The organism is Neochlamydia sp. S13 (assembly GCF_000648235.2).
Classification (GTDB): domain Bacteria; phylum Chlamydiota; class Chlamydiia; order Chlamydiales; family Parachlamydiaceae; genus Neochlamydia.
This window is the reverse complement of the sequence record NZ_AP017977.1, coordinates 2,364,534-2,422,204: the sequence shown is the minus strand read 5'-3', so window position 1 is coordinate 2,422,204 and position 57,671 is coordinate 2,364,534. Positions and strand designations below refer to the sequence as shown.

The 57,671-nt window shown below is 38.0% G+C and carries 41 protein-coding genes and 2 tRNA genes (1 of these 43 only partly in view); 24 read left to right on the top strand and 19 right to left on the bottom strand.

Going from position 1 to position 57,671, the window contains the following annotated elements:
- The 4 genes from TY21_RS09360 to TY21_RS09345 all read right to left on the bottom strand — a co-directional run.
- Positions 1-1,311 carry the 5' portion of an F-box/WD40 repeat-containing protein gene (locus TY21_RS09360; protein WP_042239273.1) on the bottom strand. 297 nt of this gene lie to the left of the window's left edge, so 1,311 of the gene's 1,608 nt are visible here — the first part of the coding sequence; its start codon is at positions 1,309-1,311; the stop codon falls past the left edge of the window.
- Between the two features lie 579 nt (positions 1,312-1,890).
- Positions 1,891-5,112, bottom strand: coding sequence for an efflux RND transporter permease subunit (locus tag TY21_RS09355; protein ID WP_042239317.1), 3,222 nt, complete (start codon positions 5,110-5,112; stop codon positions 1,891-1,893).
- The gene (locus tag TY21_RS09350; protein WP_042239270.1) at positions 5,105-6,241 is read right to left on the bottom strand and encodes an efflux RND transporter periplasmic adaptor subunit; all 1,137 of its coding nucleotides are present in this window, start codon (positions 6,239-6,241) and stop codon (positions 5,105-5,107) included. The genes TY21_RS09355 and TY21_RS09350 overlap by 8 nt, the downstream gene beginning before the upstream one ends.
- 24 nt (positions 6,242-6,265) lie before the next feature.
- A complete protein-coding gene (locus TY21_RS09345; protein WP_042239268.1) occupies positions 6,266-7,459 on the bottom strand; it encodes a TolC family protein in 1,194 nt (397 codons plus the stop codon).
- Positions 7,460-7,721: 262 nt separating this feature from the next.
- Here TY21_RS09345 and TY21_RS09340 point away from each other — a divergent pair, with 262 nt between their 5' ends.
- Positions 7,722-10,388 (top strand): hypothetical protein, encoded by a 2,667-nt coding sequence (locus TY21_RS09340; RefSeq protein WP_052354340.1) that lies wholly within the window; start codon positions 7,722-7,724, stop codon positions 10,386-10,388.
- Between the two features lie 539 nt (positions 10,389-10,927).
- Here TY21_RS09340 and TY21_RS09335 read toward each other — a convergent pair.
- From TY21_RS09335 to TY21_RS09325, 3 genes are all read right to left on the bottom strand, one after another.
- Positions 10,928-11,161: a DUF6444 domain-containing protein gene (locus TY21_RS09335; RefSeq protein WP_042239262.1), complete on the bottom strand. Its 234-nt coding sequence runs from the start codon at positions 11,159-11,161 to the stop codon at positions 10,928-10,930.
- A 285-nt stretch (positions 11,162-11,446) separates the two neighbouring features.
- Positions 11,447-12,622, bottom strand: coding sequence for a leucine-rich repeat domain-containing protein (locus TY21_RS09330; protein ID WP_052354338.1), 1,176 nt, complete (start codon positions 12,620-12,622; stop codon positions 11,447-11,449).
- A gap of 491 nt (positions 12,623-13,113) precedes the next feature.
- Positions 13,114-15,369 carry a protein-disulfide reductase DsbD gene (locus TY21_RS09325; RefSeq protein WP_079979826.1) on the bottom strand — a complete coding sequence of 752 codons (2,256 nt, stop codon included), beginning with the start codon at positions 15,367-15,369 and terminating at the stop codon, positions 13,114-13,116.
- 50 nt (positions 15,370-15,419) lie between these two features.
- Between TY21_RS09325 and TY21_RS09320 the strand changes: the two genes are divergently transcribed.
- From TY21_RS09320 to TY21_RS09280, 9 genes are all read left to right on the top strand, one after another.
- Positions 15,420-16,169, top strand: a complete 750-nt coding sequence (locus TY21_RS09320; RefSeq protein ID WP_042239259.1) for a MotA/TolQ/ExbB proton channel family protein — start codon at positions 15,420-15,422, stop codon at positions 16,167-16,169.
- Complete coding sequence (locus TY21_RS09315) at positions 16,166-16,597, top strand: biopolymer transporter ExbD (protein WP_042239256.1); 432 nt, start codon at positions 16,166-16,168, stop codon at positions 16,595-16,597. Before TY21_RS09320 ends, TY21_RS09315 begins: the two co-directional genes overlap by 4 nt.
- A gap of 103 nt (positions 16,598-16,700) precedes the next feature.
- Positions 16,701-17,711 carry a hypothetical protein gene (locus TY21_RS09310; RefSeq protein WP_130589675.1) on the top strand — a complete coding sequence of 337 codons (1,011 nt, stop codon included), beginning with the start codon at positions 16,701-16,703 and terminating at the stop codon, positions 17,709-17,711.
- Positions 17,708-19,084, top strand: a complete 1,377-nt coding sequence (tolB, locus tag TY21_RS09305; protein WP_042239249.1) for a Tol-Pal system protein TolB — start codon at positions 17,708-17,710, stop codon at positions 19,082-19,084. Before TY21_RS09310 ends, tolB begins: the two co-directional genes overlap by 4 nt.
- A 400-nt stretch (positions 19,085-19,484) precedes the next feature.
- Complete coding sequence (locus TY21_RS09300; protein ID WP_042239246.1) at positions 19,485-20,213, top strand: OmpA family protein; 729 nt, start codon at positions 19,485-19,487, stop codon at positions 20,211-20,213.
- Between the two features lie 32 nt (positions 20,214-20,245).
- Positions 20,246-20,935, top strand: a complete 690-nt coding sequence (locus TY21_RS09295; protein ID WP_232044360.1) for a LysM peptidoglycan-binding domain-containing protein — start codon at positions 20,246-20,248, stop codon at positions 20,933-20,935.
- Entirely contained in the window at positions 20,932-21,747 is an 816-nt protein-coding gene (gene murI / locus TY21_RS09290; RefSeq protein WP_042239240.1) for a glutamate racemase, read from the top strand. Before TY21_RS09295 ends, murI begins: the two co-directional genes overlap by 4 nt.
- Before the next feature lie 215 nt (positions 21,748-21,962).
- On the top strand, positions 21,963-23,144 hold the full coding sequence (metK, locus tag TY21_RS09285; protein WP_042239239.1) for a methionine adenosyltransferase: 1,182 nt from the start codon (positions 21,963-21,965) through the stop codon (positions 23,142-23,144).
- A gap of 3 nt (positions 23,145-23,147) precedes the next feature.
- On the top strand, positions 23,148-24,545 hold the full coding sequence (locus tag TY21_RS09280; protein WP_042239236.1) for an NFACT RNA binding domain-containing protein: 1,398 nt from the start codon (positions 23,148-23,150) through the stop codon (positions 24,543-24,545).
- 279 nt (positions 24,546-24,824) lie between these two features.
- Here TY21_RS09280 and TY21_RS09275 read toward each other — a convergent pair whose 3' ends face one another.
- The 4 genes from TY21_RS09275 to TY21_RS09260 all read right to left on the bottom strand — a co-directional run bounded on the left by TY21_RS09275 (position 24,825) and on the right by TY21_RS09260 (position 28,674).
- Positions 24,825-26,579 carry a leucine-rich repeat domain-containing protein gene (locus TY21_RS09275; protein WP_052354334.1) on the bottom strand — a complete coding sequence of 585 codons (1,755 nt, stop codon included), beginning with the start codon at positions 26,577-26,579 and terminating at the stop codon, positions 24,825-24,827.
- A 485-nt stretch (positions 26,580-27,064) separates the two neighbouring features.
- Complete coding sequence (locus tag TY21_RS11970) at positions 27,065-27,358, bottom strand: transposase (RefSeq protein ID WP_368668657.1); 294 nt, start codon at positions 27,356-27,358, stop codon at positions 27,065-27,067.
- A gap of 307 nt (positions 27,359-27,665) precedes the next feature.
- Positions 27,666-27,911 carry a hypothetical protein gene (locus TY21_RS09265; RefSeq protein WP_130589674.1) on the bottom strand — a complete coding sequence of 82 codons (246 nt, stop codon included), beginning with the start codon at positions 27,909-27,911 and terminating at the stop codon, positions 27,666-27,668.
- Positions 27,912-27,978: 67 nt separating this feature from the next.
- Positions 27,979-28,674, bottom strand: a complete 696-nt coding sequence (locus TY21_RS09260; RefSeq protein WP_039386475.1) for a response regulator — start codon at positions 28,672-28,674, stop codon at positions 27,979-27,981.
- Between the two features lie 158 nt (positions 28,675-28,832).
- Here TY21_RS09260 and TY21_RS09255 point away from each other — a divergent pair, with 158 nt between their 5' ends.
- The 10 genes from TY21_RS09255 (at position 28,833) to TY21_RS09210 (ending at position 38,929) form a co-directional block, all read left to right on the top strand.
- Positions 28,833-32,072, top strand: a complete 3,240-nt coding sequence (locus TY21_RS09255; RefSeq protein ID WP_042239232.1) for a DUF1347 family protein — start codon at positions 28,833-28,835, stop codon at positions 32,070-32,072.
- A 132-nt stretch (positions 32,073-32,204) separates the two neighbouring features.
- Positions 32,205-33,134: a DMT family transporter gene (locus tag TY21_RS09250; protein WP_042239229.1), complete on the top strand. Its 930-nt coding sequence runs from the start codon at positions 32,205-32,207 to the stop codon at positions 33,132-33,134.
- A 221-nt stretch (positions 33,135-33,355) separates the two neighbouring features.
- Positions 33,356-34,402, top strand: a complete 1,047-nt coding sequence (locus TY21_RS09245; protein ID WP_042239226.1) for a M48 family metallopeptidase — start codon at positions 33,356-33,358, stop codon at positions 34,400-34,402.
- Between the two features lie 9 nt (positions 34,403-34,411).
- Positions 34,412-34,885 (top strand): hypothetical protein, encoded by a 474-nt coding sequence (locus tag TY21_RS09240; RefSeq protein WP_042239223.1) that lies wholly within the window; start codon positions 34,412-34,414, stop codon positions 34,883-34,885.
- A 273-nt stretch (positions 34,886-35,158) separates the two neighbouring features.
- Entirely contained in the window at positions 35,159-35,881 is a 723-nt protein-coding gene (gene pyrH, locus TY21_RS09235; RefSeq protein ID WP_042239303.1) for a UMP kinase, read from the top strand.
- Positions 35,882-35,931: 50 nt separating this feature from the next.
- Positions 35,932-36,483, top strand: coding sequence for a ribosome recycling factor (frr, locus tag TY21_RS09230; RefSeq protein ID WP_039386483.1), 552 nt, complete (start codon positions 35,932-35,934; stop codon positions 36,481-36,483).
- Between the two features lie 101 nt (positions 36,484-36,584).
- Positions 36,585-36,659, top strand: a tRNA-Glu gene (locus TY21_RS09225).
- Positions 36,660-36,666: 7 nt separating this feature from the next.
- A tRNA-Lys gene (locus TY21_RS09220) sits at positions 36,667-36,739 on the top strand.
- A 569-nt stretch (positions 36,740-37,308) separates the two neighbouring features.
- The gene (locus TY21_RS09215; RefSeq protein WP_042239219.1) at positions 37,309-37,869 is read left to right on the top strand and encodes a UvrB/UvrC motif-containing protein; all 561 of its coding nucleotides are present in this window, start codon (positions 37,309-37,311) and stop codon (positions 37,867-37,869) included.
- Positions 37,856-38,929: a protein arginine kinase gene (locus tag TY21_RS09210; RefSeq protein ID WP_042239215.1), complete on the top strand. Its 1,074-nt coding sequence runs from the start codon at positions 37,856-37,858 to the stop codon at positions 38,927-38,929. Before TY21_RS09215 ends, TY21_RS09210 begins: the two co-directional genes overlap by 14 nt.
- A gap of 68 nt (positions 38,930-38,997) precedes the next feature.
- Here TY21_RS09210 and TY21_RS09205 read toward each other — a convergent pair whose 3' ends face one another.
- The gene (locus tag TY21_RS09205) at positions 38,998-40,632 is read right to left on the bottom strand and encodes a CocE/NonD family hydrolase (RefSeq protein WP_042239210.1); all 1,635 of its coding nucleotides are present in this window, start codon (positions 40,630-40,632) and stop codon (positions 38,998-39,000) included.
- A gap of 199 nt (positions 40,633-40,831) precedes the next feature.
- Here TY21_RS09205 and TY21_RS09200 point away from each other — a divergent pair.
- Positions 40,832-41,658, top strand: a protein-coding gene (locus TY21_RS09200; RefSeq protein ID WP_232044359.1) for an IS5 family transposase whose coding sequence is annotated in 2 segments (ribosomal slippage) — positions 40,832-41,219 and positions 41,219-41,658 — 828 coding nt in all. Because the reading frame shifts where the segments join, the coding sequence is not laid out codon by codon here.
- A 112-nt stretch (positions 41,659-41,770) separates the two neighbouring features.
- On the opposite strand, the gene rsmD is transcribed toward TY21_RS09200, so the two are convergent.
- The 4 genes from rsmD to TY21_RS09180 all read right to left on the bottom strand — a co-directional run bounded on the left by rsmD (position 41,771) and on the right by TY21_RS09180 (position 45,370).
- Complete coding sequence (gene rsmD / locus TY21_RS09195) at positions 41,771-42,376, bottom strand: 16S rRNA (guanine(966)-N(2))-methyltransferase RsmD (protein ID WP_255501539.1); 606 nt, start codon at positions 42,374-42,376, stop codon at positions 41,771-41,773.
- 60 nt (positions 42,377-42,436) lie between these two features.
- Complete coding sequence (locus TY21_RS09190; protein WP_130589673.1) at positions 42,437-43,669, bottom strand: hypothetical protein; 1,233 nt, start codon at positions 43,667-43,669, stop codon at positions 42,437-42,439.
- A 419-nt stretch (positions 43,670-44,088) separates the two neighbouring features.
- On the bottom strand, positions 44,089-44,532 hold the full coding sequence (locus TY21_RS09185; RefSeq protein ID WP_130589672.1) for a hypothetical protein: 444 nt from the start codon (positions 44,530-44,532) through the stop codon (positions 44,089-44,091).
- Positions 44,525-45,370, bottom strand: coding sequence for an RluA family pseudouridine synthase (locus tag TY21_RS09180; RefSeq protein ID WP_042238506.1), 846 nt, complete (start codon positions 45,368-45,370; stop codon positions 44,525-44,527). The genes TY21_RS09185 and TY21_RS09180 overlap by 8 nt, the downstream gene beginning before the upstream one ends.
- A 140-nt stretch (positions 45,371-45,510) precedes the next feature.
- On the opposite strand from TY21_RS09180, the gene rpsT reads away from it, so the two are divergent.
- Positions 45,511-45,801: a 30S ribosomal protein S20 gene (rpsT, locus tag TY21_RS09175; RefSeq protein WP_042238504.1), complete on the top strand. Its 291-nt coding sequence runs from the start codon at positions 45,511-45,513 to the stop codon at positions 45,799-45,801.
- A 65-nt stretch (positions 45,802-45,866) separates the two neighbouring features.
- On the opposite strand, the gene TY21_RS09170 is transcribed toward rpsT, so the two are convergent.
- Positions 45,867-46,739 (bottom strand): competence protein CoiA, encoded by an 873-nt coding sequence (locus tag TY21_RS09170; RefSeq protein ID WP_052354273.1) that lies wholly within the window; start codon positions 46,737-46,739, stop codon positions 45,867-45,869.
- Positions 46,740-47,017: 278 nt separating this feature from the next.
- Here TY21_RS09170 and TY21_RS09165 point away from each other — a divergent pair, with 278 nt between their 5' ends.
- Both TY21_RS09165 and TY21_RS09160 read left to right on the top strand, forming a co-directional pair.
- Positions 47,018-48,682 carry an RNA polymerase sigma factor gene (locus tag TY21_RS09165; protein ID WP_042238503.1) on the top strand — a complete coding sequence of 555 codons (1,665 nt, stop codon included), beginning with the start codon at positions 47,018-47,020 and terminating at the stop codon, positions 48,680-48,682.
- 313 nt (positions 48,683-48,995) lie between these two features.
- Positions 48,996-51,257, top strand: coding sequence for an ATP-dependent DNA helicase (locus TY21_RS09160; protein WP_042238501.1), 2,262 nt, complete (start codon positions 48,996-48,998; stop codon positions 51,255-51,257).
- 294 nt (positions 51,258-51,551) lie between these two features.
- Here TY21_RS09160 and TY21_RS09155 read toward each other — a convergent pair whose 3' ends face one another.
- Positions 51,552-52,997 carry an F-box/WD40 repeat-containing protein gene (locus tag TY21_RS09155; protein WP_042238499.1) on the bottom strand — a complete coding sequence of 482 codons (1,446 nt, stop codon included), beginning with the start codon at positions 52,995-52,997 and terminating at the stop codon, positions 51,552-51,554.
- Between the two features lie 1,268 nt (positions 52,998-54,265).
- Positions 54,266-57,295: a Rossmann-like fold-containing protein gene (locus TY21_RS09150; protein WP_042238497.1), complete on the bottom strand. Its 3,030-nt coding sequence runs from the start codon at positions 57,293-57,295 to the stop codon at positions 54,266-54,268.
- Positions 57,296-57,671 lie beyond the last annotated feature (376 nt).

Below are 57,671 nucleotides of genomic sequence, written 5' to 3'. Positions count from 1 at the left end.
AGATATAAAATAAAGAGGGGTCTTTTCTTGCCCCTTCCACCATATCCTCTTCCTGTTAACCTGCCAGAGAGCGCCCCATTCAGAATTGCCAGCGACTATCCACTGTCCATCTGGAGAATAAGCTATTTTATTAAAACTCTCTCCAATCTCTTCTGCCTCATATTTATACACCTTGTCGGTAGGTATGTGATAAACATAAAATCCAGGTTTTTGCGAAGGTTCTTCTGCAAAGCTTATGGCAAGTGATTTTCCATCCGGAGAATATGCTAGGCAGAGGATCGGCTTGGGGGGAATTGTTAAGATCCTCTGGTTTTCCTTAAGTGCGTCAAGTTCGCATATGCCAAGCTTACCAAGCTTCAACAAAAAAGCTCCTGCTTTTTTATCAGGAGATAAAGCAAAGGGGCCAATAAACTTAAATGACGAGTCATGACCGCATGATGCATAATCCCGCTTAACTGTAGCGGATGATGGGGCCCCCAGACTCCAAAAATAAGCCCTATTTACGCCCGGCTCTATGACAACCATCGAATTATCACCGTTAGGCAAAAAACCTATCTTCTTAACAGGAACCCTAACTTTACCTGTAAAAGTGGTAAGATATTTTCCCGTATTCATATCCCATAGGCGGATATCACAATCCAACGATCCTGTAGCCACTAACCAGCCATAATTATCCTGCAACCGATGAAAGAAAGCTGCGCTGCAAACTTCTTTAAGGTGACCCTTCAAGGAAGATTTACATATCCACTTGTTTGCCTCCAGCTTCCATAGGCGAGCTGTACAGTCAGCAGAAGTAGTGGCTAGCCAATTTCCATCCTCAGAAAAAGTTATACTAGTGATAAGACCTGTATGGCCCTCAAGGATTTGATGACGCTTTCCATTAAAAGCATTCCATACATGAGCGGTATTGTCTTTAGCGCTACTCACCATCCATTGGCTATCAGGAGAGAATACCGCTTTTCCACTCCCTTCTACATCATCAAATTCGATAAATTTCACAAAACGTTTATTTTCTACATTTACGTAATAAGCAGCTTGGTTTTCATACATGGAATGAGTATATTTACCATGGGACAAAGGCGGCAAAAAAGGAAATTTTTTAAGAACCAGTGGATGCCATAATAAGGGATTGGAGGCTAATTGGCTCCATTGTCTGGACACTTGCCGGCTAAATGCTAAATCTTTAGCAGGTAAATAAGAAAAGATTTTTATCCATACTTCATCAGGCATCTTAGAAATAGCCCAAGAATCTATATTTTGCGAAATTTCTACAGTACTTGGAGAAAAGGCTGGCGAGATATTATTAATCATTACAAACTCCTTTTGCTAAGGATTAAGCTTTAGAACAATTATTTATTAAGCTAAACAATAACATATTAACTATACGATTAATTAATTTCAATTTTTATTTATAAAAAAAGATAATCAGTAATTAAAAAATATTTTTTTTACTTTTTACGACAAAAAAAATTAAGCAGTTTTTATCTATGAAGTAATTAATTTTATTTTCCTAGATGTCCACTTTTATCCTTAAAGCCCATCCCTACCATCTTAAATCTATACCGAGCGTTTAAAAATAAAGTTGCAGATTTTTCTCAAGGGCCACGTCGCATGCGAATAGCCTTACCCTCGTTTTCTAAGCTTTTTAGGATGTAAGGATTCTAAAGCCTAGCCTTGTATCTCTGTTAATTCCTTAAATCATACTAGCATCATAGCTTCCTTTTTACAAAGGACAGAGGGTCATATAAAGTTAATAATAAAAACACCTGTGTGAGATACATTCAACGTTCTTAGCTATTTATTTTTGGATTAATAAGCTTCCTTAAAATACCAGCTTCTTGCTGAAGAAGCTGGATTTTTTAATCAACTTAGAAAAATTAATTCATTATTTTATTTAAAAGTTTTAAGATTCCTTGAAGAAATAGTAAGAATATATAAAGCTGGTAATACGACTAAGGTGAGTAAAGTGGAGCTAATAAGACCGCCAATGACCACGGTGGCTAAAGGTTTCTGCACTTCAGCTCCTGCCCCTTGTGCTAATGCCATAGGCAAAAACCCCAATGCTGCCACTAGAGCTGTCACGACAACTGGCCGAAAGCGTGCTATGGACCCCTTTAAGATTGCTTCCTTAGCTGAAGCTTCCTCTAAAATCCATTGATTGATGCAATTTATAAGAACTAAACTATTTAATATGGCAATGCCCGAAAGAGCAATAAATCCGATTGCTGCTGAAATGGAAAAAAGTATGCCTCGCCACCATAAAGCTATGATGCCACCAGTAAAAGCTAGGGGAATAGCACTAAAAACTAAAAAAGCTTGCCGAATCGAATGAAAGGCTACATAAAGCAGAATAAAAATTAAAAAAAATGCTGCTGGTACTACTATCAATAAACGCTTTTTTGCAGCTATTAAATTTTCAAATTGGCCTCCCCATTCTATCCAATAGCCGGCAGGGATTTTAACTTCTTCACTAATCTTCTTTCTGGCTACCTCTACAAAAGTAGACATATCAGCACCTCTTATATTAGCCTGAATTATTACTACCCTTTTTCCATTTTCTCTCCTAATTTGATTCAAACCTGTTGTGATATCTAAATTAGCCACTTCACTTAAAGGAATATAAGGAAAAACAATTTTTTTATTCGCTTTACTGGTAGCGAGCGGCAAACGTATCGGCAACCTTGATAAAGCTAGCAAGTCATTTCTTAACTTTTCAGGCAATCTAACAATAATATCATAATGCCGATCTCCTTCAAAAAGGGTTCCTGCTTTTCCACCCCCAATTGCCACTCCAACCATTTCCAGAACTTCTTTCATATTCAGATGGTAACGGCTTAAAATGTTTCTATTTATATTAATTTCTAAAGTAGGTAGCCCATCAGTTTTATCTACCGTAACATCGGCCGCCCCTGGTAATTTTTGCATGACCTGAGCAATAGCCTCGGCAGTTTTTTTTAACACTTTATAGTCATCCCCATAGACTTTCACTGCTAAATCACTTCTTACCCCTGCTATTAGCTCATTAAAGCGCATTTCCACAGGTTGGGTAAACTCATAAATATTGCCAGGGAGCTTTTTTAGCCTAGTCTCTATAGCTTTTACAAGATCTTCTTTATTTCGCTTAGCATCTGGCCATTCCGGACGAGGTTTAAGAATGACAAAAGTATCTGAGGCATAGGGAGGCATTGGATCGGATGCCATTTCAGCGGTACCGGTTTTTGAATAAACATAAGCCACTTCATCAAATTTATTAATTACTTTTTCTATTTGTAGCTGCATGGAAGTAGCTTGAGTTAAAGAAGTGCTAGGAATTCTTGAAACCTGAATGGCTAAATCCTGTTCATCTAATGTGGGAATAAACTCTTGCCCAAGAAAGCTAAATAAAATTAAGGCTGCTGCCACCATGAAGATGGCGATGGTAGCAACTAGATAAGGAAAGCTAAGGATCCTCCAAAGAAGGCACTCATAGACTTTTTTAGCTGTGGAAATAAAGAAATTTTCTCTTTCGTGTAGGGGTTTGGTGATCCAAATAGCTACCATAGCAGGCACAAATGTCAAAGACAAAACAAATGCGCTTAATAGAGCAAAAAGCACTGTTAATGCCATAGGATGAAACATCTTTCCTTCTACCCCTGATAAAGTCAATATAGGAAGATAGACTGCGATAATAATCGCTTGCCCATAAACAGAGGGCTGTATCATTTCTTTGCTAGCTTGCATCACTTCTTCTAAACGCTCTTCTAGCTGCAAGCTTTTTCCCTGTGCCTTTTGCTTTTCCCCTAAACGCCTTAAGCAATTTTCCACAATGATAACAGCTCCATCAATAATCAGCCCAAAATCAAGCGCGCCTAAGCTCATCAAATTGCCGCTAATTTTAGCTTGAACCATTCCTATAGCAGTTATTAACATAGAAATAGGAATCACTAAAGCAGTGATCAAAGCAGCACGAAAATTTCCTAGGAAAATGAATAATATTACGATAACTAAAAGAGCACCTTCTATTAAATTCCTAGCTACAGTCTGAATAGTCGTATCTATTAATTTGCTTCTACTCAAAACAGGTTGGGCAATAACCCCGAGGGGTAAGGTTGTATTGATCCATTGTAATTTTTCCCTTACCGCTTCTGCTACGCTACGGCTATTTTCGCCAATTAGCATCAGTGCCGTACCGATCACTACTTCTTTACCATCTTTACTAGCACTACCACTACGTAGCTCTTTTCCAATGCTTATCTCTGCCACATCATGAATAAAAACCGGCATGTCTTCACGCATGGCAACCACAATATTTCCAATATTTTCTTGGTTTTCTATCCTTCCATCGACTTTAACAATCAAGGATTCTCCGCCGCGTTCAATGTAACCGGCTCCTCCATTAAGGTTGTTTTCTTCAATAGCGGTAAGTAGATCTTGTAAGCTAATATCAAAAGCCATCATTTTCTCAGGACTGGGCTCCACATGATATTGGCGAATAAAGCCTCCCTGTGCATCCACACCCGCTATGCCTTTAACAGCTTTAATTTGAGGGGTTATTATCCAATCTTGAACCGTACGCAAGTAAGAAGCTAATTCCACATCAGTCTTAAGTAATTGTCCCTCCGGAGTTAAATAACTTCCGTCTGCATGCCACCCTAGGCCTGCCTCCTGCTGCTTAGATTGTCTCATTTCAGGACTGTAATCTACTGACCACATAAAGACTTCGCTTAAGCCTGTGGAAATAGGTCCCATTTTAAATTCAGCCTCAGCTGGTAAAATGTTTCGAACATCCATTAGCTTTTCATTAATTTGCTGTCTAGCAAAGTAGATATTTACCTGATCGTGGAATATAGCTGTTATCTGAGAAAATCCATTACGTGAAAGAGAACGTGTACTCTCAAGTCCTGGGATGCCGCTTAAGGCAGATTCTATAGGGAAAGTCACTCTTTTTTCTACCTCCATAGGTGTCAGCCCTATAGCCAGGGTATTAATTTGCACCTGATTGTTAGTAATATCGGGTACAGCATCCATAGGAAGATTTTTTAAAGCAGATATACCTAAAAGCATGGCACAAGCAATAGCTGCGAGGATGAGATAACGATAAGCAATAGAAAAATTTAGGATTTTTTCAATCATTTTTAATAGCCTTCTTTCCATCCTCTGCTTTTAAAATAAAAGTATGAGTAGCTGCATAAGGAGTGCCCTGTTTTATTCCTGAAAGGATTTCTATATAAGTGGGATCAGATCTTCCTATCTTTACTTCGCGTTTTTCAAATCCTTGGGAATGGGCGATAAAAAGGACAGTTTTTCCTTCAATAACTTGAATAGCCTCTTTAAGCACAGCTATAGGCACTTCCACCTCTTCGGCTATAACTTCTACTCGAGCATACGAGCCTGGGTACCATTTTCTAGATTGATTAGCTAATAAAGCTATAGCTGTTCCACTACGGGTCTGTTTATCAAGAATAGGACTAAGATAGATGATTTCTGCTAAATCAGAAAATTTCTCTTCCTTTAAAAGAGCCACCTGAACTTTGTCCCCTAGCTTAAGGTAGGGAAGATCTTGCGCATATACTCCTATCTGTACCCATACGGTATCTAGATCAGCAATTTTAAAAGCTTCTTGACCTGCATTTAGCGATGAACCTAAATTGATAATTTTGCTAGTTACCATTCCATTTAAGGAAGACTTAATCTGATAGCTAAATAAGTCACAGCTCTCTTCTTGAGCCAGTTGTTTTACATCTTTTTTGCTCATTCCTAAGAGGTAGAGTTGCTGCTCTGCCAACTCTTGTTTGACACAAGCTTCTTCTGCGGTTAAAAATGCTCGAAGATAAGCTTGTTCAGATGTTACATTCTTTTCTTTAAGAATAGCTTCAGCTTTAAAAGCTTGTTGTGCTAAGGAGGAACGCTTCAGCAAGGTAAGATAAGCAGCTTTAAAATTTGCCATTGGCCTGCTTTGTAAGACAGCTAATGTTTCCCCCTTGCTTACATAATCTCCAACATTTTTGCTAATATGGCTCGCTACCCCCGAAACTCTAGCTACAATGATGGCTTGCTGTTGCTCATTGATAACAATTTGGGCTGGCGCCCCAAAGGTTTTTCGCAATATGCTAGGAGAAGCCTTTAATGTCTCAATTTCTGCCTCTATCATCTGTTCATTACTTAAAGAGACAAAGTTGGAAGGTTCAGGCTTAAATTCCTGGCTTGCTGCCAAATAATGTTGAAAAACTAATCCTATATATAAAAAAATTCTTTTGCTCATTTGCATCTCCTTAAGTCAAACCTTTTAAAGCCCTTGCGTATTTGCATAACCTACCCTTACTAATCGATTGAGCTCTACTTTTCTTTGATGATAATCCACTAAAGCATGAATATATTTGTCATGCACGTCAAAAAGGGTACGTTGGGCGTCTAGAAGTTCAAGGTAATCACTTTTTCCTTGCAAGTATTCCTGTTTAGCACCTTCAAAAGTAGCTATAGCTACAGGCAAAACATCATTATTATATAGTAGCCCCTCTTGGTAGGAAGTGAGAAGTTGCGCGTACTCAGCTTCTAATTGCAGGCGTGCTTGCAAGTTGTCTTTATTTCTTTTGTTATAAAGCTGGTTTAATAAATGCTTGGCTTTAGAAATGTTGCCCTGATTTCTATCCCATATCGGGATAGCCATGGAAAATCCAAGCAATAGTCCCTCTCCATCCTCAGCAGAGTTGATATATCCTGCGGTAACTACGAGGTTAGGAATACGTTGCGCTTTTTCACTCGCAATCATGAGGCCAGCATTTGCTATCTGCAGCTCCCATTGTTTCGTTGCAATATTATCATTTTGCTCAGCAATAAAGACAGCAAGATCCTCGACTAAAGTAATTTCTAAAAGGTTATAATCAACAGAAGTAAAGTCAGGACGACTATCTCCCCAAATCAGAGCGAGCTTTTTCTTAGAATTTTCAAAATTATTGCAAGCTTTTTCTAAAGCTAGATGAGCGGTTAATACTGATAACTTAGCTTTCTTTCCTTCTAAGGAAGATATTTTTCCTCCTTCAATTTTTGCAGAAGTGGAAAGAAGCACTTCTTGGGCACTTAGTTGGAGTTCTTGAGCGAAACGCAAATATTCTTGCGCAGCAGCCACCTCAATAAAAGCTTTTTCTACCTGGCAACTTGCCTCTAACTTTATGACTTCTATTTCTTTGAAGGCTAATGATGTTTGGAGCCCAGCAGTCTGTTTTCGAAGATGTCTTTTACCCCCTAATTCAATAGCTTGCGATAAATTGCAAGAAAACCCTCGATCTCCCGCCCTTTTTTTCTCCTTCCCAATTAAATTAGCTTTATCAATTTCTACAGAGACGACGGGATTTGGCAGAAAATTTGCCTGATATTCCTCAGCCTGTCTAACTTTCCATGTGGTGTCAACGATGGCTACGGCAGGAGAATAAGTTAAAGCTCGCTGGGTAGCCTCATCTAAAGTTAGTAACCTTGCTTCCATTAGCAAAGGCCACAGGTAAAAGTAAAGCACTAAACTTAATTTGGGGAACTTAGACAATCTCATAGGGATTTACAAGAGTATGTGTTAAAATTTTTCCGCTGGTGTGATTACCTGCTATAGGATTTTTGAATAAAACCTTCAAGTAAAAAAATCAACCACTACTTTTTTTTATTTTAAACAAAACTAACAGAAATAATTCTATTATTATTTATTCATTATTATGCTATAATCTACACTTGTTAATAAAAAAAAGGGTTTAATTATGGATAATAATAAAAAAATAAATATCCCTAACTATCATTTTAGAGATCCTTTAGTGGCTCAAGAAGCAGTAGCCCCTAAAGTTTATGGTACTATTCCTTCTTCTTGCTCATCTAAAACCCATGAGTGTGCCCTAGCATCTTTTAAAATTCGTATTTCATCTTCTCTTAAAGTATTAAAAAGGAATATTACCCTTGGTTGGGAAGTCTTCGTATCGATTATAAAAGAAGGTTTTACTAAGCTTTTACAGTTAATATCTGACCTGGCTCACCGCATTCTGCATATAAGACGACTCTCCTATCATGGGCTTTTAGAAAGTGTGGCAACCATAGAGAATTCACAAACAGATTGGAGCCTTAACCTAGCGCTGTTGAAAAATTCCTATAAGAAAACACAGGATCCTCAATTAAAGAAACAAATCGAGTTCATGGCCACCAATTATCTGGAAAAATCTGCCCCTATTTACCTTAACATGATGAAATTATTACAAAGAAAAATTGGCGTATTATTTCAGGTGGGACCTTATACGAATTATCATTACCATCGCATGGGATTTCGGCAAAATCCAGGACTAGGAGCAGAAATTAATAAAAATTTAGCATTTACCCATAAGAGTCCTCTCATTCTTACCGATACTACCGAGGTTACTCAATTTTTTCCTTTAAACTTTCATGTGATTGATAGTGCAATTTCAGAAGCTGAGTGGGAAACTACACTCACTCAAGCCTTAAATGCACATTTTTCCAAGTTTGCCAAAGAACCACGCCAAGCTTTTTCACAAGCGATGAATGTAAGCTTATTAGTGGATTTAACTTCTTCTTTGGAAGAATTAGTTAAAACTAATGGAAAAAGAGAAAAGGAAGAAGCTTTTGAAAAGCAATTGGATTCAATACGTACAAGCCTTAATTGCTCATTTGATAGGTCCATTGAAAAATTTAGAATGCAGCATCCTGAATTGAGTAAAATTTCTACAAGTAAATTTAAAAAATTATTGCAACAAAATAGCACTTGCATTTGCAGACTAACGCTTGACGAAATTGCGGGCATTAAAGTTTTACCAGTCTTTACCGACTTAAAAGGTAAAAAAATTCTTCAAAAGCATCCTGCCTTTTTAGATTTTATTGAGCAAACCGGCTTGTATATCGGCGCAATTAACATGCGTAAACATATTCTTAATGGCTTTAATATTAGACCCGATATTAAATACCCTATTAAAGGCCCTGATGCTAAAGATATTCCTAACAAAGATGTTTATTTTCCTGATAAGCTTGATTTAACTAAGCTAGCACTCTTTGACAGATTCTTAGCAAAAGTTTCCTCTCCAGAGATGCATGCATACTCTCCTCATCTAGCTATTTTAGGCGAATCTACCTTGCATCTTTTAAAGGGCCTACTTAATGAAATCAGCGATAAGCAGTGGAAAAAATTTCAAGGACATCCAATAAAACGTGAAATCATTCAAACCTCATTGTTTAAAATAAAAGAGCATCTGGCCACAGCAGAACTTTTTATGGATGATTATAGTAAGTATGCGCAAGAAATTGAGTTGGTTCATTGTGAAATTGCCAACCTTTTAACGCTTACAGCCCCTTTTGAAGAAAAGGCGTTTCCTACTATTTTGCCAAAGCAGTTAGCAAACGTTCCAGAAGAACTGCGCCCTTTGATAAAAGCAGGCCTAGGTAAGACGGCAGTCAACGTATTCGCTGGAATCAATGCGGCTTTATTAAACCTGAACCCTCACCCTACCCGAGTATTTAGTACAGGCTTTTATTATGAGCAAGCAAGCTTTATAGGCAACGACCAACGTATTGAGAACGCTTTGCAAGATAGTAGCTTAAAGCAAATTGATCTATACGCATGCCAATTTAATCCTAATATTGAAATTGATGCTGATCATACTCACTATGCGATAAGGGATGTCAAAGAAGATATCCGACAAATACTGTGGCAAAAAAACGAAAATAAGCAACTTACTGTAGCGGTCGATTGCACAATCGATTATATCAATTCTCCTAAAGTCCACGATTTGCTTGCCACCTTCCAGGAAGAGATAAAAGACGGTAAGTTAAACTTTGTCTTTTTCCGTAGTGGACAGAAATTTGATATGTTTGGAATGGATAACTACTATGGATCTCCATTTTACATGGTTAATAATGGAAAAGCTCCCTGGGATGCCTTTAATTCCTTAACTGAAGACATTGCCCATAAAACGGATCAACTAAGCCTTCAATGGTTCTCTCTTGCTTATAAGTATACGACTGAGCAAATGGATAGTTATCGATCGGCTATTTTTAAAAATACTAGGGAAATTCTTGATGGTGTTCCCCCACTCCTTCAGCCTTTAGGCAAAGAGAGTAGCCAGAAGATACGCATTAGCACCGCAGATCCAGAGATGGAATGTTCCTTTATCGATATAAAACTCATAGGAAAAGGCCATGCCCTAAAAAGTAGGGCGATTATGGGGCTTTTCTACAAAAAATGCTTAGCGAAAGGGATAAAGGTACATTCCCGAGCTAGCTTTGGGTTTTATCACCCTAATTGCATCATTATTTCCGTTAATGCAGAAGAAGGCTCTAGCACTATAAGAATAAATCCAGGCTTAAATCCGGAAGAAAATCAGGTAATTGCAGGATTCATTAAAGAGCTAGTCAATGATGCTCGCCTTTAGAAATTTATGACTAGCTATCTCCCTTATAAAGTTGTCATCCTCTGATAGAGATGTGCACTTATAGGCTTTAAAAAAATTAAGCCTGCACACCCAATCCTCTAAAAGCTGTCTCTTTAATTAAAGAGAGACTTTGATAGAGCGTGGCGGTTGTATAAGGAGTAGCTAAAAAGCCTATCCTTCCTGAGCGTTTATGAGAATAGATAACAAACAATTCATCGATGCAATGTACAAGAAAATTATAAAAAAGCTTAAGCAGGATGCTTAGAAAGAGGCAAAAAGAGAAGAAATTGCTAAAACAGCTTTTCCGCATTCAGTAGAGAAAATTTATCAACAGGTAATCATGGCTTTTGCGAGGCCGAAAGTTTTTCTTTATCCTTAAAAATCCTTTTAGCCTAGGACCGAGCAAGAATTGCTCATTTTCTTTAAGTTCAGGATGCACTTTTCAATGACAACAAAGGCATCTGTTTGTCACTAGATCGATTGGATGTAGCAAGGGCTTAATTTCAAGAAGTTTGATCTGCTGCCAAGAAAAAACCTTATCAGCCGCATGCATAGCAAAAATAACAGTGTGGACAACCTTCTACACTACGAATCTCATACGAGATAACTGCCCTAGCAGGTAACAACTCGCGGTTGGCCCCAGGATGATAAGGTCGATTTTCTGCTTGAGGTAATGATGAACAGCTAGCTTCTTGATCCGTCGTAAGTGGCTTGGAACTATTCTTAGAATTTTGATTAAGCTGTTCTTCTAAGTGAGCAATGCGCGCTTTCAAGTTTGTTGATTACCTTTTCCTGTCTATTTACCCAAGGCTTTTAGCTGAGCATTTTCAGACCTTAGCTCTACATTTTCTTTAAATAGTTGCTCATATGAAGGTTACATACTATTTACATGGATGCTTAAGTAAATATTAACTCTAGAAATTATTTTGTTTATCAGGTATCTATTGATAGCCCCCCCCCCCGGTGACCGCTTACGTCTTTTATAAACAAGGGTAAAATTATTTAAAACACCTTATAAGATTATTACCTAAATGCGGAGGCTAAAACGCTGCTTTAATTCAGGGGGAGATACTTTCCAACAAGTTTCCATCAAGATTAAGATCTATCCCTGCGGGCAGCTGCTTTAAGCTTGCAGGCAAAACAGTTAGCTGGTTGTTGCTTAGGTAAAGAAGCCGCAGCTGAGAAAGAAGTCCTATTCCAGAAGGAAGGATAGCTAGTTTGTTGCGCCCTAAGAAGAGCTCTTGCAGCTGAGAGAGCTGTCCTATTTCCTCAGGAAGAATGGTAAGTTGGTTATCGTTTAAATACAGCTCTTGCAGCTTAGAAAGTTGCCCAATTGTTGAAGGAAGAGTAGCTAGTTTGTTGCCACCTAAGAAGAGCTCTTGCAGCTGAGAGAGGTTTCCTATTTCTGCAGGAAGAATGGTAAGTTGATTATCATTTAAGTACAACCCTCGTAGCTTAGAAAGTTGCCCGATGGCTGCAGGAAGGGTAGTTAGCTTGTTGTCACCTAGGAAAAGCTCTTGGAGCTGAGAGAGCTGACCTACCTCTGCAGGAAGCGAAGTGAGGTGGTTGCCGTTCAAGCAAAGCTCTTTCAGATTAAAAAGCTTTCCTATTTTTGCCGTAAGGGTGAATAGATGATTATCGTTTAATTTAAGCTCATGTAGCTGAGATAATCCCCCTATCTCGGGAGGCAAAGCAGTCAATTTGCTTCCTGTTAGCTCAAATTTCTTAATATTTTTGCCATACCTTTTAATCCAACCTTCAAAAAGCTCTCCTTTCTTTTCTAAAGGCAAGCCTTTGATGTCTGGTCGGTCTAAATATTTCTTATAGCCTGGAAGTCTGGACTCTATTAAAAGACGATTAATGTTTAAAAGAAGAGAAGTGTAATTAGCCAGGGTAAAATATTTTCTTTCTTCGATGTGCCCTTTAAATTCCAATGGAGCCAGAGATTTAGCTAGAGCGAAGGTTTGCCTAAAAATTTCCTTTACCTTTGCTAGTGTAGAAAGCCCAGCTGGTAGCTTGTAGAGTTTATCTAAAAGGTTAGCCTGCTCGGTAGCTTTTCGTTGAGGAAACTGCATTTTACCTATTTGCTTGTAAAGAGAGGGTATAACTTCATTAGCTAGCAGGTGTTGCCATCTTGTACAAACGCCAAATAAGGAAGGACTAGCACAATCTTTTAAAATAGAGGCTAATATTTCATTAGGGAGAAGTTCGAGATTCATAGAAATTGGACTCATAGGTGGTCCTACTTATTAAGTTGTATATCTATTTTTGTGCTTTTTTATAAGATTAAATATATATATAAAAACAAAAAAAGCAAGCAAATTTTAGAAGCAGGACAAGCAAGAAAAGCTCCACAATTTTAGGTAAATAATCCTACTAGCAAGTATTCCAAGTATTTGTGCAGAGCAAAAAATGTCGCTGCCCTTTCCCTACCTACTTCTCCCTTATGCTCTAGTATACGTCTTCTAATAAAATAACTTAAGAGCCATTAGGGCAATTAAAAAGAGATAATAGGGCTCTGTTTGTTAGCTACAGGTATGTCGCAGGCAACCGAATGCGATCGATCCAAATATAAATAAAGAAAAACTTACTTAAATTTTAAAGTTTTTTAGCCAAGAGGAAGCTAGAAAATCAGCTATCTAACAAATGTTGGAGAGTAGCAAGAGCTTTTAACGAATAAAAGGTTGAAAAAATTAATTACCTAATATTTTAATTTCCAGAAAATTTATTTTATAGCTTTTAATTTGTTGATGACTAAGCTAGGAGTCAATAATTGAGGAAAAATAAAAGGCTCTTGTTCCTGCTGATAAAGCACATACAGGGGTACGCTATGGCGCCCAAATTTTTGCAGCTCTTCCGTAATAGCGGCATCTTTTTTTGTCCAGTCAGCTTTCATCCGCACTACGCCCTGCTCGTTAAATTGAGCATGAACGTCCGCCCCTCCCAATATCATATGATTAGCTTGGCATATTAAACACCACTTCGCTGTAAAATCAACAAAAACAGGAATACCTTGAGAAGTTAACTCTGCTAGTCGTTGGGGAGAAAACTCTTCCCATATAACCTCTTGCTCAGCTATAGCAGGAGAAAAAGAGATAGAGGGGGAGGTAGACTTAGAAGCATAAAGTAAAGCATATAGACTAGCCAGCAGTCCAAAGATGGCTACGCTTGTAGCAATCCTACAGCTTAATTTGGAATGAAGAGGGGTCGCCCAGCGCCCGTAAATCCAACAAGCCATACTTATCATAAAAAAAGCCCCTAATAACAGGATAAGAGCTAATGCATTTGTTTGAGCTGCAAAAACCCACATTAACCATAACACGGAAGCAAGCATGATAAAGCCCATGAATTGTTTAAAGGTCTCCATCCATTTTCCCGGCTTAGGTAAAAAACGCAGAAAAGAGGGGTAAGCAGATAGGATAAGATAAGGAGACGCCATTCCCATTCCTAAGGAAGTGAAAATCAAAAAAGACAAGTAGAAAGGTAAAGTCATAGCAAAACCCACTGCTGTACCCAAAAAGGGGCCCGTGCAAGGGGTAGCTATGAGCGTGGCTAGTACCCCACTTAAAAAGGAAGCACATCTTCCCTTTTTTGTCCCTTGATGCTGTAGCTGTCCCGCAAAAGAGCCCACTTTGATTCCTATTTCAAATACACCAAATAAGCTTAAACTAAAAATGAATAGGACCGCTGACAACAAAGCGACAAAAGCAGGCTCTTGCAGCTGAAATCCCCAGCCTACAGCATGGCCATAAGCCTTTAAAATCAAAAGAGCTGCAGACAATATCCAAAAAGAAACTAGAACGCCTGCACTAAACATCAAGCCATGCTGTAAAGTCAACTGACGGCTTTGCCCCGACATTTTAACGAAGCTTAAAATTTTAAAAGAGATTACCGGTAGAACGCAAGGCATCAAATTTAAAAGCATTCCGCCCAAAAAAGCTAATATCAAAGCCATTCCCAATCCGCCCTCATAATCGCTGGATTTGGAGGACAAAGTGATATTCCAGGAGCGAGGGAAAGCCTCATTGAAAGCCCAGACAGAATTTTCTTTGTTAAGATCTTGGATAGGCACAGCTACCTCGATAGCTTCCGTGGCTATTTTTTCTGCCTGCTGGATAGTCAGAACTAAAACACCTTTAAGAACAGTTGTAGGCAACGAAGAATCTTTCTCTTTAAAGGCAATAGAGTAAGAAGAAAAAGAACTCTCTTGTAAAGAGATAGAAGGCTCTAAATGATAATCTACGCTTTGCCCCTCCTCGGGAAAGAAAAAAATATTTAAAATTTTCTCTGCTGGCGCTAAGGGAGATGGCATGTTGAGCTCTATCAAATCATTGATACGCTTGGCCGTAATATTCCCACGAGTTTTTGGCAGCAAACGACGCGCTTGCTCGAAAATAGAGGTTAAAGACTTGTCCATGACTGGGGCAAAAGAAGTAGAGGTCAGGTTCATCTGCACGTTAGTTTCACCTGGTAAGCAGGCTGAATCTGAACAGGCTAAGTATTTAATAGTCGCTCTAAACTTATAAGTGTCAGAATGATTGAGATTCTCGGGGGGAAAGATCTGACACAAAAAGTGCACCTCATTTTCATAGCCAAAGCCAATGGATGAGGGTGATTCAAAACGTTGCGGATAAGGCCATTGAAGCTCACCGGCTTTAAACCCAGGTGGCAGCTCCCAAGTAACCGAAACAGGCATGCCTGCATCTCCTGGATTTTTCCAATAAATATTCCACGAGGGAGCTATGGTAAGGCTAACTTTTATCCAAAAGGGCTCGGCCGCCTTAAAATTTAGCGTTTCGGAATGCACATAAGCTTTAATAGGTAAAGAAGAGTCATTCACTAAAGGCTCGATTAAGCCAAGATTAGATGGAAATGAATGAAGTTGATTGACTTGAGAAGGATTTTCACTGTATAAGAGAGAGATGAAAATGATCAAAAAGCCGAGTAACCTATAAGTTATATGCCGGAATTTGACTGCCAATGTAAAACCCTTCTTTTTTAATTAAAGGCTATACTTTAAAGGATTTATGAATGAATGTAAACATTTTTATAGCTACTAATCCCTTTTATGAAGCCTATATACATTCTGATTTTTTAGGCAAATTGATCTTTATTGGCCTCCTTCTACTATCCATGATAACCTGGATTATTTTACTCCATAAAATCTGGCAAACCTACCAAGCAAGAAAACAAGCGGCTCGTTTTTATGATATCTTTCAGCTTCAGAAACAAAATCCCTTGAATTTAGACTGTGAAGCTGCCAGTAGGGTAAAAAATAGCAACCCCTACATGGATCTTTATTCTCTTCTTAAAAAACAGACGATGGAAATCTTTAATAAAAATAAGTATGTGATGCAAAAAAATAGGGAGACTGAACAAAGTGTACCGTTTCTTTCTCTTACGGATATTGATTTTATACAAGGCTCTTTAGCTACTCAAATCGCTCATCAAACTAAAAATTTAGAAAAAAATCTTTTTATCCTATCCACGGTGGTAAGCCTAGCTCCATTTTTAGGATTACTTGGCACTGTGTGGGGCATATTGACAAGCTTTTCAGACTTCCAGGTACAAGCATCAGGCAGCACGCCTCAAATGGTACTAGGTGGGCTTTCTCTTGCCTTGGCGACAACAGTTTTAGGGCTCATCGACGCCATTCCTGCTCTAATTGGCTATAATTATTTAAAACATGCTATTCGCGATTTTGAGATTGAAATGGAAAGCTTTGCCAACGAAATGTTGGGTGCTGTAGAGCTGCAATATAGAAAAGTGGACTTCTCATGAACAGGCGATTCATTCAGGCTTCTATCCATAAAAATATCGAAGAACCTACTGTTAATCTAACCCCTCTAATTGATGTGGTCTTTGTCATTTTAATTATATTTATTTTGATAGCTCCTCTGCTGGAGCTTGATAATGTAGAGCTTGCCCAGGCGGCCTCTGGCTTGCACGAAAGCAGCTCAAACTTTGTTCAAGCTAGCAGCCCTATCTCCATTCATGTGCGCAAAGATAATACTATTTGGTTTAATAAACAAATGGTAACTCTAGAACAACTATTTACCTTGTTAAAAGACGCCAAAAAACGTTATCCTGCTGCCCAGCCCCAGTTATATCATGACCGCACGGCCCACTTTGGAACCTATCAAGCCGTTAAGAATACAGCTGAAAAAGCAGGATTTACTCAATTAGATGTGATTCTTAAACCTGCCTAGTTTTTTAACTATTATGAGTAGTATCTACCTCCACGATAAGACGTTATGGCCAATCACTCTCGGGGTCATCATAATCCATGTTGGAATGATTTTAGGAATGATCTTGCTCCCTTTTTCCAAACAAGCTCCTCGCCAATACAACGAACGTCTAGTGGTGCATACAATTCCGCTCACTCCCCCAAAAATTCAAACAAAATCCTCTCCCCTCCCTAGTGAGAACAAAGAAAAATTGGCTCTAAATTCTAATATTCTTCCCAGTCCAAAATCTCCCGAAGAAATTGCTGCTAAACTTATTGCCTCTCCTCCCCCTATCCCTCTTAACGTAGAAGAAGCAAAACCTCACACAAGTTCTCCGGCTCCTACAGAATCTACTCAAAAAATTGAAACCCCTTCTTCAACCGATAAAAAAAACATAAAAGCTTTGAACTCTACCGCTATTCAACAGACGCCCAATAAAAAAGCAGTCCCTAAAAAAGAAAATGCAATTCCTCAATCCACCCATTCAAAAACCGGCAAACCATCTATTAAGAAAGACAATACTAAAAAAAGCGTTAGTCCTGCATCTACTGCAGCCAAGCCTGCTGAAAAAAAGCCGATAAAAGCCCCCTTGAAAAAGTCTTCTGCAGAGGCTCAACGTGAAAGCCCTAATTCCCAAGCAAGCCCCGAAGCCAAGGAGAAACAGAAAAAACTTCTTGCAGCTGCCCAGGCCAGCCTTGCCAAGCTTGAGCAGAGCCGAGCTCATCGAAATGCTTCTTCCTCTCAAGCAAGTCAGACGGCACTCGCCTCAGCTGCTACCATCCCTGCTTTGCAAACAGATACTCTCCCTGCAGCTTATACCCTTCCTTCTAGCGCAGTAGAGAGAAGCTATAGAGATGAGTTAGCTAGCCGGCTTAAACTTTTACTAAAATTACCTGAGCACGGGGAAGTTCAACTAAAATTAACAGTCGATCGCTTAGGCCGAGCCATCAAGGTAAATATCATTAAATCTCCTAGCCACTTAAATCGCCTCTATATAGAAAAAAACTTGCCTACGTTAAAATTTCCTCCTCTAGGAAAAGATTTTGCAAACATGTCGGAATATACTTTTATCATTCAATTAAGTAATGAATTATGACTCATCTAAAATATTATTTTATTATTTTCTTTCTTTTTTTAGCCTTTAAGCAAAATCTGTCAGCCCTAGCAAACGAAGACAATGAAAAAATTGTAGTTAGATTAGCGACGGAAAGTAAGCTAATGCCTCTTTATCTAGCTCCCTTTTATCAAGAAAATCCTGCTTTTACTGCTCATTACACCCAGCAGCTAGAGCAGGTTTTACAATTTGACTTAAATCATAATGGCATGACCTTTACATTGAAAAATGAGTCTAAAGCCCCTGTTGGCAACTTTCTTGATGCCGTTAATAGCTCTAGCTGGAAAAGCCTGAATGTTTACTATGTATTAAAAATATTGATTAAAGACAATCAAATGTCGGCAAGAATGCTTTCCCTGAGCAGTGATCATGAAAAATCAGTAAATAATATTCCTTTAAGTGGAGACCTTAGCCAAGATCGCCGGCAAATACATCGTCTAGCCGATAGCCTCCATAAAAGCTTATTTGGCAATGAAGGAATAGCCAGCACGCGAATAATTTACACCTGCAAAACCTCTCATGGCCTTAAGTCTATTGCTGAAGTATGGGAAGCTGATTACGATGGCGCCAATGCCAGACAAATTACACATGAAAACAGTCTGATTGTTACCCCTACCTATATTCCTCCCCAACAAGGCCACGCGAGTGGAAGTATCATGTATGTTTCTTATCGAGCAGGGCAGTCAAAAATCTATATAGCTTCCTTAAAAGATGGAGTAGGCCGGCGCTTCAGCTTACTTAAAGGTAATCAATTAATGCCCGCTATTACCAAACAAAGGGATAAGGTAGCTTTCATTTGCGACTATACCGGCAACCCTGATCTTTTCCTGCAAACGTTTGATCCTGAAAAAGGGGCTATAGGTAAACCTCAACAAATTTTTTCTACTTATCTAGCCACGCAAGGAACTCCTACCTTCAGCCCAGATGGAAGTAAAATTGCTTTTGTCTCTAACAAAGATGGATCGCCCCGTATTTATGTCATAGACATCCCAGCGCCCGGGGCAAGCCTTAAAAACATTAAAGCTCTCTTGATTAGCAAATCAAATCGTGAAAATACCGCCCCTGCCTGGTCCCCCGATGGCAGTAAGCTAGCTTACTGCGCAAAGAGCCACGACACCCGCCAAATTTGGATTTATGATTTTGACAAAAAGCAAGAAAGGCAAATTACTAAAGGAGGTGGTCATAAAGAAAATCCCACCTGGGCTCCTAATAGCTTACATCTTGTCTTTAACTCTGCGGACAATAATAACAGCGAACTTTATTTGATCAATTTGCATCAACCAGAAGCAGTAAAAATTTCCTCGGGAGAAGGTCTGAAGCGCTTTCCTGCATGGGAACCTAAATTTAGCAAATAGCTCGTTGCCTTATACTGCTAGTCAAGCTCTAAGTCCCCTGAGGGCACTTTTCTTCCATCGGCTACTTGGCTTGATCCTCAAAGCTTTTGCTTTGACCCTGGCTAAATTTAAAAGGCTATAATAAACTCTACAAAAATCGCTCCAGTAAGAGCAAAAAATTTAAAGCCCAGTAGCAAGCCTTTTTATAGCTTTTCAGGATCATACGCCTAAAACAGCTCAAAACATAAGCAGCTTAGTGTTAAAAGGATAAACTATCTAAAGCCTTTTTAGAAAGATAGGGTTTTCCTCCTATCTTTCCTTTGTAAAACAAGCTAATTAAAAAAGCTCTTTCAGAATATTTCCCCTTTTATGTTACTATCTCATTTTTATAATTATTTATAGCCACAAAGCCGAGGATTTTATGAAACTAGCTCCCTATTGCCTGCTTTTGAATATATTTCTCATTAGCTTATCCTTTACAAGCTGCAGGCGCACGAGCGATGATGTATGGGAAGATACGAAAACCGCTGGGCGTCATATTGGAAGAGGTGTTAAATCTCTTGGCGGTAAACACGGAGATTCACGCCAGGTCTATTCTCCTGACGAATTTTATACCATGGGTAAGCAAAGCAATTCTGCTAACATTTATGCTAACGAAGACTTTATACCGTTACAAGATCAGCCCCACGATGCCGAGTTAGCAATGGCAGAGTCTGTTAGCCAACAGCCGAGAGAAAATCCAGGTGATCCAGGCAGTACTATTCCCGACATTCAATTTTTCAAAGATCCTAGTACTATTCAAGGCCTTTCAGGTATTTTCCAAAGTATCAAATTTGATTATAATAGCAATTTGATCAAAGGACAGGAAAATATGACTATCTTACGCAAAGTAGTAGACTATCTGCAAAGAAATCCTAATACCTATATTTTTATTGAAGGGCATACTGACGAAAGAGGAGCAGAAGCTTATAACCTAGCTTTAGGTTCGCGTCGTGCTAACGCTGTTCGTAATGCTCTGATTGCCGAAGGCGCCAGTCCTGATAATATTTTTACGATCTCTTATGGTAAAGAACGTCCTGCCGTGATGGAAAGTCACGAAGAAGCCTGGGCACAAAATCGTCGAGCAGAATTTAAAATCTATCAAAGATAATGTTTATAGAAATCTTCTTTTCAAGGCTCAGGTTGCGGAAGCAACCTGGACTGATAAAAACTATCATATTCCTTATCCTACCTTTAAAACTTTGCTGTTTAGGCAATATTGAAGCGGCCCCTACTCGTTATTATAACGATCAAACAGCCGTGGTTTTACGTGAAATGCGCGATAATCTGGATGATTTGCGTCATGAGGTCAGCAATCACGAAATTGAAATCAAAACCTATGATGAGAAAGTCCGTACTTTAGAAACGATTATCGACTCGATGCGCCAGCAATGGATAGAAGCAGGGCATGCGCAAACAGAAGCATGGAAAGATTCTTCTAAAGCTCTGGAAATGAAAATTAATAGCCTTGAGCTACTTACTCAAGGGATAATTTCTGATGTTAAACAGTTTAAAACCTACACGAATGAAATAGCGACCACACTCTCTCAGTATAAGCAAAAGCTCACGGAATTTGAAAAAATTATTGAATTTCAAAATCAAAACATCGACAACCTTCATCAAGCGATTAAATCCGTTGCAGAGGCTTTAAATCCCACAAGCGGCCTTTCGGAAAAAGCTGAGCTTCCATCCGTTAGGATTTATAAGGTGGTACCCGGCGACACTTTAGAAAAAATTGCGCGTAAGCATCAAACGACTATTCAAGCCATTAAAGAGCTTAATGGCCTTTCCCATGATAAGATCGTTGTTGGCCAAAATCTTAGAATCCCATGAGTAATTCGCAAGCGATTGGAATTTTTGACTCAGGTATCGGCGGGCTAACAGTGATGAAACAAATCATGCATAAGCTTCCTCATGAAAAACTTATTTATTTCGGCGACTCGGCCAGGTTGCCTTATGGCGACAAAAGTGCCGATACAATTCTGCGTTATTCTATAGAAAACGCCATCTTTTTAATGGAACATCAAATTAAATTACTAGTCATCGCCTGCAATACAGCTTCAGCCTATGCCGTGGATAAGTTGAAACAGATCCTTAAAATCCCTATTGTTGATGTGATTCAGCCAGGGGTGGAGCATGCTGCTAAAGCTTCACGCCACCTAAGAATAGGCGTGCTTGCTACGCGAGCGACCACTGAATCAGGTATTTATCCGCAACAAATTAAAAAGAAGCTTCCCTCTTGCCAAGTTTACTCCATGCCATGCCCCCTGTTAGTGCCCCTTATTGAAGAGCATCTATTTGATCATCCGGCCACTCAGCTGATTATTAAAGATTATCTTGCCCCTTTAAAGCAAAGCAGCATTGATACATTACTTCTTGGATGCACTCACTATCCTCTTCTTCGTCCTTTGATCCAAAAGGAAATAGGCCCGCATGTCTATATCGTAGATTCGGCTAGCACCTGTGCAGAACATGTGTCACTCACTTTAGATACTTATAATTTACATGCCTCCCCTGATGAAAAACCTTCTCATCGCTTTTATGTCTCTGATTATCCTGAAAAATTTCGCTTGCATGGCTCAAAGTTTCTTGGACATCCCATCGATAAAGTAAACATTCCTTTAAAAATGAAGTTTGAGATTTAAAGTAGACGACCAGCAAATACTAGTGGGTTTCCTTTATCAAATGAAAGATAGATTGTTATTTATTCGTAAGACTATTTATCAGCTGATGGGGCTGAAAAACAAAAGAGCTTGTTATATTTTGAAGTGTACTTTTCTTTCTTAAGTAGTTAATCTTTTGATTTAAACTATAGCAGGAGCCATGCTATCGTTTGTTAACTTTAAGGAAAGGGATAAGCATGAAACATTCCGTATTTACTTCCGAATCAGTAGGAATTGGTCATCCTGATAAAGTGGCTGATCAAATCTCTGATGCTATATTAGACGCTTGCCTTGAACAAGATGAAGACTCTAGAGTGGCCTGCGAGACAATGGTAACTTTGGGTCTTGTCGTTGTCGCAGGAGAAATTACGACCAAAGCGCAAGTGGATTATCAAGAAATCGTACGTAACACCCTCAAATATATAGGATACGATCAAGCACAAGAGGGCTTTGATTATCGCTCATGTGGCGTGCTAACTTCCATTCATAAGCAATCTTTAGACATCGCACAAGGCGTCAATGAAAGAGAAGGCCTTTATAAAGAACAAGGTGCAGGCGATCAAGGCTTAATGTTTGGGTATGCTTGTGAAGAAACACCCGAGTTAATGCCTCTGCCTATCACGCTAGCCCATCAAATTGTTCGAGAACTTCATTGCATTCAGCAAAACAAACAACTTCCTTATCTAAGACCCGATGCTAAAACGCAAATTACAATCGAATATAATGAAAAACATCAACCCATTCGTCTTCATACCGTCGTTATCTCCGTACAGCATGCAGAAGAAGTTAAAAGAGAAACAATCGTCCATGATATGAAAGCACTTGTGCATAGGATAGCCCCTAAAGGCTTTATTACAGATCATACTCTTTTCTACATTAATCCTACCGGCCGTTTTGTTATTGGAGGCCCTGCGGGAGACTGTGGGCTTACCGGAAGAAAGATTATTGTAGATACTTATGGAGGAATGGGCCATCACGGAGGTGGGGCTTTTTCAGGTAAGGACCCTTCTAAGGTAGACCGTTCCGCTTCCTATGCAGCGCGTTATGTGGCAAAAAACATCGTGGCGGCCAAATTAGCCCGGCGCTGTGAAGTGCAGATTTCCTATGCCATTGGTGTTGCTCATCCCATTTCTATTAAAATTGATACCTTTGGTACAGGTTCAGTAAGCGAAAATATTCTCAGCAGGGCTGTCCCTTTAGTGTTTGATTTAACACCTAAAGGTATCATTCAAATGCTTAATTTAAAAAGGCCTATTTATCGTTCTACCGCTTTTGGTGGGCATTTTGGGCGCCATGAAGAAAACTTTACTTGGGAAAAAACAGATAAGATTATTTCCTTGTTAGAATGCGTAAAAATGGAATCCTTTGCCGCAGGATAGAGTATGTCATTAACAATCGAGCAAATGAAAAAACTTCTTAAAGAAATTAACTCTTCTTTAAAAGAAGCGCTTTTTGATTATTGCACAGCTCCACATCCTCAAAAGATTGTCCTTCATTTCAAAGAGGCTCCCCCTTTATTGATTTGTTTTCAAGAAGCCTTTTTACGTTTTCATCTTACCCAATACTCTGGCCAAGATACTTCTTCATTTTTTTCTAAAAAGCTGACTCAGCACCTACGGGGGTGGTATTTAAAAAGCTGTGAACTTGTCAATGAAGATAGAATTTTACGAATGGTTTTAAAAAAAGGCGAGCTCACCCAAACTCTTATCAGCGAGCTTATTCCTAAAAAACCCAATTGCTATCTTGTGGATAGCCAACGTAGTATCCTAGTTTCTTTACATCCTACTATCCATACTTCTTATCTTCCTCCTAAAACTCTGCCTCCTCTTCTATCACTCGGCTCTCCTGAAGATACTACTAGTGCTTCAGTTGAAGCTATCTACAGACATAAAGAGTTAGAAGCTGAATTTCTTAAAAAAAGAAATACGCTAGTTGGCGAGCTAAAAAATAAATTAAATAAAGCCCAGAAAGCTGAAGCTAAATTTTCTGAAGAGCTAGAGAAAGCACTTCTTTGGGAACAAGCACACCATGAAGCTTCCCTTCTTCAAGCCAATCTATATAAGATAACTAAGGGCTTAAGGCAGGTCAGTGTCAATGATTGGTTGAAAGATAATGGAGAAGTCATTTTAAACTTAGATCCTACCTTGCCGCCCTCAGAAGAAGTCTCTAAGCGCTTTCAAAAAAGTAAAAAATTAAAGAAAGCAATTGACCCCCTCTCCGCTCAGTTAAAGCAGGCCCATCAAGCCGTAGAAAAGTTATCTTTAATGCTAGAACAGGTGCAACAGATAGAAACTAAGCAAGAGCTTGAAAGTTTTTGTCAGAGACATGAGGGCCTATCTAAAAAAATAATAAAGAACAAACTAGCCAAGAAGACTTTATCTTTACCTTATCACGAATTTGTTACTCAAGCAGGGTTAAAGATATGGGTGGGTAAGAACGCCCATGCTAACGATAAATTAACCTTTACTTATGCCCATGGCTCAGATTATTGGCTACATGCTAGAGATGTCCCTGGATCGCATGTCATTTTACATCTGGGTAAGCATCTTAAACCCGATGAAGAATCTCTACTAGATGCCATTCATGCAGCTCTTTTCTACAGCAAAGCTAAAGAGCGCCAAGAAGGAGAAGTTTGCATCACTCAATGTAAATATGTCTCGCGTTATAAAAAAAACCTTCCAGGAAAAGTCCATCTCTCTCTTCAACGTATTACCTATGCTAAAATAGATCTGGAGCGGCTGAAAAAGCTTAAAGAAAATAAGTTTACCAATCTTAGTTAGGGTTTAAGGTTGAGTTAAATAATAGAAGTTCTGGGCAAGCTTCTTATCCAATCACGTAATAAACACTAGGCCTTTAACTAGCGAGGAAGCCGTTGGAGATGTAATACTGCTTGAAGAAACTTTATCTGTATAGCCTAGAAAAAGGAATTAACTCTTTAAAAGCTGACTTTCTCCTTAAAAAGAGATTTTTATTAAGCATAGGTTTGCATAAAAAGCTGCTCAAAGGCGTATTATTTCATCCGATAACCTATTAGCTGATGAGGACGCAAGCCATTTCATTTATAAGCAAAAACGCTGCTTTATTTTTCCTGGAATATTTTCCAGTGGATTTTCTTTCACCTGAAGCTTTCGTAGAGCTGGTAGCTGTCCTATTTTGACAGGAAGGGAGGTAAGGTGATTGCCGTTTAAGTAAAGCTCTTGCAGCCGAGAAAGCTGCCCTAACTCTGAAGGAAGAGAGGTAAGTTGGTTGTTGCTTAATCCAAGCTCTTGTAGCTGTGATAGCTGCCCTATTTCGATAGGAAGGGTAGTGAGTCGATTTCTATGCAAGCCAAGCTCTTGCAGCCGAGAAAGCTGCCCTATCTCTGAAGGAAGGGTGGTAAGCTGGTTGTTGTTTAAGCCAAGCAATTGCAGCCGTGATAGCTGTCCTATTTCTGCCGGAAGGGTGGTAAGCTGGTTGTGACCTAATTCAAGCAATTGCAGCTGTGATAGTTGCTCTATCTCTGCCGGAAGGGTAGTGAGCTGGTTGTTGCTTAAGCCAAGCAATTGTAGCTGTGATAGCTGCCCTATCTCTGGGGGAAAGAGAGTAAGCTGGTTGTTGCTTAAACCAAGCCCTTGCAGCTGTAGTAGCTGCACTATCTCGGTGGGAAGGGTGGTGAGCTGGTTGTGATCTAATTCAAGCTCTTGCAGCTGTGATAGCTGCCCTATCTCCGCGGGAAGGGAGGTAAGCTGGTTGTTGCTTAATCCAAGCTTTTGCAGTTGCGATAGTTGCCCTATCTCTGCAAGAAGGGAGGTGAGTTGATTGTTGCTTAATTCAAGCAATTGCAGCTGCGATAGCTGCCCTATCTCTGCAGGAAAGAAGGTAAGTTGGTTATTGTTTAAGATAAGCCCTTGCAGTTGCGATAGCTGCCCTATCTCTGTAGGAAGAGTGGTAAGCTGATTGTTGCTTAATCCAAGCTCTTGTAGCTGTGATAGCTGCCCTATCTCTGCAGGAAAGAAGGTAAGTTGGTTGTTGTTTAAGTCAAGGCATAGCAGTTGCAATAGCTGCCCTATCTCTGTCGGAAGGGAGGTAAGTTGGTTGTTGCCTAGGCCGAGCCCTTGCAATTGCGATAGCTGGCCTATCTCTGCCGGAAGGAAGGTAAGCTGGTTGTTGCTTAAATCAAGCGCTTGCAGCTGTGATAGTTGCCCTATTTCTGCCGGAAGGAAGGTAAATTGGTTGTTTCTTAAGTCAAGATCTTTCAGTTTTGTTAATTGCCCTATCTCTGGAGGTAAAAAGGTTAAGCCAATTCCTTGTAAGTTTAGCTTCATAAGTTTTTTGCCATGCCTTTTAATCCACTTACTAAAAAGCTTTCCTTTTTCTTCTAAAGGCAAATACTTGATTTCTTCTCGGCTTAAATATTTCTCTCCCCCAGGGATTTGTTTCCAAATTAAGAGGCGATTAATATTTAAGAGATAAAAGGAATAATTAGCCAGAGTAAGATATTTTTTTTCTTCGGTTTTCCATTCAAATTCTAAGGGATAAAGGAATCTAGCTAGAGTAAAAATTTGCTTAAAGATTGCATTTACTTTTGCTGTTTTAGAAAGCCCTTCTTCTAGCTTATAAAGCTTATCTAAAATAAAAGCCTGCTCGTTAACATCTCCTTGAGGAACATGCATTTTACCTATTTGCTTATAAAGAGAAGGCATGACTTCATTAGCTAGCAGTTGGCGCCATCTTCCACATACACTAAATAAGGAAGGGCTAGCACAAGCCTTTAAAATAGGGACTAGTATTTCATTAGGCACGCTTTCAATGCTGCTAAAAGAGCTAGGATTCATTGTATGGCCTTCTTTAAATTTGATGATTTTTTTAATCTTTCTTTAGGGCATCATATAGGGAAAAACGCAAAACATACAAGAAAATGCTAGAAATAGAGCCTTAGCCATAAAGCTTGAAAATAGAGGAATGTAATGAATTGCTAAAGACTTTACCCCTGCTTTAGCAGAGAACTTTAAAGGTTAATGGCTCTTGATAGGCCGGGAAGTTCTCTGTATCCTTAAAGCTTTTTGAAAGCAAGCCTCTTCATCCCCTTTAAACATTAGGTGATAAAGATACTAAAATATTTTAGCTCGCCGCCGTAAATACTGCCTTATGCCCGGGAAATTGCATGAAGATTTTATTTACCCTTTACCATTTCCATCATGGAGTCTCGATCCCATCCAGCTTTTGCTCTCTTACCCTTAATTCCTACTTTTGTTTTTGTATCACCGTGATTTCTCGCCACATTTCAGAATAATACGTTTTCAATTAACACTTTCTACAATTAAGCATACGATACAACACATAAGCTTTTTATCCTTTTTTTGTTTAGGCATACCTTTTCCCACGAAGCTATCGCCATCTTCTCTAGCTCTTTGTAACCCTTGTAGATACGATTGGACCAATAATGGCTGCGCAAATAGTGCCCCATGTTTTCAACCGGGTTAAGTTCAGGACTATAAGGAGGCAAGAAGAAAAGGTGAATATTAAGAGGAAACTTAATTGACTTGCTAATATGATAACCGGCTCGGTCTAAAATTAATAAGGCATGAAAAGAAGCTGGTAATGATTGATTAATTTGCTTAAGAAGAATTTCTAACCCCTTGGCTATTTAGGAAAGGAAGAATCATTCTTTCTGACTTCCCTGAACGTGGGCAAACAGCTGTAGCTACCTAGAACTTTTTATACTCTGTCTGCCTTAAGAGCTTTTGGCTTAGTTCCTTTCTTTGCCCATCTCCTAGTAAAGGTGCTTTGTTGCCTAAAGCCTTGCTTCATCTTCAAGCCAAACTTCGATCTTTTGTTTAAGAAATTGTTTGTTTAAAGTGGTAATGAATTCTGGAATTTTTTTAAAGGCTTCTTGTTCTCTTAAGTTGGCTTTATAGTGCTTAAGGGGGGGGGCCAAGGGTGGCATAGTGACAGCGACGTAAAATTGCCCAAATTCCTGGAACGGTTAAGTTTTTGCTAAACTCTTTTTTTAATATAGCTTGCAAATCACGTAAATGGAAAACATTGATGTTCTCTTCAGATTTAGTCCCTTTTTCTACTCGCTCTAAAAATGCTTTTTCTTGCTTAAACGTTAAAGCTCTTTTTCTGCGAGTTATTTTAGGTCTTCTATCTTTTAGTCCTTCCACATGGTTTTGTGAATTCTATCTAGCCGGTGATTTTTTCACTTAGCCTATAGAAAAGCAGTCCTATTTATTATTCTTCCTCTTCTAAGAAACGATAGCCCACTCCCCGGACCGTCTCAATCCACTGAAAGTTGGGGCCTAATTTTTTACGAAGAGAAGCAATGTGCACATCAATATTTCTATCCACCACAAAAGCGTCACTATTTTGAATATCGTCAAGCAATTGGTTACGTGTTAAAACCTTACCCATATTTGTTACCAAGCGCTTTAAAATCCCAAACTCTGACAGGGTTAAAGATATAGATTTATCGTTTTTTCTTACTAGATAACGCTCTACTTCCATCGTAAAATTACCAAATGCAATAGTTTTTAAAGCTTTTTCAGGGAGATCTTTGCCACGTCGTAGTACAGCTCGAACGCGTGAAAATAAAACTTTAGGAGAAAAAGGCTTCGCAACATAATCATCGGCCCCTAATTCCAGCCCTAACACTACATCTAATTCCTCACTTTTTGCAGAAATCATGATGACAGGGATATCTTTTAATTCGGGATGAGTTTTCATTTTTCGGCAAACATCTAGACCACTTAAGCCAGGAAGCATAATATCCAAAATAACTAAATCCGGTTTTTCTTTTTCAATGGCCCTTAATCCATTCAGACCATCAGTTTCTGTATGCAATTTATATCCAGAAATATCTGCTTGTAATTTAATCAATGCAGCTATATCTTCCTCATCTTCAAGCAGGACAATTTTTGATTTTTGCATGATACGCCTTTCTCAAGGTAAATTCTTTTTATAATTTATTTTAACATAGGCTGGATTTTTATTTCATCAAATTTTAAAATACTTTTTTTAATGGTTTTTTCTTTCATTAAAAAATTTTTTACAAAGTTTAGTATAGAAGATTTTTAAGGTTGACTCTAATGTCCTATTTTAAAATTTTTACTCTTTCGTTTTGTTTTAGCTTGCTGTTTATTGCTCTCTTTATAGGGTTTGCTTTTGATTCAAGAAGCACTCTTAACCAAACTTATGAGCATTTTGCTAGCCAACAATACGATGAAGCACGCCACCATCTCTTACATGGCGATCATCCTATTTCATTAGCAGATTTTTATTTATATGAAGGGTATATAACCCGTGAGAAATTAGGAGTAGAAAAATCACAACCTTATTTTTTAGAGGCTCTGCAGCATCCGGCTAATAAAAGAAGCAACACCGCTTTCGAATTATCATTAAATCTAGCCTTGAATGCTTTTTTACAAAAAGATACTGAAACCTTACAACAAGCGCTTGATCAATGCCTTTTGTATACTAATGCTGATCATCCTTGGTTCCTTTTCTTTAAAGGCAACTATTTTTATCTGCTTAAAGATTATCCTCAAGCCCTTACCCATTGGCAAGCTAGCCAATCTAGACCCTGGCTATCTAAGTGGATGGAAGCAAGCTTTCAACGTCATCTTCCAGAAGATAAAGTGAGGCTTGATTGTTTATACGCTCAAATTGAGCTAGGCCAATTGGAGGAAGCCCGCCAAGCTTTGAAAGAAATGCTTTTTACCTCTTCAGCGGCTACCAAGCATGATGCTAACCTTCTATTAGCTTTAAGCTACAGGAAAGAAGCCGAAACATTGCTCCCACCTGCACGCCCTTTTGCTTTTCAAAAAGCTGCTGGCTATCTCCAATTGCTACCCGAATACAATGTCTATTACATACAAGAAAAAAGCTCCCTCGCTCATTCCTTTAAAGAACAGCTTTTGCAAGAAATTGAAGGCTCTACATTTATAAACTTACCGCTTTATCTTCAGACGTTAGAAAAAATGCAGGCTTCTACTCAATTAGAGGAAATAAGTAAGCGATTTGCTCAAAGATTTACTGAGATGACCCTTACAGGAAATATTGAGGAAGCTTCGCAATTTATCCAAGGAATAGCAGACCATTTGCATGAAGGTAATTTTAATCAGCTATTGGCCTCACAATTAACAGCCTCTATGCAAGAAGCGATAAAAAAAGGCCGCCTTCATTACTGGAAAGAAGGTTGGATTCTCAGCCAAAAGCTTCTCTCTTCTGATTCCTCATGCCTGCCAACACTCATCAATGCTTTAACATCTAAAATCTTAAGATTGATTGAGGATAATCCTGAAATTTTTAAAGAAATTTACTCCTATCTTGACCTATGGCAGGCTTTAGAAAAAAGGGCTTTCCAGCGCTATACTTTAGCTCGGCAGCTATTGCAAAAAGCCGAATGTCTTTGGTCGCTTAAAAATGAACCTCAAAAAGCCATCAATCTTATAAAATTAGCCACCTCCTTACCCTTCGAAGAAGAGCTAAAAGAGTTCCAGCAAGATATTGAACGTGCAGTCATTAAAATATATCGACAGGCAGTTCTTCAAGATAATATTCACCAGTTTGCCTTTATTCAACAAGCTGTACAACAATTTAATTTTAATTCTCTGCCCGTTCTGGAGGCAGCAGAAATTGCTAATCAAATAGCAGATGCACAATACTTGTACAAAAAAAAGCAGTTTACCTTAGCTGCCGATAAAGCTTTAGGAGTGCTTAAAGTTACTCCTTGCAATCAAGCAGCTCGCCGTATAGCTGTTTTGGCAGCTTATCAAGAAGGGAAATATTTTGAGGTGGTCGAACATGCTAAGCATTTAAACAGTCTAGATTTTTCTATCTTAGAGCCTCTGGCCGTTTCTATGCTCATTACGGGAGAGAAGGAAGGCGCCTCTTTTCTGAGACTTCTCTCCGATCATCAGCCTTTATCTGATGATAATAAGCTGCGCCTAGGTTTAGGCTATTTACTAGTATCTCAGCCCGAACCAGGCATTGGTTGGCTGTCGCAAATTCAAAGGGCTAAAAATGATGGATTCCATGATGAAGTCCTCTTAGGATTTTATATTGCCGCCTTTCAAAAGCAGGATTGGCTGCAAGTAATTAACTTGTATTCTCAACTGGCTCCTTCTAGGCAACAAATTCCTGCCGTTCAAGGAATGATTATCCAATCTTATCTTGCCCAAGATCAAAGAGAGCAAGCCGAAGAAATATTTGCTACCTTTTTAAAGCACAGTCCCTTTAATTTTCTCGAAGAAAGGGGCTCTACGGCTTATAATATCCTTAAAAAGCATTTGTATAGTTTTAATGCCTACGATTTTGCTGCCCGCTATTTTCTGTATGTCGAAAAAGATTTAGCCCAAGCCTTAAGTTATTTTCGTGAAGTTAAAAATCCCCTTCCTGATCTTCTTTTAGAAAGGGCCCAGCTTGCTTATACATTAAAAAATTACCCTGAATCTGTTAAAGATTTACATGAAGCCTTACAAAACGCTCAGGGCTCGCCACGAGAAAAAGCTTTATTGCTTTTAGGTCAAATTTATTTTGAAATTGGTCTATATCCTGATAGCGTTTCTTCTTTTAAAGAACTATTTGCTTTAAATTGTCGGCAGGATCTGAGTGTTCATCGATTATATGGCCAAGCGCTTACCCTCCTAGGAAGACCTGATCTTGCCTCTATACATTTTAGGCACTTTGAAATAGATCATCTTGCTTCATTTTCAACTCCTCAAAATTTTGGCATAGACCTTAAGGAAAATAGATCTTTCCATAAAAGACCACAGCTATTAGAACATCAGCTACAGTTATACCCTCAAAGTATCTCCCTTCAGCTGCTTTCAGCTAAAGAGCTTGTTTTTTGTTTCAATTATTCAGCGGATAGCTGCGATAATAGATCTGAGAAACTTCTATTAGCACACGAAATTCTTAAGAAAATTAATGAAAAGCACTCTTACCTTCCAGAAGCCTGGTATCTTCAAGGTCAAGTTTTAACTCATTTAAAACTTAATCGAAGTGCCAAACAAGCTTTCTCAAAAGCAATTGATTTAAATCCTTACTATGTTGAAGCCTATAAGCAACTAGCGATAATTAATAAAACTGAGAAAGATTTTGGCTCTGCCCTTTATCATCTGAGGCAAATTTTACAAATTACTCCCCATGATGAAGAAGCATGGAGGTCGCTGGCTTGTATAGAAGAAGAACAAAATCATCTCAGCGATGCCATTCAAGCCTGGAGTAAAGCATTAAAGCTCCAACCCCTTCACCCCCTTTATCTACTCAAATTAGCGCATTTAAGTTTTAACCTACACGCCATAGAATGGAGTGAGAAGGCATAAATCAATTATACCGATCCCCTCAAAAAAAATTTAAAGATGGAAATTAATGTGCCCGGCAAGCTTTTGCTCCTTCTTAATTGAATCTTTTTGCTTTTTGCTATATCCTATAAATAATTTAAAAGAGATCCATTGATGTTTTTTGTATTTGTACTTTTTGCCCTTTTTGCTAGCGTTTTCACAGTCGGCAAAGTCGCTCTAGAATATGCACAGCCTTTTTTTCTGATTGGATCGCGCATGCTAGTGGCGGGTATACTTCTTTTAGCCTATGAATTTTACCGCAAGGGCGCCCGCATCTCCATGAACTGGCACAGCTTTGGCCGTATCTTACGCCTGGCTTTCTTTAACATTTATATTACCAATGTACTCGAATTTTGGGGTCTTAAATATTTAACCTCTTTTAAAACATGTTTTATCTATAGCCTTTCTCCCTTTATATCTGCTTTATTTTCCTATTTTATTTTCACAGAAAAAATGTCGATAAAAAAATGGATAGGATTAATGATTGGATTTGTAGGCATACTTCCCATGTTACTCAGTGAAACATCTGCAGAGCAAAAAGCGGGCCATTTCTTTATGTTTTCTTGGGCAGAGTTAGCTGTAATCATTGCAGCTACCACAAGTGTTTATGGATGGATTCTTTTACGTCAGCTCGTTAATGAAAATCTTTACTCGCCTTTATTTGCCAATGGAATGAGCATGCTGATAGGTGGGATCATTACCCTTTTTCATTCGATGTTAGTAGAAGATTGGAAGCCAGTACCTGTTAATCTCAATAACCTTGTCCCCTTCTTTATTTGTGCCGCTTGGTTGTTACTTGTTTCAAATCTTATCTGCTATAATCTTTATGGCTGGCTGATGAAACGTTTTTCTGCCACTTTTATGTCTTTTGCAGGCTTTTCCACTTCAATGTTTTCTGCTCTATTCGGGTGGGCTCTCTTAGGAGAGGAGCTAGGCCTAGCTTTTTTCATTTCTTCGGCCCTTAATTTGCTAGGCTTAAGTCTTTTCTATCAAGAAGAATTAAAAAAGTCTAGCGTTAGGGTAGACCAACAAACGACTAGCTAAAGAAAAAGCATCTCCCGGGTTTATACTGCCTTTCTGTAGTTGATTACTTTTTTCATAAACTATCCATCGCATTGCTCATCATTTCCTTGAAATTACCTAATGAATTATAGAATTAAGGCTCTCACAGCTAACAAAAACGGGGTGCTAACATAAAAAGCCTTGTTTAAATTTAGAGCAAACCTTATAAAAGGTCTTCCTGAAGCTTTATCAAGAGTGTTACCATGTCATCCTCCCGCATTGAAGGAGAAACTTACTTTCAAGCTAATACCTTCTTTTATAACGACCACATCAACCCTATCATTGCTTCTATTATTCCTCAGTTTGAGGGTATGATGCGATCTTATGTGATCTTACACTTAATTTTTTTAATATTAGGTGGGATTGAATGTATCTTAATGGTTACCTTTTTTAGCTTATTGACACAATCAGCTTTACTGGCTATGTGTTTAGCTGGAGTATTTCTTACTTTTTTTTCTTATTTCATTTTGAAAGTTTATTACCAGACTAAGAAGCCTGAGCAGCATAAAGAGATCATTCAACGTTATTTGGCTGCTTGCAAAAGCCTTTTGAATTATCAAGAAGGCTGCCCAGAGCATCATATTGCTTTAGCCAATGCATGTTGCAAATTAGCTAATAACCTTCACGGCAAAGAGTATAATTTCTACTCCTTCCCTCAATGGCTAAAATCTTTACATTCTTTTATAGAAAAATTTAGCTGCTGGTGGCATTGGCAAGATGTCCATCGCTTTAAAGAACTTCTCTTGTTAACTTCTGTAGAAGAGAATATCAAGCTTGTCAAGTGTGAGCCGACCAGCTTGGAAGTCCATGCCTCGCTTGCCAATGCTTATGTTATGCTTTCCGGGCTTTACGTAGATCCGCGTAAGTTAGAGGGCTATGATGAAGAACGTTGGATGCCTGTAGAGCGCTATTCCTTTCAGATGGAAGAAAAATTCCGTGCAATTGCCGAACGAGCCATTGAAGAATTTAAGGTCCTTAATGATTATGCGCCCAATGATCCCTGGGTTCATGCGCAATTAGCTTATAGCTATCGGGATTTACAAATGCCTAAAGAAGAAATTAAAGAATATGAAACCATCTTAAAATTAAACCCTGGTGATCGAGAAACTTTTTATAAACTGGGCCTCCTTTACTTCCAACAAGGGTTCAATGCGCAGGGACTACGTGTGTATGAAGAATTAAAACGTACGCATTATAAAAAGGCAGAAAGCCTAATGGAAAATTATGGCTTATTTAAACCTTTTTCTTAAGAGCATCCATTGAAATACTTATTTATTTTATTTACCACTCTATCTTTATCATTAGCTGCTGAAGAGTCTGTTATAGATTTTTTTGAAAAACGTTTATCTTTACAGCCTCCCACGGAGCAGGAAGAATTAGCTGTAGTCCAGGCTATACAAATCTTTCTTGAACGCATTCAACAAAGAAATATTAATGACGCTTATTTTCTAAGTACAAGTAAGGAGTTTCAAAAAGCCTCTTCTTTCAACTATTTTCGGCTATTCACCCAAGACCTTTATGGAAAAGTTTTAACTATTCAACTCACTAGAAATAATGTTTCCTTTACTAATGTAGCCAAAGATCAAGCTACTTACCAAATCTTGTTAAAAGGCTCGCCAGCTAATCAAAAATTTTACCTTGAATTTGATCTGGCTAATCAAGAAGGCGATTGGAAAATTATGCATATCAAAATCTATGAGAGCTACTCTTCCACTTCTTCGCAGCAATCTTAATTTCTTATATAAGAAAATCCTCAATTGTTTCTTAAATATATTTTAAGTTTTTTATCCTTTTCATTCCTCACCTACTTTTAAACCCAGCTTGAAAGTCGCGCCTTAAGTTGCCTAAAATCCCTTGAAATAAATTTTCAATCCATTGCTCAGGAAGTTGCAAGCCAGCTTTAATGGCGCTGACCTTAAATCCTATTTAAAGGCACGTAGCAATTAAGGTTTTCTAGAATGTATTTTTTGTTTAATCTATACCTTTTTTGTAAGATGAGAAGAGTGATGACAAATCTATCTAACGCCAAGCGAATCTTGTTAAAACTTTCTGGAGAAACCCTATTAGGTGAGCAGCCTTTTGGCATCCATTTTCCTACTACGCAGCAGTTAGCTAGCGCGCTAAAAAATATAAAGCAAGAAGGTTTTGAATTAGCTTTGGTCATTGGAGGAGGAAATCTTTTTCGAGGTCTTCAATTAAAAGACTCAAAAATCCCTCGCTCTGCTGCAGATCAAATGGGCATGTTAGCTACCCTCATGAATGGTATAGCCCTACAGCAAGCCTTAACCTCTATTGGCTGTACAACTAAGCTAATAAGCGCCCTTGAATGCCCTAAGGTGGCCGAAAGCTATAACTGGAACCGCACTAACGACTACCTTGCTGCTGGCCATATCGTCCTTTTCGTAGGTGGCACCGGTAATCCTTATTTCACTACGGACAGCGCTGCTGCCCTACGTGCTTGCGAAATACAAGCTGATGTTTTGCTTAAGGCTACCAAAGTCAAGGGTGTCTACACTCAAGACCCTTTAAAATTTCCTCAAGCAAAAAAATATATGACTTTGTCTTACTCTCAATATCTTGCAGAAAAGCTAGAAGTTATGGATACAACTTCCATCGCTCTTTGCATGAATAATCAGCTTCCTATTTTTGTGTTTAGCATGGAAGCTCTTGGAAAAGAATCTTTAAAACAAATATTATCGAAAACGGAAAATGGAACATTAATTAGTTAAGAAAAGTCTATGAAGAGACAGTCTGAACATAGGAAAAATGGAGTTGTATAATGAATATTCTTGAACAAGCAAAATCTAAAATGTTAGTAGCGATTGAACATTTGAAAAATGATTTAAAATCTATACGCACCAATCGTGCCAATGCGGGTATGTTAGATAGCATTTTTGTAGAAATTTATGGCTCTAGCATGCGTATCAAAGAAGTTGCTAATGTGACAGCCCCTGAAGCACGTACGCTTTTAATTACTCCTTTTGATCCTTCTACAACAAATGCAATTGGCAAATCCATTGAAAAAGCTAATCTAGGCTTTATGCCTATCGTGGATGCTAATTCTATCCGCATTAAGATTCCTCCTATGGATGAAAATATGCGCAAAGAGATGGTCAAGCAATGCCATAAAAAGAAAGAAGAAGCAAAAATTAGTATTCGTAATATACGCCGAGAATTTAATGAAGCTGCCAAAAAACAGAAGACAGCTGGTGAGCTTACTGAAGATGGGCTGAAAAAGAATGAGAAAAATGTCCAAGAGTTGACAGATAAGTTTTGCAAAGAAGCTGACGAGCTAGCAGAAAAAAAAGAAAAAGAAATTATCACCATTTAGTTATTGCTTATAAAAGTCAAAATCCTGTAACATTAGGCCTCTTTAAGGAAACTTGAAGAAAAATACCTTATAGATTTCTCAATCTTATAAGGTGCTAGTCAGGCCCCATCGTCTAGCCTGGCCTAGGACACCGGATTTTCATTCCGATAACAGGGGTTCGAATCCCCTTGGGGTCAATTGCACGAGACTTTAGCTCAGTCGGTAGAGCATCTCACTTTTAATGAGAGGGTCGATGGTTCGAGTCCATCAAGTCTCAAGCTTTTAAGCAATGTCTATGTTACACTTCATCTCAAGCTTTAAGGTAATTTTAACTTTTTAATCTTGCTAATTTAAGTTAAGCATTTATCAAGCCAATTACCCGTAAATCAGATCCCTCATTTTTTGCCTTTAGAAATACTTTATCCTTTAAATAGGCCTCTCAAGCTTACAAAGCATCTGCTTTTCCATCTTTCATGGTTTATATTTAACTTGCATCTAATTAAAGTCCTAATCTGCCTACCTTTTGTTATTAAGCGCCCCTCCCTCCTATAAATGGATCAAACTTAACTGTAAAGGATATTAGAATAGGTTTATGCTCTTAGCATTTAAAAACTCACTAAAAATTAACTTTTACAAATGAAGAGATAAAACCTTAAGCTCTTTGCAAGCTAATGGTAAGCTTAAGCCTCTACTAGAATCCTGTCGGCTATAGATAAAAACGCCCTCTAATGGGTGCCAAAACCAAATAAGCAAAAAAACACTCTACCTACGAAAATAAATTTATACTTTTTTGCTCACATTTTCTATAGTAGGTGTAAATATATAACATCTATCAAAAGATCGATTATGGTTAAAAAGGCCTTTGAATTTTTTGAAGAGCAAGTTCCTGAACGCCCCATTGAATGCACAGAATGCAAAAAACCTGTGGCCATTTGGTATACGGAGCTCATCGGAAATACTGTCTCACAAACCAGCATGTGCTCAGACTGCCCTATCTTTCGACGTAAGCTCCATGGCCAAACAAGTGAAAAAGAAATGGGCCATATGGTCGGGGAAACAAGCCTGGCTTGTGGGGAATGCAATACCTCTTTAGAAGCATTACGCGTAGGAGCCTCTTTAGGATGTAGCAATTGCTACGAAGTTTTTGATGACATTATCTTACAAGAACTCCTCATTCTCGATAAAGTTCCTCCTCGCGTAAAAGCTAATAAAAAAATTTTTCCTCTTCATATAGGACGCAGCCCCGGTGAGGTTAGAGAAATCAGCCCTTCTTTACGTCTACTAGCTCTTAACGAAGCCCTCAATGAGACAATAAAGAGAGAAGATTATGAGCAGGCTGCATGGCTGCGTGATCAAATTAGAGCTTTGACAGAGGAAAATGTGGAGAAAAGTAATGGCCAACAATAATAAATCTAATGTTATTATTAACCAGAAAAAGCTTTGGCAAAACAATGATAATGACATTTGGCTAGCTTCCATTCTTCATCTGCATCGAAATCTTGAGAAATTCAATTTCCCCGGCAAACTTAGTACAGAGCGACGTAAGCAGGTGGTTTCAGTTTTAAGCAAAGAAATTCTATCTTTAGATCTACTCGAGACAGCCACTCTTATTCGGGCGGAAGAAATGGAACCTTTTGAGAAAGAATTTCTAGGAGAACATTTTTGGTCTAATGATAATTTTATCCAGGCTCATTTAGGAGAAGCTTTTATCATTGACGCTTCGGGGCAATTTTTAGCTTCTTTTAATATCCGCAATCACCTCCACTTGCAGCTTATCGAATGTAAAGGCGAACTAGAAAAAGCCTGGAATAAACTTCTGAAAATTGAAACCACTATCGGCCAGAACATTTCTTTTGCCTATAATGCTAAATATGGCTTTCTTACTGCAGATATAGGTAGCTGCGGCACAGCTTTACTTGTTTCTATCTATCTTCAACTTCCCGCTCTTGTTCATACGGGAAAAATGGAGGAAATAGTAGAAAAAAATAAAGAGGAAAGCATTGCTTGCTTTGGCCTTCGAGGCTCTCCCAAAGAAATTATTGGTGATTTGCTAGTCGTGCAAAATAACTATACCCTAGGCGTTACCGAGGAATCGATCATTTCTAATTTAAATGCCTTTGCCACTAAAATGGTTGTCGAAGAAAACACTGCTAGAAATCAAATTCGAGCCAGTAGCGATCCTTATATTAAGGATAAAATCAGTCGTGCCTTTGGTATTTTGACCCATTCTTATCAAATTGATGCTATTGAAGCCCTCAACGCTATCAGTCTCCTTAAATTAGGAATTGAAATGGGCTGGGTAGAAGGCATCTCCCGCCAATCCATCAATCAACTATTCTTTAATTGTCGAAGATCCCATTTGCTAGCAGAATTTCATGAGAAAACACATCTCCCTCAAGAAGAAATTGTCCATAAAAGAGCAGAGTTTATCCATAAAGCTCTCCTTCAAGCGCATCTAAGAGTTTAAAAATAAAGCTTGTTTAGCTTGCTAATTATAAATTAGCAAGCTTTTTTCCTTATTAAATAAAGCAAACATTATTCAACTAGGGGTAAAATAAGGCGTGAAGGATAAGCCGGGCCGGTATAGATTTTATTGCGGGCTATAGCACACCGACCAGAAGCCATTTCTAATAAACCCACGTTGTGATTAACCTCATAGCGAGGAAAATTTGAACCGCAAATTGAGACTCTTATACAATGCCCTTTGGCAAAAACCATACTCGTAGAAGCTAAATCAATCTCAATCTCATAAGGCTTTTGCCAAGAAGCCCATCTTTTTAGCTGAGGAGATTGAATGGCCGTTCGATGGATTCCATCGGAAATTAAAATGCTACGCCCATCCGGGTAGACATCACTTAAACGTACGACGAAATCGGTGTCAGAAGCATTGGAAGTTACATATAATTTAGCTAATAAATGGCCAGTGACTTCCAGGTCTTCTTCTAAGGGTTCAGTAGTAAATACCAGTACATCGGAACGACTTTCAATCGCTCGCTGATCTCTAGGGCCACAGTCTAGAAAGAGATTACGCCCTCCTATTGTAGGAACAGGATTTTTAGGGTCAGCATTAAAGGAATAGACGACCCTTTTTTCTTTTGTTATCTCGGTCATTAATTTATGGCTTTGCCCCAAATAAAAAGCTTTATTTTTAGCAGGTATGGGCCAATTTTCAGCAGTTTTCCATACGTTTCCTTTCGAAGGCGAGCCATCAAAAGGACCCATCACGTAATAGGTCACGGGAGGCAATTGATCTACACCATTTTCTATGCCTTTAAGGTGATAATCAAACCAACGTTGAGGAGACATATCATAAGAGGGAGAAAATCCTTGAGGAGGAACAGGAAAATCACCTAGCTTAGAGGATATAGGCCACCAATGAGTCCACGGCCCTATCAACAATTTCTGCTTTCCTAAAGCGCCTTTCCCTCCATGATTCTGCCGAGATACGAAAGCATCGATGGTCCCTTGCAAAAAGGTGTCATACCACCCTCCATATAAAAATCCTGGCACTCTCACTTTTTGTGCCACCTTGATTGAGTCTAACTCCTCCCAAAATGCATTATAAAAAGGCTGAGAGCTTACAAAGCTTAAAACCCCTGTATCTTTAGAATAATATCCTAGCCATCCTTCTACCTGATTTTTATGAAGCTGTCCACCTGGAAAAATGGCGTGATGGTATAAGCTACCTGCAGCAATTCCAATATACTGACATTTAAGAGATGGAGGTGCAGAAGGTGCTAGTAGCAGTTGAGTGCAGCCTACGGCTGAAAAGCCTAAGGTCCCAATCTTTCCATTCGTATAAGGACTTTTTGCTAACCACTCAACTGTATCATACCCATCTTGTAAAGCTCCCCAGCCATCGGTAATAAAAGGAGCCGTCTTCCCATTGATATCTAAAGCATTTCGGGTATCCTGCATGACTACTACATAGCCAAAATGGGTGAGAGAGGTATATCCCACCCAAGGCATTGCTTTGCGACCCGCCGGGCATCTTAATAAGATACAAGGAGCTTTTTTTTCCCTTCCATCCGCGGGAAAATAAATATCTGCCGGTAATTCATAACCATCTCGCATGGGAATTTTAACTGTCAAATCGGCAACAAAATTATCTTTGGCCCAACATAATGAAGTACTTAAAAGAAAAAAAATTGTCAAAATTTTTAAATGCATGCGTTCTTTACCTCGAGTTAATGAATGAGTTTAATATTTTAGGGGAAGTAAAGTCAAAAAATATGTGGAGTAGATGCTATTTTGATTGAGATAAGGAACAATTTTAAGAAACAAAAAAGAGCAAAATTAGACCTCTTTCGAAACTGGAATAAAATGTAAATTTTAGTAAAATGGTAACTCAACATTTAAAGGAGGCACCATGAAATTTGATAAGATAGAGAAATTAGATGATGAACGATTTCGCAGATTGACAGGAGTAAAGCGTGGTACCTTTGATAAGATGGTGCAAATTTTACAGCAAGCCGATGCGGCCAAGAAGATTAAAGGCGGGCGTAAATATAAACTACGTTTAGAAGACATGCTGCTAATGACCTTGGAATATATGCGAGAATATAGGACCTATTTCCATATTAGTCAAAGCTATGGAATCAGTGAAAGCTCAGCTTATAAAGCGGTGAAATGGATTGAAGATACGTTAATCAAGCATCCAGATTTTGCTTTACCGGGACGTAAAGAGCTTTTGAAAAGCGATACGGAATATGAGGTTATTTTGGTTGATGCTACAGAAACGCCTATTGAGCGCCCTAAAAAAAACAAAAGCGCTATTATTCAGGGAAAAAGAAAAAACATACCCTAAAGACCCAAGTTGTAGTCGATAAGAAGAGTAAAAAAGTAATTTGTACCTCATTTGGCAACGGCAAAAAGCATGATTTTAGGCTATTCAAAGAATCTCAGGTTAAAATCAATCCACAAATAAGAGTGTTAACCGATTCAGGATATCAAGGATTAACAAAGCTGCATGCCCAAACCCAGATGCCCAAGAAAAAAAGTAAGAAGAAGCCTTTAACTCAAGAGGATAAAAGAACAAACCAAAGTTTATCCAGAGAAAGAGTTGCCAATGAAAACGTGATTGGCCTCCTTAAGCGCTTTAAAATTATAGCCGATCGCTACAGAAATAGACGTAAAAGATTTGCACTTCGCTTCAACTTGATTGCAGCAATCTATAACTGGGAATTAAATACGTGAGTTTCGAAAGAGGTCTATTGCCTAACTAAAAGAAAAAAGCTAATTCAACTGTAGATCCAGCTGTGGTTAAGTAAAATTTATTTTTTACCTTATCCTAGAAAAAAAACTTTTCTTAAAGCAGGGGGGATTGAGGACAGCTAATCTTTTTAAACTGTATAAGTTGGGTACACCCCATCTTTCGCGCACTTTCTAATTGCAAGGTAAGCCATTTCTCTTTATCTATTAGCAGTGCTTTGCTTTCTTCAATAAATAACATTCCTTCAACCTTTAACAGGTTACTTTCATCTATCATGCTGATGATCTCTTCTGATAAACCCTTAGTTTCGTAAGGAGGGTCAATATAAATGATATCAAACTGCTCTCCTTGCTTTGCTAGCTTTTTTAACACAGCCCTAGCCTCTCCCCATAAGGGGCGGACTTGCTTTTCTACCCCTAAAGATTGTATATTCTCACGCACACATTGGAGGCTTGCTTTAGCTTCATCTACAAAGGTTGCTTGAGCCGCCCCTCTGCTTATAGCTTCTAGCCCCATCGCCCCTGATCCACAAAAAAGATCTAAAAAAGAAGCGTCTTCTATATAAGTTTGACAAATATTAAAGAGAGCTCCCCGTAGCTTATTGGTGGTGGGCCGAGTGAGAGTATGTTTAGGAAACTGAATTTTCCTGTTTTTATAGCGACCTGCAATGATATATAACATAAATGACTTTAAAAAATTAATTTTCCCTCGACAAAAAAACTAAATTTTTTTACTTATGAGAAAATTTATTGTCCTTTTTATTTAAGATAAGGAAGAGTATAAGATGCCTAGCACATGATAGCGAAAAATACCAGTAGGGATGATGCCTAATAGAGCATGAACCTCTACCTGTGCTCCTGCTTTAGATTTCATCTTCAGGCTGATATGATTGTCATTTTTAATAGCTAAACTGGCAATACCCTGCCTCCAAATATCTTTGCTCGGCTCTACAATTTCATTAAAGCTCTGAACAAATTTATCTGGACTCCAGCCTAGCAGGCTCCTGCATTGATTATTAACAAATAAAATTTTATTTTCTTTTTGAGAATAAAAAATAATTGCGCTGGCATTTTCTGCTCGTAAACTATCAAAGAGGCGTCTTAAATCTAGAGTATAATTATCGACAGCCAAATCTTTAAAGCGTGAAGAAGTGTTATAGTAATGACTTGCTCCTGTAATTTTTTGGGCAATGTCAATGCAGCGTTTTAATTGTATATTGGCTTGAATGCTATTTCGAACTTTTTTTTCGGGAAGACAGGAAATTTCTTCTTCAAATATGTCAGAAAGAGGAGGATAGATAGAGCCTGCCTGCTCTAAAGGCAGACTCGAGTAAATAGGCATGCTTTGATTTTCAATTTCTGCTAACTGAATCAAGGTTTTAATTTCATACGTCAAATCCGACACTTTAATCTCTAGCTGAGCAATTTGCTGCAATTTTTTATCAATGCATTCGCGCTGCTCAGTGATTGTTTTTTGAGAATCGACTAAAAGCAATTTTTGCTGGTCTAAAGCGGATTCATAAGCCTGCTTGCTCATTTCATACTCTGCTGCAGAAGCACTAAGCTTTTCTTGTAAATGCTGATTATTCTGTTCTCTTTCCAGCAATTCTTTAGTTTTTGCCTCTAAATCTTTCTGAACAGCCAGTACATGTTCATGTAATTCATTATACTGTTCTTGAAGATCTTCTAGCGCTTTGGCTTGAGTCATGTCCAGCTCAACAATATTGGACTGCTTAGGGGAAAACTCTGAAGCCTCTGCAGCAGATAAATGATTATCCCTTGTACCATGCTCGGCTTTATGGCTTAAACGACACATCATCCAAAAAATCCCTAGAAGCCCTATACTACTACAGAATATTCCAAAAGCCAGTAAATTCCATCCTTTTTGCACGGGCATATACAGCCTCCCATAGCTACTCAAAAGCATTATAGGCAAAAGGTAGAAGGCAATAATGATCAGTAAGATGGTGTAACGTGAGCTATAGGATTTATACATAAATTCAATTTATTAAATATTAAGAAGATATCTTGCCAGAAGGATTAATAAGTTTAAACCTCAACATTAATTTTTTACATTATTTCCCTTAAAATCAAAATAAAATAAATCTTTAAATTTTTTGAAGAGATTTAATGCCGAAGTAACTTTTTACATTTATTCTTAGCCAATCTCAAGAGGAAGAAAGGCTAGCATTAGCGCTTGGCTACAAGGCAAGGCCTTTATGAGTTCTGCCACGATCAACTAGCTTATAATTAAATCTTATAAAAATTAGAAGCCCGCGGCTGAGAAAGGTTATTAAAAAGTTTCTCTATATAACGAGGGAAGGGAAAAAACTAGTGCCCCCTGAAATCTTTTGTTGTAGGCTAATAATTTTTATTAGTACCTTTTTCTAATATATTAGCTACAGTAGTAAACGCTCATGTATGCTTGGCTACATACCATCCTATCCTAAAAAAATAAAGCAATAGAATCCATAAAATGATTGCATAAATGTTTTCTTTAAAGGGGAAAGATTGATCTAAAGAAGAATATTGAGGATGTACAGGGGAATACCAAACCCTTTGCTTACGGCCTTTATATGCTTTTAAAGCTTCTTCTGCTGCCCAGGGATTTCGATAAGCATCATTTTTAAATAAAGTTTTTCCGTAATATTCTTTATTATTCACCGTAAAGCGATAGTCTGCTTTAACTACCACACGATCTTCGCTTAGTGGCTCGATGGCCCATTGAATGTTTTCTATAGGAGCAGAGGCCGTAAAAGCTAGGTAAAAACAGGTCAAATAAAGCGCTCGAAAAGTAAACCAACCTACCACGCCTGCGGCTAAAGATAAAAAGGAAAGCCACAACAGATTTTTATGCATTTTTAAAATATTTTTTAAAAGCTTGTGGAAGAGAAGATTTAAATTGCATATGTTTGCCATTGATAGGATGATTAAATCCTAACCCTTGAGCATGCAAGCATAGCCTGCGCACAGGAGTAACCGAAGAACCATACTTAAGATCTCCTAGCACAGGATGGCCTGCAGCTTTACATTGAACGCGAATTTGATTTTTTCTTCCTGTTTCTAGAGTAAATTTTACTAAGGAATAGTGCTTACTCATTTCTATAACCTGATAATGCGTGATAGCTAAACGACCACGCTCTGGATTTAAAGAAGAGTGTACAAAATAATTTTCATCCTCATAAAGGTAGGATTCCCATTTGCCTTGGGATTGTTCCATACGGCCTTCTACAATAGCTATATATTCTCTTACAATATGGTGTTCCGCAAAAATTGCTTTTAATTTTTCATAAGCCCTTTCTGAAAAAGCAAATAACATCACACCAGAAGTATCTTGATCCAACCGATGAACAACATAGACCTTACGCGGACGAAAATGTTTTTTTAAAAGAGCATGCGCGGTGTTATCTTTTTCAAAAGCGCTAGTCACACTTAATAAACCCGAAGGCTTATCAATCACTATTAAATGAGAATCTTCATATAATATCCGTAAATCTTGTATATAAGGATCTGGCCTTGCTCCTACGGTAATTGTTTGATTTTTTTTAATCAGCTTGCTACTGACTTTTTCTACACTTTCATCGACATACACCCGTCCCTCTTTTAACCAGGAGCGTAGAGTTGTTTTAGAACTATTTGGGGATAAAAGAGTTAAGGCGTCTAACAATGAAAGATTTTGGTCTAAGGTAAGTTTCATACGATACTTCTTGAGCTTAATGCTATTAAGGGTAAATGTTTTTAATACCAAGCATTTCAGTTTGGCTTTGACGAATTATACAGTAATGCCTATAATTTCTTCTTATATAAATTTATGTCATTAAACATTTAAGAGGGAAAATGGCTCAAGCACCTAGCGAGAAAAAAAAAGAAAAACGTTCGTCGGCATTAAAAAGAGATCTTCAAAGTATCAAAAGAAATCAGATTAATAGAGTGTTTAAATCGCAAGTCAGAACAGCGGTACGTGCTCTAGAAGAAAATCTTTCCAAAAAAGATGCGGCATTAAATCATAAGCATTTAAGTGAAATTTACAGCCTAATGGATAAAGGTGTAAAAAAAGGCGTCTATAAAGTTAATAAAGCTAATCGCACTAAAGCACGTTTTGCTGCTCGCGCGGCTAAAGCCTTATAAACACCTTTGCGAAGCACTTGCACGATAAATTTTAGAAGATAAAGGGCAATTGCTCCGCAGCAATATTATTTTGCTAATTTCTCAAGGATAAAATTTAATCCTAAGCGATACGAAAAGCTAATTAGACGGATTAATTTTTTTAACTTTCTTTTTACCCCTGGCTGGAGGTTTTCTTCTACTTGCATAATTCCTGATTGCTCATCTACTGAAAGAGCTGACAATAAAGCAGCTTTTTCTGATTCTTGCATGTTTAAGAAATAGTCCAAATAATCGCCTGTAAAATATCCTCTCCATGATTCCAGCCTTTTTTTTATCCAAGGTGGATAGCTACCTAAAGCCAAGGATTCTTTAAGATGAGAGTGGTAAGAGAAAAAATTTACTTTTCGAAAGCCTAGAGTAAGCGCACGCTTGCCTTTTTCTATTCTATCCCATTGGTCATAAATATATCCTACTCCTTCGGAATCGATATTGGTAAAATAATGTAAGGAGTCTTGTAGAAAATATTCAGCGGCTGTTAAACGATGGCGATTGAATAAGCGATCGTGTAATATCCAAAGAACTTGATAACCTATTCTAGCATAATCTTGATTGCGCTCCTCTATTTCACGGGCAGAGATGGAGGAGCATTGAATTTCTATTATTAAGCCCTCTTTTTCCCAGTACACATCTGCAATGCGATTGATAAGAGGAAATTCTTTCTCTAATTCACAATCAGGTAAGCAATTTTGTAAATAATGCTGCACCTGTAATTGGACAAGGGATTTGCCATTTTGTCGACAGGATCGATTGGGCTCTAGATGGTAAAAGTGCATCTGTCTTAAAAGGCCTCCCCGCGATTTGACGAGGCCTAGACACTCCCTACAATAATAATGCAGACTTTTATCTGCTTGATGAGCAGGCACCAGATTTTCTTTTTCATCTAAGGCATAAAAGTGCATAACTTTTTCGCTCGCTTAAAAATCTTTTGACAAAATGCATTTATCCAAGTATGAAGTTGATTTTTCCCTGGGACATTATTTAAAAGAAAAAGATGGTATAGATTGACAAAAATCAATATAATAGTTAAATATTCCTATACCCTTTTTAAGGAAATATTGATTGTAATATTACTTTCTCAACGTTTTATGAGCCGACAAAGCTACCCTTTCAATAAGGCTTTTAAACACATATTACACAAAAAATTTGCAATTCGTCAATACCATTACATAAAAGCAACATGAATAAAGATAACTTTAAAAGCAATTTTTCTCACCAACATCAACAGAAAGTGGATGAACTCGTTTCCATTGCTAAAGAGCAAGGGTATATCACCTACGAGGAAATTAACGATATTCTTCCCATGTCTTTTGATTCGCCCGAGCAGATTGATCAAGTGTTGATCTTTTTAAGTGGCATGGACGTCCAAATCCTTAATCAATCTGAAGTTGAGCGCCAAAAGGAGCGTAAGAAAGAAGCGAAAGAATTAGAAGGCCTTCCTAAACGTTCTGAAGGCACTCCTGATGATCCCGTAAGAATGTACTTAAAAGAAATGGGCTCTGTTCCCCTTTTAAGCCGGGAAGAGGAAGTTGAAATTTCCAAACGAATCGAAAAAGCGCAAATCCAAATTGAACGCATCATTATGCGTTTTGGCTACTCCACTGCTGAGACCATAGCAATTGCTCAATATTTGCTACAAGGAAAAGAGCGTTTTGACAAGTGTGTGGCAGAAAAAGAAGTGCCTAATAAGCAAGAGTTTCTTAATCTTTTACCTAAACTATGCGCTCTTCTCAAACAGGAAGAGCAACATCTAGTAGAGCTTCTTAAAAAAATCGATGATCCTGACCTAAATAAAGAGAATAAGCCCTCGCTATTAGAAGAAGTAGAGAAATGTCGTATTCGTACTCAAGCTTACTTACGTCGCTTTCATGTTAGGCATAACATTATTGAAGACTTTGGCGAACTTATCTTAAGAGCCTATGACCGCTTTTTACAATTAGAAAAAGAAATTCAAGAATTAACTCCTCGGGCAGAAAGAAATAAATTTGCTGCTGCCAAGCTAGCCTCTGCCAAACGAAAACTTAAAAAACGTGAAATTGCCGCAGGTAGGACATTAGAAGAGTTTAAAAAAGACGTACGGATGCTGCAGCGTTGGATGGACAAAAGTCAGGAAGCCAAAAGAGAAATGGTCGAGTCCAATTTACGTTTGGTTATTTCTATCGCCAAAAAATATACGAATAGAGGCCTTTCCTTTTTAGATTTGATTCAGGAAGGTAACATGGGCCTTATGAAAGCCGTGGAAAAATTTGAGTATCGACGTGGCTATAAATTTTCTACCTATGCAACTTGGTGGATTCGCCAAGCTGTTACCCGTGCTATCGCCGATCAAGCTAGGACTATCCGCATACCTGTACATATGATTGAAACCATTAACAAGGTCTTACGGGGCGCTAAAAAGTTGATGATGGAAACGGGTAGAGAGCCCAATCCTGAAGAACTTGCTGTAGAGCTGGGTATCACTGCTGAGCGTGTGCGTGAGATTTATAAGATTGCCCAGCATCCTATCTCTTTACAAGCAGAAGTAGGTGATGGAGGAGAGAGCCAATTTGGAGACTTCCTAGAAGATACGGCTGCCGATTCACCAGCAGAAGCCACAGGATACTCCATTTTGAAAGATAAGATGAATGAAGTGCTCTCTACCTTAACGGATCGGGAAAGAAAAGTTCTTATTCAACGTTTCGGATTATTAGATGGTAAGCCTAAAACGCTTGAAGAAGTAGGAATAGAGTTTAATGTAACTAGAGAACGTATTCGGCAAATTGAAGCCAAAGCCCTAAGGAAAATGCGCCATCCTACCCGCTCTAAACAGTTAAAAGCCTTTTTAGATTTGCTAGAGGTTGAATAGAGGGAGGGATTTTTAACTTCCAGCTTTTCTATAAGCGAAAAAGCTAAAGTTATTTTATCACTTCAACAAAAAAGTAAACCGCAATCATAAAAGGCAGGAGAGGAATAGAATAGGCTTCTTAACACTCTTTTCACCCGTAGCCCTAAAAATTAATCCATAGGCTGAACTTACTCCTTATCCTTACATTTAAAAAATAAAATTTACTCTTTATTTTTAAAAAAGTAGAGGGGCCTTGAAAAGATCCTTGTAAAGCGATATAGTTCAATTCAAATTCTAAATTAATTTTACTTTTACTTCACCCTTCCCAATTTTCATGAGCAGCATATTACCCAGAGAAAAGAACATTGAAGGAGTTGATGCTCAGAAAGCCTTAAAAATTCTTCAACCTGAAGGAAACCTTAGTAAAATTATAAAAGGTTTTGAATCGCGTGAAGAGCAGCAGAAAATGATGCAAAACATCATTGAAGCTTATAATAAAGATCAAATAGCTTTAATAGAAGCAGGAACAGGGACGGGTAAAAGCATTGCTTATCTTATTCCTGCTATTCTCTGGGCAGCCCAAAGAAAAGAACGTTCGGTTATCTCCACGCATACAATCACCCTGCAGGAGCAACTTCTTTTAAAAGATATTCCTATCGTAGCCCAAGCGCTTAATATCACTGTCAAAGCAGTGCTTGTAAAAGGGATGCGCAACTATGTATGTTTGCGAAAAGTAGAAGAAACACGCGCAGAGCAACTCCTTCTTGCCCCTCAAGAAGCAGAGGAATTTGCTCGTATTGATGCTTGGGCACATACGACCTATGATGGTTCTAAGTCTTCCTTAACTTTTGAGCCTTCTGGACACTTATGGGACAAGGTCTGTGCAGAAAATGATACTTGCAGTAAAAGCCAATGCCCTTTTTATCAAGACTGCCATTTTTTTAAGGCTCGAAAAGAAGCTAACGAGGCGCATCTGTTGATCGTCAATCACCACTTGCTTTTTGCTGATTTGGCTAGCCGTGCTGAATCTAAAAATTATCAAGACCCTTCCATTTTGCCTATTTATACCAAAGTTATTTTAGATGAAGCTCATCATATTGAAGATATTGCTACAGAATATTTTGCTCAAAAAGTAAATCAGCTAGATCTATTGCGAGTGGTAGGACGTTTAGCAGCAGAAAAGGGCGGTAAAACTCAAGGGAAGTTAGCTCAACTTAAAGAAAAAATTCTTGCTCACTATAATTCTAAAGCGCCCCCAACAGAAATCAGCTCCCTTTTAAGTAAATTCAATATTGATCTTCCAGGCATACGTATCGATCTTCTTAAGCTGATTACTGAAGGCTTTGATAAGCTCCATGCTTTCATTAACATAGCAAAAGCTGGTATAAGGCCTAATGAAGAACATTCTAATGAAAACAAACTCCGCCTCTTGCCTGAGCATTATAAGCATACTTTATGGGTAGGAGAAATTAAAAGTCATATTCACGCTTTAGCTACTAGCTTACAAAAGTATGTACAAGTAATCAGTAGCATCGAAAATGCTCTTAAAGCGCTAGGTCAAGAGCCTCTTAATGAAGTCTCTAAAGGTATTCGTTATGAAATCGAAGCTCTTTGCGGGCGATTGGCAGACGCGAGTTTTATCCTGCAACAGTTTGTAGATACAGCTCCCCCTCCTAGTAAAGTAAGGTGGATTGAAGCCCAGCTGCTTAAAACAATGATTAATGTAAATATTGCAGATGCCGAATTAGATATTGCAAAAGCTTTAGCCGAGTATTTATTCAAACCCTTTAGTAGCGTAGTTCTTTGCAGTGCTACCTTGGCTACCAATAAGCAATTTACTTTTACCAAGCAACGCTTAGGGCTTACTCCTTCTTACATAAGCAAGCTTACGCTAACAGAAAACATCTATGATTCTCCTTTTGATTACCGCAAGCAAGCTTTATTAGCTATCCCTAACGATATTCCTAATCCTCTTGATAGCAGATTTAATTTAGCAGCAGCAGAGAAAATTTGGGAATGCATTCAGGCCAGCCATGGAAACGCTTTTGTGCTTTTTACTTCATACAATATGCTTAAAATATGTTACCAAGTTTTACAAGCACGTCTTCAGCAATATAAATATACTCTTTTTAAACAAGGCGATGACAATCGTCAAACCCTGCTTAATAAATTTAAAAAGACCGATCGATCTGTGTTATTTGGAACAGACTCCTTTTGGGAAGGAGTCGATGTAGTAGGAGAGGCACTTCGCTGTGTCATCATTGTTAAACTACCCTTTAAGGTACCTACCGAACCTATTACTCAAGCACGTACCGAGGCAATATTAGCTAAAGGGGGCGACCCTTTTATGGAGTATTCTTTACCTAATGCAATCGTGAAATTCAAACAAGGTTTTGGTCGTCTTATTCGTAACAAAAATGATAGAGGTTGTATTGTATGCTTGGACACACGGTTGATTACAAAAAAATATGGACAGCAATTTTTGAATAGCCTCCCTCCTTGCCAGCATATTTTTATTCCCAGTGAGAAGTTACGCGAATATATGCAAAATTTTTATAAAAAAACTACCTATCTAGCTAAAAATAATTCTAGCTAAAAGGATAAAGTCTATTAGACTTAATTTAAAAACTTTTGTTAATAGAGTTGTTTTAGCCAGAGGCTAAAGAACTTAAAAGCCTTCTATAAATTTAAAATAAAAAACTTTTAAATATTCGAAGGCTAGCGAACTAGGCTTAATTTAGAGCTACTTGCTTAAGGCCATTATATAAATAAACCTTTCAAGCTTTTCTCGCAGGTCTATGCTGCAAGATTGTCAACCATCCAAGCTGCTCTAGCTAGCGTATAAAAACTATTACCTGCTAGCTTAAGTTCTGAATAATATAGATTAAATTTATGAAAACGAAGAATTAAGAAAAAGAGGATTAAAACTTAAAATACGAATACTGGAATCTGTTGCAAGAGCAATCATACTTCCATCTTTAGAAAAAGCCACGCGTATTTCATTATAAATAGTGCTGGCGCTTTTTAAATTAGCAAATTGTACCCCTTCTGCTACTGTCCAAAGATTCACTTGTCCTTGGAAATTAGTCGTTACAAGGATACTACCATCAGCGCTAAAAAACACACTTTGCACTTCCTTCTCGTGTTTAAGGTAATGGATAGCTTGTCCAGAACAGATGTCCCAAAGGATAGCATAATTCTCCTGACATGCTGCGACAAGCTTACTTCCATCAGGTGTAAAAGCGACCTTATTGACTTCCCCAGCGTGCTTAAAGGTATGAAGAAGCTTGCCACTCACAGCCTCCCAAAGGCGCACGGTATGATCTTGTGAAGCCGTTGCTAGTAAATTTCCATCGGGTGAAAAGCAGCAATCCCATAAGTCTCCTTCATGGTTTAATGTATAGAGAAGCTCACCAGTAGGCACTTTACAAACACGTACAGTTTTTTCTTCAAAGATGGTAGCGAGTAACTCTCCATGAGGAGAAAAAACATTTTCATAAATTTCTCCCTCATAATTTAAAACATGGATAGGTTGACCCTTGGCAATGTCCCAAAGATGTAATTTATTATTATCATCTTCTACCGTAAGAGTTCTTCCATCAGGTGAAAAAATCGCATGAATGATCTCTTCATTATGGGAAAAGATATGTAAGCATTCTCCTGTAGAGATTTTCCAAAGGTGCACTAATCTATCATCCGAAAGGATGGCAAGCATCTTTCCATCCTCGGAAAAAACTGCATGGATCACCATGCCTGTATGTCCTTTAAGATTGTGGACAAGTGCAGAGGTAATGATATTCCAAAGATGAACAGTACCATCCGAAGAGGCTGTCGCTAGTAGGCTTCCATCGGGCGAAAACAAAGAGCAAATGTCACCCTTAAGCTGAGTAGGAGAATCCTGAAACCGGCCGTGGGCTAAATTCCATAGACGCGTTTTGTCAGCAACTTCTACTAATAGAAAGCCAGCACTATCAGAAAAATCAAAGAATGTTTTCCCTCCCACATACGGTGGTAGCTCAATTTCTTTTTGAATCTTTCCTGCTTTTAAGTTATTTTGAGTTACAAAGCTATTAATATACATAGCCCTAGTATATGACGAATTAGGTGAAGTAAAAAATGGAAAATCATAACGATAAAGCGAGGTCCAAAGAATAGGGTCTTCTTTTATCCTATTCCATTGGCGACATACCATGCCTGCATGGACTAAATCTTTCACAGAAAGATAAGAAAAAATAAGAGTAAGAAGCTCTTCGGGTAAGCGCAAAATGGGTGAGGAAAAAGAATAAGAAGGATTTAGCAGAGTAGGGGGGAAATAAGATAAATTATTAATTTGCATTTATGTAACTTAATTATTCAAATTTAATATAAAAAACTCTCCCTTCTTATATCTTTATAATATTTTAAAGTCAAGAAATAAAAATTAATTATCAATAAAAATAAAAACTTACATAATTAAAGGCTCCTCTTAGGTATTAAAATAAGCTAAAATATAGGCTGTTTAGCTGAAGCCTATATGACAAAAAAGTTTATCCTAGTATCTTAAATGATCGAGAATGACAAGTTCTTGAATATATTGTATAAAAAAAGCTGGTAGGCCACTTAAGCGCCCTAAACAAAAGATACTCAATGCCAACATTTTACATCTTGAAGACAAGTTGCTAATGGACAGATCTTCCTTATGATCTTCCATCTTGGAAATCAGTTTATCCTTTAATTTATTGATGAAAACAGAGCCATTTATTCGAACAAATTAACACTTATTTAAGACATTCGCTTTGCCAAAGGGCGGGTAGATTAATAGAACTTAAGTGTAGCTATAGTCGATAGCCAAAGTGTCAAAACTATTGAAAAAAGGGCTCTGCTGATACGGAGAGGGTATGAAAGTTAAAGGTAGGAAAAGACGCCTATTGGTGGATCAACTATTAATGCAGCTATAGTATGCAGCATGGTTTGCAATGACAGAAATGAGCTAAATGCGCTGTTTTATTTTTTCACTGAAAAAGTTGTATGGCCAAAAAAATATTTGCCCGTACAGGATATAGCGGGGAAGAGATGGAATCAGAAGCAGCTTTATAGGATATTGATTTAACAGCCATTAAAAGATCTAAACAAAAAGGTAGAGAATAGAAAGGACATTTGCTGGGTTACGCTTTCAAGCTACTTCTTATGTAATCCCGTACTTCATAAAATTCCTCTCATTAAGTAGAGAGGCAACTTTCAGAGGGCTAGGTATGCAGACTTAGTTTTTTTAAAGCGTAGTTTATCAAATACCGCAGATTAGATAAGGATTATGAGGCATTGCCAAACACCAGCCAAGCGTCTTTCTCCTTAGCTATGATATCACCCATGGTAAGAAGAATAGCTCAATAAATTAATTCGGAGAATCTCTCTTATTCCAGCTATAGTATTAAAAAAAGCTTCGATTTTTCTTCCCTTACTTACAAGCTGTTGGCTAAGAAATCTTTTTTTCGCCTTAGAGTAAGGTAAAAAGAAGAGAAGAAAGAGCATTTATTCAGTTTTGTTACTCTAGAACATAATCCAAGCCTTAAGTATCTTCAGGTAAGCATGCTCTCTTGAAACCTTTAATTTAGCTAGATTAAAGGCTTAGTCAGAGTCATAACAATCAGAAGAATCCTCATCACTACTACATTCATAATAACAATTCTGTAAGTCAAAGTTTATCCCATCAGATGACCCAGATTGACCACTTTTTTTATCTATTCCTTGAAATATTTTAATTGCAAATTCTTTCTTATTAGGATCCATCAAAGCATTTATATAAGCTAAAGAAAGAATTTTTAAATCTTTTATAATCTTTAAAGTTTTTACTTTCAGTTCGCCTCCTTGATCCGATAACGTTTTATTGAGAGTTTCTAATTTAGCTATAAAATTAGTAGAGGTTTTATCATCTTTATCAATTGACGAGCGTACTTTTGGGTTTTCACACAAATCTATAAAATATTTTTTCGACTTATTTACCTTTTCTTGTGAATAATCGGATAAATTAGCATAAATAGAAATATAATCGATCTCTAAATCTTCTGCATAACGTAAATATTTTCTACCTATGGCTTTCATATTATCTAAAGCATCCCTTTCTAGCTCCTGTACGTACTTCATCCATGCAGCTTGGATATCTTGTGAATTCCTTCTTTCTATGGTCGAGAAATTAAAATTTGAAATCTTCACTTTATCCTCAAATTTTTTTTCCTCTTGTTGTAGGATTAAATATAATCCCTTTTCTAACTCTTTTACTTTATCGGAAAAATCAACTTCAGCAGGGTTTGATTTTTTTTTGAGGCAACCCCTCAAGCCTATCTTTCTTTTTTCAAAAGATTCTTTTATACTTGACACATATTGAGCATACACGTCTTTTAAAAGAGTTACATTTTTTGAAAATTCATTCTCTAAAGATCTAATACAAGCTAAAAATTCAGATTCCTCTTTTACAGAAAGCTGGGATGACTTTTCAAAAACAAATTCTCGATATCTTCCAGTTGAGTGATCTTTTCCACTTGTCTCAGCATGCTGATAGCCTGGATAACGGTTGGGTCCAAACAAACGCTTTCTTATAAGGCGATAGCCTGCCGAGGTAGCACCCAAGACGATAGGGTTTTGTATTTGCCTAGATTTCCAATTTATATCTCTCCATGGATCGTCTTCTTCTTGCATTAAAGTCATATGTACTCGATCTCCCTCTAGCTGTAAATGAGTGCAAGATAAGAAAAACTTAGGAATTGCTGCTTTAAAAATATTTTGATTAACTCCTTTTCCAGTAAAGGGGCAATTCCAATGAATACGTTTAAATCTTTTTTCTTTGAAATGATTATGAAGGAATTGTCCATCAACGCCAAACAATACTGTTACGCCTCGTTCTCTTAGATGGGAGACTCTCTGCATGACTTCTTCTTTCTTTTCAGAAGGGACAGCCAGCTCTGTAGCAACAATGGAGGAAGCCAAAAGGGGGTGAGTCTCCTCATGTTTCTTGATAAAAGCTTCAGTAAAGGTAAAAGTTCCTTCTCCTATAAACAACCTCTTTTTACATGTTTTATTTTTCCATGTGGAAACTTCTTGATCTAAATGAATATCTTTTACCTCTTTATTTTTTTGACCGTATAAGGTAGCAAGGAGAATCTGTCTATAAAGCTTTTTATTTAGAGATTTTTTAAGATGAAGAAGAGAAATAAGGCTATGGGCATTGCTGCTTGGTTTTATTTTTTTAGCTTTCTCATAATAACGGCGTGCTTTATAAAAATTTGCCTGCTTAAAGGCTGCCTCTAAGCTCGCTAAATAGGTTGTATGTTTCAATTCATTGTCGGCAGGAATAGATTTATTTTTAAAGTGAGGCTGAAAAATTAGCATAGAATCTTGGCATCTAACAGCCACAGAACCATCGGATAATTCTGTTAACGAATTAATCTTAGGGTCACCTTCTAAGGTTGCTGTAAAAATGATTTTTCCCTCTCTATTTACCACATGTATTCCTGAAGGGGTAGTATATGTTCCATACATTATAGAGCCATTTGAAAGTGTTATCATAGCATTGACACCCCAAAAGCCAGCTCTATGCGCATTCGTAGGCTCTTTTTCAAGGCCCTTTCTATAATAGAATTTTATTAGTGCATTTCTTCCCACAGATGCGCCAACAGCAATTGTTTGGCCATCTAGACAAACATAAGGGCAATTACGCAAACAATCAATCCATAGCTGGTCATTTTTCCATGTTTGTTCAGCTTGAGTTTCTATATCATACCTTGTAAGCAACTCTTTATTGTCTTCCTGGAGAAGCAAAACTTTCGTCTTCGAAGCTAAGCGGATAGCAAAAATTTTCTCTTTCTTATCCCGGCTAGGTATGTCAATAAATTTTCTTTGTGTTTGATCGAATTGCTCCCAGCAAACACTACCATTGGTTTTATCTAAAATAATAAGGGAGCCATCACCCAAAGCTAGAATCTGTGTCTGCGGCGCCACTTCCTCTACTCCGCCTGTAAGAAAATTAAGCTTTTTTATCTCTGTCTCCCTTCTTTCTTTTTCCGAAATTTTTTCGTATTTTATAAGCGCCCAGGCATCATGAAAATAAAGAATTTCAGTAACAGATTGATGAACTCTCGTATCAATTATTTTTCCTGACACATGTAGCTGTCCTTTTTCATCTCCTAAGATCAGCGAGCCATCGCTTCTTTCTGCTAAAGCTGTAATGCACGCAGCATTTTTTACTCCAAAGACTTCATAAGTATCCGTTGCCCAATCCCATGTTGTAACCGTATCGCCAATCGCATAGCTGATTTTCCCGTCTGCTCGACAAATAGAGATGGCGTCAGGAGGCAATCTTAGCATCGCTTTACGTTTCCAAGTCTCAATCTTAGGAGAGGACGGCTCAAGGATTACCGCATTTTCTTCTGCTTGATATGTAGGCTGCACAAAGAAACCTTGTAATAATCGTTTTATTTTAGCAGCGGAAGATAAATAAGTTAATGCCTCGGTCCTGACTTTTGGCGATATGCTTACAGGAAAAAGACCTTCTTGTTTAGGAACTTCGGCATAAATTTTTTCGCTCCCGGCTTTTTCAAAAAAAGTGAAAGTACCTTCTAAGTTGGTATGAGTAGCTATAGGATTAAATGAAAATGCAAACATATTGCTTCCTTGGATCAAAATATAAGTTAACTTAATGTTTAAAAAATAAATGTATAGCTGAATTTTAATATCCAACACAATTGAAAATAAAAATTTACTTTCATAAGGGCTACTTTCCTTTAGCCATTCTTTTTCGTATCCCCTTCATTTAAATCAAAAAATAACCTTAAGGTAAAATAGCCTTGCTACATAACTTTCAGGAAGTTTTTTAGACATTAAACTACCAGGCTATTCTTTAAAATGACTGGTGCCAGCTAGCGTAAGTTAAAGTATTTAAGCCAAGCAAAATTTTGAAGGAAGTTAGCAAAAGCATGTGAGCCTTACTCGTTTTCAATTTAAAGATTCACCACAAACTTCTTTTAGCGCGTCTGCTTAC

What these genes read in the sequence shown, in the direction of transcription:
- TY21_RS09355 (WP_042239317.1), bottom strand. Translation starts at nt 5,112, where the DNA reads ATGATTGAAAAAATCCTAAATTTTTCTATTGCTTATCGTTATCTCATC.
- TY21_RS09350 (WP_042239270.1), bottom strand. Translation starts at nt 6,241, where the DNA reads ATGAGCAAAAGAATTTTTTTATATATAGGATTAGTTTTTCAACATTAT.
- TY21_RS09345 (WP_042239268.1), bottom strand. Translation starts at nt 7,459, where the DNA reads ATGGAAGCAAGGTTACTAACTTTAGATGAGGCTACCCAGCGAGCTTTA.
- TY21_RS09340 (WP_052354340.1), top strand. Translation starts at nt 7,722, where the DNA reads ATGGATAATAATAAAAAAATAAATATCCCTAACTATCATTTTAGAGAT.
- TY21_RS09330 (WP_052354338.1), bottom strand. Translation starts at nt 12,622, where the DNA reads ATGAGTCCAATTTCTATGAATCTCGAACTTCTCCCTAATGAAATATTA.
- TY21_RS09320 (WP_042239259.1), top strand. Translation starts at nt 15,420, where the DNA reads ATGAATGTAAACATTTTTATAGCTACTAATCCCTTTTATGAAGCCTAT.
- TY21_RS09315 (WP_042239256.1), top strand. Translation starts at nt 16,166, where the DNA reads ATGAACAGGCGATTCATTCAGGCTTCTATCCATAAAAATATCGAAGAA.
- tolB (WP_042239249.1), top strand. Translation starts at nt 17,708, where the DNA reads ATGACTCATCTAAAATATTATTTTATTATTTTCTTTCTTTTTTTAGCC.
- TY21_RS09300 (WP_042239246.1), top strand. Translation starts at nt 19,485, where the DNA reads ATGAAACTAGCTCCCTATTGCCTGCTTTTGAATATATTTCTCATTAGC.
- murI (WP_042239240.1), top strand. Translation starts at nt 20,932, where the DNA reads ATGAGTAATTCGCAAGCGATTGGAATTTTTGACTCAGGTATCGGCGGG.
- metK (WP_042239239.1), top strand. Translation starts at nt 21,963, where the DNA reads ATGAAACATTCCGTATTTACTTCCGAATCAGTAGGAATTGGTCATCCT.
- TY21_RS09280 (WP_042239236.1), top strand. Translation starts at nt 23,148, where the DNA reads ATGTCATTAACAATCGAGCAAATGAAAAAACTTCTTAAAGAAATTAAC.
- TY21_RS09275 (WP_052354334.1), bottom strand. Translation starts at nt 26,579, where the DNA reads ATGAATCCTAGCTCTTTTAGCAGCATTGAAAGCGTGCCTAATGAAATA.
- TY21_RS09260 (WP_039386475.1), bottom strand. Translation starts at nt 28,674, where the DNA reads ATGCAAAAATCAAAAATTGTCCTGCTTGAAGATGAGGAAGATATAGCT.
- TY21_RS09255 (WP_042239232.1), top strand. Translation starts at nt 28,833, where the DNA reads ATGTCCTATTTTAAAATTTTTACTCTTTCGTTTTGTTTTAGCTTGCTG.
- TY21_RS09250 (WP_042239229.1), top strand. Translation starts at nt 32,205, where the DNA reads ATGTTTTTTGTATTTGTACTTTTTGCCCTTTTTGCTAGCGTTTTCACA.
- TY21_RS09245 (WP_042239226.1), top strand. Translation starts at nt 33,356, where the DNA reads ATGTCATCCTCCCGCATTGAAGGAGAAACTTACTTTCAAGCTAATACC.
- pyrH (WP_042239303.1), top strand. Translation starts at nt 35,159, where the DNA reads ATGACAAATCTATCTAACGCCAAGCGAATCTTGTTAAAACTTTCTGGA.
- frr (WP_039386483.1), top strand. Translation starts at nt 35,932, where the DNA reads ATGAATATTCTTGAACAAGCAAAATCTAAAATGTTAGTAGCGATTGAA.
- TY21_RS09215 (WP_042239219.1), top strand. Translation starts at nt 37,309, where the DNA reads ATGGTTAAAAAGGCCTTTGAATTTTTTGAAGAGCAAGTTCCTGAACGC.
- TY21_RS09210 (WP_042239215.1), top strand. Translation starts at nt 37,856, where the DNA reads ATGGCCAACAATAATAAATCTAATGTTATTATTAACCAGAAAAAGCTT.
- TY21_RS09205 (WP_042239210.1), bottom strand. Translation starts at nt 40,632, where the DNA reads ATGCATTTAAAAATTTTGACAATTTTTTTTCTTTTAAGTACTTCATTA.
- TY21_RS09190 (WP_130589673.1), bottom strand. Translation starts at nt 43,669, where the DNA reads ATGTATAAATCCTATAGCTCACGTTACACCATCTTACTGATCATTATT.
- TY21_RS09185 (WP_130589672.1), bottom strand. Translation starts at nt 44,532, where the DNA reads ATGCATAAAAATCTGTTGTGGCTTTCCTTTTTATCTTTAGCCGCAGGC.
- TY21_RS09180 (WP_042238506.1), bottom strand. Translation starts at nt 45,370, where the DNA reads ATGAAACTTACCTTAGACCAAAATCTTTCATTGTTAGACGCCTTAACT.
- rpsT (WP_042238504.1), top strand. Translation starts at nt 45,511, where the DNA reads ATGGCTCAAGCACCTAGCGAGAAAAAAAAAGAAAAACGTTCGTCGGCA.
- TY21_RS09170 (WP_052354273.1), bottom strand. Translation starts at nt 46,739, where the DNA reads ATGCACTTTTATGCCTTAGATGAAAAAGAAAATCTGGTGCCTGCTCAT.
- TY21_RS09165 (WP_042238503.1), top strand. Translation starts at nt 47,018, where the DNA reads ATGAATAAAGATAACTTTAAAAGCAATTTTTCTCACCAACATCAACAG.
- TY21_RS09160 (WP_042238501.1), top strand. Translation starts at nt 48,996, where the DNA reads ATGAGCAGCATATTACCCAGAGAAAAGAACATTGAAGGAGTTGATGCT.
- TY21_RS09155 (WP_042238499.1), bottom strand. Translation starts at nt 52,997, where the DNA reads ATGCAAATTAATAATTTATCTTATTTCCCCCCTACTCTGCTAAATCCT.
- TY21_RS09150 (WP_042238497.1), bottom strand. Translation starts at nt 57,295, where the DNA reads ATGTTTGCATTTTCATTTAATCCTATAGCTACTCATACCAACTTAGAA.